A 45268-nucleotide genomic window follows, 5' to 3' on the forward strand; every position below is an offset into this window, starting at 1 on the left:
AAGTATAATCAATCACACTCTTATGTGCTATGCTTACTCCTTTAGGAATGCCTGTACTCCCACTGGTAAAAAGAACATAGAGTAAATTAGTATCTATGTGTTTTTCTTTTGCAGTTTTTATTAAACTTTCATCTATATTAAAACTTTCAAAGTCTTGTGTATAAAGCGTAGGCAAATCTAAGTTAAATTCTAAATCTTTTGAAGTGATAAAAAGTTTAGGTTTTAAAACTTCTATAACTTTTTCTACTCTTTCTTTAGGACTTTTTTCATCTAAAAGGGTATAAAAATTTCCACTTAATGCCACTCCAAAAAATGAAATTAAACAATCAATCCCTTTAGGTAAGATGATTAAAACAGGAGCTTGAGTAGGATTATCACTTCCTAAAGTTTTTAAAATTTCACTGGCTAGTTTTTTAGAAAAAAGATCAAAGTCTTTATAAGCGATTTCTTTTCTTTCCTTGGCAAAGGGTTCTATAAAAGCAGTTTTTTTGCTAAATTTGATTAAACTTTTTTCTAAAAAATCGTAGATATGAGTTGCCATGATTTGCCTTTTTAGTTTTTTGTAATATAATATCGATAAATTAATAAAAAAGGCCTTTATATGCTTATAAACCAAACCTTTGAAATCGATTCTTGTGATGATGTAGAATTAGGCATTAAAAGAACCAGTAAGCTTGAATATCGCATCAGTTATGATGATGAAAAAGATATCAAAGCTATAGTTTTTATCATAGGAGGTTATGGAGCTAATGCAAATATATATTTTTTAGATTCTTATAGAAATTATATTGCTAAAAATTTTGATGTAGTGACAATAAATGTTTTTTATCATTGTTTTTGCCAAAGGCGTTCAGATGTTGAGAAATATAGTGCTTTTACAATATTTACAATAGAAGATTTGTCAAATTTATCTCAGGCTTTATTGGAAATAGGTGTTAATATCAATGTCAATCTTGAGAATGCACAACAATGTTATGAATTACTTAATCAGAATATTACTACTTTAAAATTACAAGGAAAACTAGTACAAAATTATCAAGCGAAATTTACTTCAACTTTTATCCCACCTAATGGAGATTATCAAAATTTTGGCATTATGGCAGCTATTGATCATATTAATGCCTTAAAAGATTTAGCTAAACGCTTTCCAAAATTTGCAGATTTACCAAAAATTTATGGGGGGGGGTCTTATGGAGGATACTTATCTTTACTCATAGCAAAAATAGCTCCTTGGTATGTGGATGGCGTGATTGATAATTCAGGTTCGGCTTTGCCACCTTTGATTTATATTTTAGGAAGAGAAATGGATAGTGGTTGTGATTATGTATTTGATGATCCAAATACTCTAATAGAATGTTTTCTAAAAACCCATTGGACACGTAAAGAAAATTCACCTTATTTTTTTAATAATGAAAATTATTTTATTAGAACATTGTTAAATAAAGATCATTTGATTTTACAAAGTCAAAAAAATAAAAATATTATTTATGTGAGTTATCATAGTAAAGAAGATCCTCTAACTCCAGCAAATTTTAAAGAACAAACCATGCAAATATTAAAAATTTTAGGATATGATGTAAGCTTAAATTTGATAGATGAAAATAAAATTGATGGAAAATTTATTAAAAATTTAGACCATGGTTGTGGTATACCTGATAAAGCCTTATTTAGAAAAGAACTTCCTTTAATGCTTGAAAAACTACAAGGAAGAAAATCTTTAATACAAGAAAATTCCATCTCTTATCCTTGTGGAAATAAAGTATTTACTTTTAAAGATGTGGGAGATAAATTTGAATTAGAGATAAAAGATTAAAACCTTAAAGGTTTTAATCAAGCTTTGCTAAATCGATTAAATCACTCACTTTTTGACAATTTTTCAAATCTTCGGCTGTGATTTTTAAAGCAAAAAGATTTTTATAAAGAACCATTACAGATACAAAAGCCAAACTATCCCACTCATCTATATTATCAAGTAGCATATCTTCATTTAACTCTTCATCTCTATGCATGGCTTCTTTAAGCTCTTCTAAAAATTCAGTTTTTGTCATTATTTCTCCTTTGTGTAAATTAAAATATCTTTTGTGTATAAATCCTTGAAATTTAGCACCGCACTTCCCCAACTAAGCCCTGCGCCAAAAGCACTTAAGCTTGCTTTAAATTCTTTTGGAGTATCTAACTCGCAAAGTAGGGCAGGTAGTGAACAAGCGCTTAGATTAGCGTATTTTTCCATGATGAAATTAGGAACTTTATCATTATTAAGTTTTAACTCTTCTTTAATACAATCAACCAAATACGCATTAGATTGATGAAAAAGATGAAAAGCAATGTCTTTTTCTTCTACCTTGGAAAATTCTAAAATTTCTTTAAAGCTTTTAGGTTCGCATTCTAAAGCCATATTAAAAATATTTGCTCCGTCCATGTAAAGATTTTCTAATTGTCTAAACTCCTCAGTTTGCATGAGCGAATCATTGTTAAAAATATCTGCTTTAGGTATTCTCATCGCACCTTTTGGAATGATGAGTTTATCAAAATGTCTCCCATCACTTCCAAGTTCAAAAAAGGCTTCATTAAAATCCGTTTTTTCAATCAAAGTTGCGCTTACTCCATCGCCAAAAATAGGGGCTAAATTCATATTTTTAGGATGGATGAATTTGCTTAAAGTATCCCCACAAATGAGTAAAATTTTACCTAAGCCACTTTGTATTAAAGAATGAGCGACAAATAAGCCGTATAAATACCCTGCACAAGCTTGTCCTAAATCAAAAGCTATGGTTTTAGAGCTTAAATTTAAAAGTTGGTGTAAATAACAAGCCGTAGAAGGCATGAAAAAATCAGGACTTTGAGTTACTACGATGAGTGCATCAAGGCTATTTTTATCTATATTTAAACCTTGTAAAAGTGTATTGGCTGCGTGTTTTCCAAGATCGCTTACGCAAGTGTTTTCATCGCAAATATAACGCGTGTTTAAACCTATGACTTTTTTCATTCTTTTAAGGGTTTTAATATCATTTGAAAAAACGCTTTCTAACTCATCATCAATGCAAATTTTATGTTCAGGTACGCTTACGCAAATGCCTGAAATTTTGGCTTTATCAAATCTAGTTTTCATGGATTATAAGTCCTTTAAAATTTAAATTTTGAAATGAAACAAGGGCTGAGTTTTTTTCAATTTCTTTAGAAATTTGTTCTAAAAAGCTTAAAAATGGCATATTTCTTTCGCCTTTTTGATAATAAAGCCTTGCATTATTGTTTTTAAGATTGAAGAATTTTAAAGCTAGTTCAAAGGCTTTAAAAAACATTCGAGTTTCAAGTTTTCTACCTAAAGCTCTGCAAGAAATGCAAAGATCATTGATAAATAATTTTCCTTCTTTGCAAGAAAAAACAAAAATAGCGATAATCCCACTATCGCTTAATTTATCACTCATGCTCACACTTACAATGAGCTCTTTTTGCATGTGTTGTGCGACTTTTTCTTGATTTAAGCGTGTGTAATTAGCGATAAATTGATTAGTTTTGCCTAAAAGTTCGCTAATGCGAGGGATATTTTGCAGATCATTTTTGCTAAAATCTAAGCTGATTTCAAGATTTTGAAAATATTCTTCATCGCTTAAACTTTTAAGCTCGTCTCTTAAAGCATTGGCTGCTATATCTTTGGCACGAATTTGATCTTCTTTGGTATTTGAAAGTTTTAAAAGATTAGGAAAAAGCTTGATTTTATAAAGTATATTTTCATCGCATAAAAGTGTTTTAACACCTGTAAATTTGGTATTTTCAAGCTCGGCGATATTATCATCTATAAAAAGCATAGCATTAGTATTTATATTAAATTTTTTAGCAATTTTTAAGATATTTTCACCCTTTGGCTCCCAATTGATCATTCTAGCATCAAAATCATCCCATTGTAAGATGAAATCTTTCCTTGTTTCAAAAAGTTTTTTTGCGTCTTTTTCTTCATTTTTTGAAGCTAGGGCGAGCAAAAAGCCTTGTTTTTTAAAAGTTTTAATTTTTTCTTGTAAGGTTTTGTGCAAAGGACTTAAATTAAGATTATCTATACCCTCTTCACCTAAAATTCCTTGATACAAGGTATTATCAAGATCAAGTACAAGAGCTTTAAGAGCAGGTTTTATGAGTGCAGGGATGAGGCTAAGTCCTAAAATTTGTGCTAAAAAAATCAAGGCTTTATTATTAAGTTTAGAGCCTGTAAGTTCTTCTTTAGCTAAGTCTAAAATATCTTCTTCATCAAAATACTCTTTTATGAGTTTTTCCACATTAAAAATTTCGCAATTTAAAATTTTTTTATCTGTTTTAAATTCTCCTAAACTAAGGACTAAAATAGGGCTTTGTGAAATTTTTCTTAATGCTAAAAGTCTTTCTTCTAGAAAATTTTGCACATTATTTTTATAGCGGGTTAAATCCAGCCATAAAAGTTCCAAATTAGCTTCTTTAAAATTATCAAAACTTAAACTATCATCATAAGAGCTGAAATTAAACTCAGCTCTTAAATTAGCAAAATGTAAAAAAGGAGCGATGATACTTTGCACTCCTTCAAAAGCATGATTTCTATGGATATTAATAAGAAGATCTTGACTTTTACTAAATTCTAATTCTTTGGCAAATTTTATAAGCTCATTGCGTTTTAAATGAGGCGAGAAAAGATTCATTTTAGCTCCACAAGTTCGATTAAAAGCCTATTTGGCATCATGATAAAGCAAAGTTTAGCAAAATAGCTTGCTTGCATAATAGGAACAATACAAATGCCTTCTTGTTGTTCTAAAAGAATTAAATCTTGAGCGATATTTTTACTTTCATAGGCTAAATGATACATTTTGGTATTATTTTTCAAATAGCTATCTAGCGGGCCTTTATCGTTTAAATTTTGCAAAAGTTCAAATCTATACTGTGGAAATGCTTCATTGCAAGGAATGATAAATTCGCCTCTTACTCCTTGTTTTTCATCTATAAATTCTGCTTCTTTGTAAAAACCTAGTTTAAAAAAACATTCCCTTTCTTTTTCTAAATTTTTACAAGCCACACCTATATGATGAAGGGGTAAATTGAGTGTTTTATCAAGCATTTAAAACTACTGCCATAGTGATAGCATTTTTAAATTTCAATGCTTTTTCTAAACTATAATCATTTGCCATAAAATATTCATAAGTCTTAAGCTTTAAGTCCGATTTTTCTATCAAATCTTTAACTTCATCAGGATGGGAAAATAAATAAATATGATCAATAGCAGGAGCATTGATAGGAATAGTTGTAAAAATTTCTCCTCCATCACTAAGAAGCTCTTTGGATCTTTTAAGAAATTCAAGAGGTTTTTCTACGTGTTCTAGTACTTCTCCAATCACTATCAAATCAGCTTTTTTATCAAAATCATAAGTAAAAAAATCTTGACATAAAAAATCACATTTTGAGATCAATTCTCCTACTTGTTGCTTTACCATGTTTTGAGTAAGTTCGCAACTCGTTGGAGAGATATCAAGTCCATAAAAGGCGGAAAATTTACCACTTTTAACTGCTCTTGCAAAATATTCTCCATGACCAGGGCCTATTTCAAAATAAGTTGTTTTTGGAGTGAAATTTTGCAAATATTGTGAAAAATACTTTCTTACTTTAATATGAGCTATCCAAACAAAAGAAGAAAGAGCTAAGCCTATCATGTATTGTTTCATATAGCTTTCATTAAAATAAACCTTATCCTTAACTTCATCAAAACTAGAATAACGATAAGTCCCATTTTCTATGAAAAATTTTGTTTCTTCTAAAGTATCGTTAAGGATCAATAAATAACAATCGCATTGTTCTTCTATACTGATGCTATCTTGAATATAATAAGAAATTAATTTATCAAATTCTTCTTCGTCTTCTTGTGAAAATTCAATTTTTTTAAGATATTTAGAATGGATAGGATTTTTTTGAGCGATGGCTTGAAATAATTTTTCAATATTTTCTTTCATTTTTCAGCCTTTAGGGTTTGAATTTTTTCTAGCAAAGCGTTTTGGGATTTTAAGAGACTTAAATCTTCTTTGTTGAATTTGATTTCAAATTCTTCTTCTAAACTCATGATGATATCAATATGGGCTAAAGAAGTCCAGTTCTTGCAATTTTCCATGCTTAAATTTGTATTTTCATCTACTTTGATTTCAAGGATATTTTCTAAAATTTCATAAAATTGTTTTTCCATTGTATAGCACTTTCTTAAGAATGTTGAAAATTAATATATTGTATCATAAAATTTTTCATTAATTATAAAATATTTTATTTAGGTTTTAACATGGAAAAGATAATACGATTTATAAATTTCTTAGAGTTAAATAAAGATGATTTTATTTTATTTACAGGGAATTTAATGCAATTTTTGCAAAATATAGATGGAGATAATAGAAAAAAATTAAATTTTTTATTAGATTGTATGAAAGATAATGTAGATACATTAGCTATTCATACTTTTAATTGGGATTTTTGTAAAGGTTTGGCATATGATATTTTAAATTCTAAATCACAAACTGGAGCTTTAGGTAATATAGCTCTTAAAAGAGATGATTTTAGAAGAACAAAACACCCTATTTATTCTTTTGCGGTTACTGGAAAATTTCAAAAAGAACTTGTTGCACTTGAGAATAAAGGAGCTTTTGATAATAATTCTCCCTTTGCTTTTATGTATAAAAATAATACAAAAATGATTATTGTAAATTTGCCTTTACAAGATTCTTTTACCTTTGTGCATTATGTGGAAGAATGTTTAAAAGTGGATTATCGCTTTAACAAAAGTTTTGAGGCTTTATATACAGATGAAAAGGGATTTACGCAATTAAAAACTTATGATATGTTTGTTCGCAAAGATGGAGTTTTAACGGATGTTAATGGTTTGGAAGATCTTTTTATAAAAGAAAATGTGATGGAGCTTAAAAAATTTGAAAATCTTTGCATTAAGAAAATTGATTTATCTAGGGCATATGACATAATTGTTAAGGATATTAAAGATAATCATGCTAAAAATTTAATGAGTTATGCTTAAAAGTTTATATTCTAAGATTTTTACCAAAAGCTCTTTAAATTCATAAGCTTGCATATTTAAGATATTGGCTATATCGATGATATCATTCTCTCCATCGCAGTAAGCTAGAAAATTACAAGCCAAAGGAATGTCATTGGCAGTGCTAAGGGTATGATATAGTCCTCTTTTGCCAAGATTGGGTTCGCATACTATGGTGTTTTCATATACGGCGTTGATTTCTAGATTTAAAATCATTTCTTGCATACTTTGAAGTCCACCCATTAAACCTTTTTCAGAGATAAAATTGAGATCGTCTTTTGAGTTATGATATCCATCATAGTTACCGTATCTTGTGCGACATACCCCTACTATGCCAAGATTTACAAGTGGAGCATTGTATTGTCTTTCATCACTTCCACGATCTAGAAAACTAAAAGCTTTGAAATTTTCTTTATTTTTGAGTGTATGCAGGGCGACTTTATCGCTTAGAGTGTTTTCTTTAGGTGTATGTATGAGTGAGTAAGCATGATCATCGCCTAAGCAAGAAAGCACAAAGCCTGCTTTAACATGTTTTTTTAAATGCTCTAAATGTTTGCTAAGATAGACTATAGAGCCTATGGTTTCAGGGATGATGACAAAGCGGTAATTATATCTTCTTTCTTTTAAACTCAAAAGCCATTTTGCTAAGAAAATACTCACCACAGGGCCACTAAGCTCATTATTTGCCATGGAAGGGTGGCAGAGATAGGTTGAAATTAAAATTTCATCTTTTGAATTTTGCGTACTAGGTAGGATAAAATCAGCATAGTCCAAAACCCCATTTTCATCATGTTTTGCATCGATATAAACTTTGTATTTGCCTTTTTTAAGTTTTTTTCTTTCATTATGCGTGAGACAAAATCCCCAACGCCTTTTGTAATAACTCGTTACATAAGGAATAGCATCGGGCATTTCTTCTATGGAGTAAAGATGATCTTGAAGTTCTTCTAGTTCGATTTCTTTATCGATAGCTTCGCTATAGTTTAGAAGGTGTAGATTATGCTTTTTAAAATCACAAATTTTTTCTCCTTCTGGAGTGATGATATAGGCTTCTTTGGCGTTCCATTCATCAGGGACTATCCAGTCAAAAACTTTTGTACCACTTTTTATAGAGTGAAATTTGAGTATCCCCCCCCCGCCCAGAGTTTTATTTAAAATTTCTAAGCTATCTCTAAAACCTTGCCCTGTGATACTTCTAGGGATAGGAAAAAGTTCACAAGCTAGTTCATACATAGCCTTTCCAGTTTGGCTAAAATTTTGACTTCTAAAGTCTAGCTTATTCACAATATCCCTTTTTAACTTTTTCAAGAATGCTAAATAAAGTATCTTTTACAAATTTTGCATCTTTTAGATTCATTTCTTGATGACAAGGTATACTAAGCTCGGCTTTGTAAAAATTATCCGCATTTTGGAGTCTGATTTCTCCTAAGAGTTTTTTATAAAAACTAAACTCATAAGTTGGTTTATAATGTACCTGCACGCCAATTCCTGCATGAAGTAAGCTTTCAAAAAGTTCTTCTTTTTGACAATAAAATTCAGGAAAAAGCAAAATAGGATATAAATGTCTTGAGCTTTTTTTATAATCTTTGATTTTTATCGTAGAAAAATAAGGATTTTTTTCAAATTCTTTATCGTAAAAACTTGCGATTTCTTCTCTTTTTTCAAGATTGTGATCGAGTTTTTTAAGCTGATTTATCCCTAAAGCACAAGCAACATCACTTAAGCGGTAATTATAGCCAAGTTCTACCATATCGCTATCCCAAAGCCTTTTTTTAATGATACCATGGCTTCTTAAAAGCTTGATTTTAGTGATAAGTTCTTCATTATCACTCACCACAGCTCCACCTTCAAAAGTGGTAATAGGCTTAACAGGGTGAAAAGAAAAGATAGAAAGATCGGCTTTTTTTCCTACTTTTTCACTTTTATACAAAGCACCTAAAGCATGGCTTGCATCATCGATTAAAGGGATATTGTATTTTTTAGCAAGGTTTGAAATTTCATCCATTTCAACGCTATTGCCCGCAAAATCCACTACGCTAATAGCTCCTATATTTTCACTATTTTTTAAAAGTCTTGCTTCTAATTTTTTTTCATCGATATTACCATCGTTTTTAATGTCGATAAACTCTACCTTAGCTCCAGCCATTAATGCCGCATTAGCCGTAGCAGCGAAGGTTAAAGGGGTGGTTAAAACGATTTTTTCTTGGACACCTAGTGCTGTGTAGGCAAGATGAAGAGCTGAAGTAGCTGAGTTTAATACACAAGCGTGTTTTACGCCCACATATTCACAAAGGGCTTCTTCAAATTCATTTACTTTTTTACCCCCTGTTAAAATTTCATCTTTTAAAGCTTTTGTAAGCGTATCTATATCGCTTTGATCGATGTTTTGATGAGAATAAGTAAGCATTTTAAAAACCTTCGGTGTGATTGATGATTTCTAAAAGTTCTTTTTCGCTTGCCCATAAAGGATTATTATCCGAACTATAAGAAAAACCATCTTTTACCTTTTGTCCTTTTTCGCCTAGGGCATTAATGCTAAAGTCATTATCTTTATCTACGAATTTAATACTCGGGCTTATAGCATAGTAGTTTTCAAATTCATAGGTTAAATGACTATCATCGCTTGAAATCATGATTTCATGTAGTTTTTCTCCTGCTCTTATACCTATGATTTTATGACTTAAATGAGGAGCTAAAGCATGGGCTAGATCGGTGATTTTCATCGAAGGAATTTTAGGGATAAAGATTTCTCCTCCGTGCATTCTTTCAAAATTACTCAGTACAAATTTCACTCCATCTTCAAGGCTGATCCAAAAACGAGTCATCCTTGTATCGGTAATAGGAAGTTCTTTAGCTCCTTCGCTGATGAGTTTTTTAAAAAAAGGCACCACTGATCCTCTTGAACCTACAACATTGCCATATCTTGTAACACCAAAGCGTGTTTGTTTGTTACCTGCTATATTGTTTGCAGCGACAAAAAGCTTGTCGCTTGCAAGTTTGGTTGCACCGTATAAATTTACAGGATTGCAAGCCTTATCCGTACTAAGAGCGATACATTTTTTAACCCCATTTTCAAAACAAGCGTCGATAACATTTTGCGCACCGTGTATGTTTGTTTTTATACATTCCATAGGGTTATATTCAGCAATAGGCACATGCTTCATCGCAGCAGCATGTATAACAAAATCCACATCACGCATAGCAGTACTTAAGCGTTCTTTATCTCTTACATCTCCTATGAAATAACGCATACAAGGAGCGTTAAAAACGTTTGCCATTTCAAATTGTTTAAGCTCATCACGAGAATAAATGATGATTTTATTAGGTTTATAATTTTCTAGCAAAACCTTAGTATAGGTTTTTCCAAAAGAGCCTGTTCCGCCTGTGATTAAGATATTTTTTTTGTTAAACATTTTGCCTTCCTTTGCTTAAGTTTTTTTAAAATTAAAGCAACAAGTGTTCCTATTTTAAAATTCTTGGCAAGGTTATGCCAGTTTGGGCTTGATACTTGCCTTTTTTGTCTTTATAAGTGGTATCACATTTTTCATCGCCTTGTAAAAACAACACTTGTGCTATGCCTTCATTGGCATAAATTTTTGCAGGTAAAGGCGTAGTGTTTGAAATCTCTATAGTGATATGTCCTTCAAAACCTGGTTCAAAAGGAGTAACATTGACGATGATGCCACATCTTGCATAAGTGCTTTTGCCAAGACAAATAGCTAAAACATCATCAGGCATTTTAAAATACTCTATAGTTCTAGCTAGGGCAAAAGAATTTGCAGGAACTATACATACATCACCTTCAAAATCTACTACATTTTCTTCTACGAAATTTTTTGGATCTACTACGGTTGAATTAACATTGGTAAAAATTTTAAACTCACGCCCTACGCGTATATCGTAGCCATAACTTGAAAGTCCATAGCTTATTACACCTTTTCCTATATTTGCTTCGCAAAATGGCTCGATCATCTTGTATTCTAATGCCATTTTTCTTATCCAGTTATCTGCTTTTAAGCCCATTTTTAACCTTTTAATATTTGTAATTTTTTATAAGGATTATAACCTAAAAAATCTATATTTTTATGATTTTTTTCTTTTTTAAAGTTAAATTTTAAGTTTTTTTATATAATACAAGATTAAGTTCTTAAATTTTAGGAGAATTTTATGACAAAAGAAGAAATTAAAGAGTTAGTAAACCTTTTTGCTGAAGCAAATATTAGTAAAATTAAGATCAAAGAACAAGATGGTTTTGAAATAGAACTTGAAAGAGATATGTGTTGCGATGTTCCAGCTCCTGTTTGTCCTCCAGTTCCAGCTCCACAACCTATCAATGTAAGTGTTGTAAATGAAGCTCAACCTAGTCAAAATGCAAAATCAAACAAGCCAAGTATAAACAGCCCTATGGTGGGAACTTTCTATCAAGCTCCAAGCCCAGGTGCAGCACCTTTTGTAAAAGTAGGTAGCACGGTTAAAAAAGGCGATACTATAGCTATTATCGAAGCGATGAAAATCATGAATGAAATTGAAGCGGAATTTGATTGCAGGATCGCTGAAATTTTAGTTGCTGATGGTCAGCCTGTAGAATTTGGAATGCCTTTATTTGCGGTGGAGAAATTATAAAATGGAAATTAAAAGCATATTAATTGCTAATCGTGGAGAAATAGCATTACGCGCTTTAAGAACGATTAAAGAAATGGGTAAAAAAGCAATTTGTGTGTATTCTGAAGCAGATAAAGATGCTTTATATTTAAAATACGCTGATGCAAGCATTTGTATAGGAAAAGCAAGAAGTTCTGAAAGTTATTTAAATATCCCAGCTATTATCACAGCAGCTGAAATTGCTGAAGCAGATGCGATTTTTCCAGGATATGGATTTTTAAGTGAAAATCAAAATTTTGTTGAAATTTGTGCTAAACATAACATCAAATTTATAGGTCCTTCTGTAGAAGCTATGAATTTAATGAGTGATAAATCAAAAGCTAAACAAGTAATGCAAAGAGCAGGCGTGCCTGTAATCCCAGGAAGCGATGGGGCTTTAGCAGGAGCTGAAGCAGCTAAAAAACTTGCTAAAGAAATAGGCTATCCTGTGATTTTAAAAGCAGCTGCTGGCGGTGGCGGCCGTGGCATGCGTGTGGTGGAAAATGAAAAAGATCTTGAAAAAGCGTATTGGTCGGCTGAAAGCGAAGCTATGACAGCATTTGGTGATGGAACTATGTATATGGAAAAATACATACAAAATCCACGCCATATAGAAGTTCAGGTTATAGGAGATAGTTTTGGTAATGTGATTCATGTGGGCGAAAGAGATTGTTCTATGCAAAGACGCCATCAAAAACTTATCGAAGAATCTCCCGCGATTTTGCTTGATGAAAAAACACGCACTAGGCTTCATGAAACTGCTATTAAGGCAGCCAAAGCTATAGGATATGAAGGTGCGGGAACTTTTGAGTTTTTAGTTGATAAAAATTTAGACTTTTATTTTATAGAAATGAATACACGTTTGCAAGTTGAACACTGTGTAAGTGAAATGGTAAGTGGGATTGATATCATAGAACAAATGATTAAGGTGGCAGAAGGTTATGCCTTGCCATCTCAAGAAAGTATTAAATTAAATGGGCATTCTATAGAATGTAGAATCACGGCAGAAGATTCTAAAACTTTCTTGCCAAGTCCAGGCAAGATTACTAAATACATTCCACCCGCAGGACGCAATGTCAGAATGGAAAGTCATTGTTATCAAGACTATAGCGTGCCTCCTTATTATGATTCTATGATAGGTAAGCTTGTAGTTTGGGCAGAAGATCGCAATAAAGCTATTGCAAAAATGAAAGTAGCTTTAGATGAGTTACTTATAAGTGGGATAAAAACAACCAAAGATTTCCATCTTTCTATGATGGAAAATCCTGATTTTATTAATAATAATTACGATACAAATTATCTTGCAAGACATTAAAATTTCCCTATTAAAGGGAAATTTTAATTGTAATTTTTATCTTAAATATTCTATATTGATTTTAGAGCGGAGTTTATCAAAATAATCCTGTATGAAATTTTGTCTTTGTTCGCTTACATAAGCGTTTAAAACTTCATTTTTAACTTGCTCATATTCAGGAGTTTGTGCTCCATCTTTGCTTTTAACTTCATAAAGTTCATAGCCATTTTTTCCATTTAAAACAGGGGAAAAGCCTCCAACAGGAATTTGCGATAAAAGCCCTAAAAGTCTTGGATCAGCATTGCTTGTGTTTAAAGATGCATTTTGTGGTTTAAGGATTGTTTTTTTTGTATTTTTGATATTTTCTAAAGTTTGAGGATTGTTTGATAAATAAATATTTGCATTAATTTGTGTATAAAAAGTGAATTTATCTTTATTTTGTTCGAAAAATTTTTTTGCTCCATCATCACTAAAATCAGTTTTTGCCATACTTGCGATTTTTTCATAAAGCTTTCTTTTTTCTAAATCTTTTTTTAAATTTGCACGAAATTGTTCATAGCTTTGATTTTTGGATTTTAAATTTGCTTTGAAAGCATTTAAAGTAGTTTTGTTTTGAGCAAGCATTTTATTTATAGCATCATCAAGCTCTAGATCATTGACTACAATACCCAGTTGTTTCATTTGTGAAATTTCCATTTTTTCATTGATGAGTACGCCTAAAGCTTGATTTCTATCAATTTTAAGTACTTTCATAGTTTGATCTATATCATAAGTTGTAATAGGCTCTTTGTCTACAACTACAGCTATAGCATTAATGGTATTTGCACTAGCTAAACTTGCAAAAAATGCAAAACTTAATAAAATTTTTTTCATTTCAAACCTTTATTTAAGTATAAATATCGCATTATATCAATAAAAATTTAAGAAAAGGCAAAAAATGCACGAAAAACTTACAACGCGTTTTGCTCCAAGCCCAACAGGGTATTTGCACATAGGTGGACTTAGAACAGCTCTTTATAATTATTTATACGCTAGAAAAAATGGTGGAAATTTTTTACTTCGTATTGAAGATACGGATTTAAAAAGAAATTCCAAAGAAGCTACTAAAGCAATTATCGAAGCTTTTAAATGGTGCGGTTTAGAACATGATGGAGAAGTAACTTATCAATCAGAGCGTTTTGATCTTTATAAAGAATATGTCAAAAAGCTTTTAGATGAAGACAAGGCGTATTATTGTTATATGAGTAAAGAAGAATTAGAAGAATTACGCGCCAAGCAAGAAGCCGCCAAAGAGCGCCCAAGATATGATGGAAGATATAGAGAATTTAAAGGCACGCCACCTCAGGGTATAGAACCTGTTGTGCGTATTAAAGCACCTCAAAGCGGCGAGATTATTTTTGAAGATGGGATTAAAGGCGAGGTAAAATTTAAAGCAGAGGATATAATGGATGATTTTATCATTGCAAGAAGTGATGGAACTCCAACTTATAATTTTACTGTTGTTATTGATGATGCTTTAATGGGAGTAAGTGATGTGATTCGTGGGGATGATCATCTTTCAAATACTCCTAAACAAATTGTACTTTATGAAGCATTGGGTTTTAAAATTCCTAAATTTTTTCATGTGGCTATGATACATGGAGAAGATGGTAAAAAGCTTTCAAAAAGACATGGGGCAACTGATGTTATGGAATACAAAGAAATGGGAATTTTACCTCAAGCTTTGCTTAATTTTCTTGTGCGTTTAGGTTGGAGTCATGGTGATGATGAGGTATTTTCGCTAGAAGATTTGAAAAAACTTTTTGATCCTTATCATATTAATAAAAGCGCATCTTGTTATAATGCTAAAAAGCTTGAATGGCTTAATACTCATTATATTAAAACTTTACCTTTTGAAGAGATTAACCGTCAGCTTAAAGATCTTGGTTTTGATTTATCTGTTTATGAAAAGGCAGGATTTTTACTTGATTTATTAAGAGAGCGTGCAAAAACCTTGCATGATATTATCAATGGTGCAAAAAGCATAGTTAATACGCCGCAAAATTATGATGAAAATGCAGTGCAAAAATTTGTTAACGAAAATAATTTAGAATTGCTCCAAGCATTTGCTAATACACTTAAAGATCAAAAAACAGGTAAAGATTTTGAAGATTTTACAAATGATTTTTTAGAAAAAAAAGAAGCAAAGTTAAAAGATTTGGCTCAGCCTATACGCATAGCTTTAACAGGGAGTGCGGTAAGTCCTAGTATTTTTGAAGTATTAGAATTTTTAGGGGTTGATGAGTGTAAAAAAAGAATAGAAAATTTTTTAAAAGTTAGAGGAAAATAAAATGAATTTAAAAGAAGAAGCTTTAAAATACCATTTAGGTGGGAAAATTGATATTGTCCCAAGTAAGCCAATGGCTACAAGTCATGATCTATCTTTGGCGTATAGCCCAGGAGTTGCAGAACCTTGCCTTGAAATCGCTAAAGATAATGAGCTTGCTTATACTTATACAAATAAGGCTAATTTGGTAGCTATAGTTAGCGATGGTTCTGCTGTTTTAGGACTTGGAAACATAGGAGCACAGGCTTCAAAACCTGTTATGGAAGGTAAGGCTTGTTTGTTTAAAAAATTTGCAAATGTTAATGCTTATGATATAGAAATTGATGTTCATAGTGTGGAAGAGATTGTAAATTTTTGCAAAGCTTTGGCTCCGACTGTGGGTGGGATAAATTTAGAAGATATAGCTGCTCCAAAATGTTTTGAAATTGAAGCGGCTTTGCAAGATTTAGGAATTCCTGTAATGCATGATGATCAGCATGGAACGGCTATTATTTCAACTGCGGGACTTATGAATGCTATGGAGATAAGCGGTAAAAAATTTAAAGACATTAAGGTGGTTGTAAGTGGCGCAGGTGCCGCAGGTATAGCAAGTGCTAAGATGTATAGAAATTTAGGGGTCGAAAATATTATTTTAGTAGATAGCAAAGGTGTTGTTTCTAAGGATAGAAATGACTTAACTCCTCAAAAGCTTGAATTTGCTGTTGATTCTAAGGAAAAGACTTTAAAAGAAGTTTTAAAAGGAGCTGATGTTTTCCTAGGACTTAGTGCGCCAAAAATTCTTGATGATGAAATGGTTTTAAGTATGGCAAAAGATCCTGTAATTTTTGCTTTGGCAAATCCTATCCCTGAAGTGATGCCTGAAGATGTGGCTAGACTTAGAAAAGATGCGATTGTAGGAACAGGAAGGAGTGATTATCCAAATCAAATCAATAATGTTTTAGGTTTTCCTTTTATTTTCCGTGGGGCTTTAGATGTGCGTGCAAGTAAAATCACTGAAAATATGAAAGTAGCTGCTGCTAAAGCATTAGCAGATCTTGCAAAACTTCCTGTAAGTGATGCAGTTAAAAAGGCTTATAATTTAAGCGCTTTAGAATTTGGAAGAGAATATGTTATACCAAAACCTTTTGATGAAAGAGTAAAAGCTGCAGTAAGTACAGCTGTAGCAGCAGCTGCGGTAAAAGATGGTGTGGCTAAGGTGAAAAATTTTAACGAGAAAGCTTATTTTGAAAGCTTAAAATGAAAAATATTCATTGTATCAATCATCCATTGATCGAACATAAATTAGGAATTTTAAGGGCTAAAGAGACAAAGCCCTTTCAATTTCGCATGTTAATCGATGAAATTTCATCTTTTTTGCTTTTTGAAGCGAGTAAAGATTTTTCTTTAAAAGAAATTGAAATTTCAACACCTATACAAAAAACTACAGTAAAAAAACTTGATGAAAAAATTATGATTTGCCCTATTTTAAGAGCTGCATTAGGAATGCTTGAAAGTGTTTTTAAGATGATTCCTGATGCAAGTGTTGGATTTTTGGGATTTGTAAGAAATGAAGAAACTTTAAAGGCGGATTTTTATTTTCAAAAACTTCCCAAAGATGCAAAACAACGCACCGCTATTGTCATAGATCCTATGTTTGCTACAGGTGGAACTGCTATAGAGGCTTGTAATTTTTTAAAAAGCCAAGGAGTTAAAAAAATAAAATTTATATCCATACTTGCTACTCCACAAGGTTTGCAAAAATTTAGCCAAATGCATGATGATGTAGAAGTTTTTGTGGCTTGTATTGATGAAGGTTTAAATGAAAAAGGTTATATTATACCAGGACTTGGAGATGCAGGAGATAGAGTGTTTAACACTCTTTAAAAGAGATGATTTTTGGAAAAATTGATTATATTAATCTTTTGCCTTTACATATATATCTTAAGAAATATCCCTTACCTAATGGTTATAAAGCAAGCATGGAGTATAAAAAAGGAGTTCCAAGTAAGCTAAATAAAGATTTATTTTATAGAAGAATTGATGCAGCTATCATTTCAAGCATAGAAAGTGCTAGAAAAAAATATAAAAATTTAGATTTGGGTATCTGTGCTAATAAAAGAGTTTTAAGTGTTTTAGTAGAAAAAAATACATCAAATGCTAAAGATCCAAGTTCAGCAACTTCAAATGCTTTAGCTAAAGTATTAAAACAAGATGGAAAAGTAATTATAGGTGATAAGGCTTTAAAGCTTTATCTAAAAGATTCTTCTAAATATATCGATTTATGTGCAAAATGGCACGAAAAAACAGGGTTGCCTTTTGTTTTTGCTAGATTCTCTTGTGTGCAAAAAAAAGCTTTATATAAACAAATTTTGAAAAAATTTCCAAAAACAAAGATTAAAATTCCTTATTATATACTGCAAAATTATGCCAAAACAAGGGATTTGGATATAAAAGATGTTAGATATTATTTAGATGAAGTTATATATCATAAAATTTCTACTAAAGAAAAAACAGCCTTAAAGCGTTTTGTAAAGGCTTCCAAGGCTTTAAATCTTGATTAGTATTCGAATTCTCTAAGTTCTTTAACTGTTCCAAGAAGTATTACAACATCTCCACTATAAACTGTTGTGGTTTCTAAATCAGGCAATATTTCCCAGTCGCTATTTAATTTTTTATAAGAAATCACTTTCATATTTTGTGCTACATGTTTTAAAGAATTTCCTGCTAATTTTTCATCTATATTGATCTTAATAGCTCGTATAGTATTTGCTGAAAGATCAAAAACTTCATAATCGGCATCTTTGGTTAAAAATTCTTTTACTAGTCTTTTAGCGCTTTCTTTTTCAGGATAAATAACCTTTGTTGCACCTAACTTAGAAAGAATTTGACCATGGATATTAGAGGTTGCTTTAGCAATGATGTTTTTAACACCTATATCTTTAAGCGCCATAAGAGTAAGGATTGATTTTTCAACATTTTCTCCTATGCTAACAATAACAACTTCAACATCATGAAAGCCCGCTTCTTTTAGAGCTGAAATATTTGTAGAATCTAAAATATAAGCATAGCTTGGAGGATTTTGTATACTTTTTAAAGTTTCCTCATCTTTATCCGCAACGATAACAGTATGACCTCCAGCAATGAGTTCATCTGCTACAACTGAGCCAAATTTTCCAAGTCCTATAATTCCATAATTAAGATTTTTCACGATTTTACCTTTATAAATTAACCTTTCCTTCAGGGAATTTTAAATGAATAGCTTTGTCTTGTTTGAATACCGAGAGTAAAAAAGCAAAAACACCTATCCTGCCACTTAGCATCATAATGATGATAATCACCTTGCTAGGATCACTAAACAAAGCACATAAAGATAAAGTTCCACCATTTCCTACTGAAATTCCTACGGTTGCAAAAGCTGAAGAAGTTTCAAAAAGCAAGGCTATAAAATCAAAATTTGACTCTAGCAAGGAAAGCAAAATAACAGCTATTACTATATAAACAGCTGAACCTACAGCTATAATAAAAGCTTTAGATATAGTTTCTCTTGGAATTTCATGTCCAAAAATTCTAACTCTTCCATCTCGGATACTCCAATAAGCATAGAGTAATAAAACCATTACAGTTGTTACTTTCATACCCCCAGCTGTTCCTCCTGGTGCACCACCAATAACCATAAACAATGATCCAAAAAATAAGCTCGCATCATGCAAATGTCCCATATCTAAGGTGTTAAATCCTGCTGTGCGGTAATTAATAGCGATAAAATATGAGCTTAAAATTTTATCAAAAAATGAAAAATGTCCTATAGTCTGAGGATTTGAGTATTCAAAAGCAAAAATAATAAGCGTTGAAGAGAAAATAAGAAAAATACTTGCAACAACAACCATTTTTGTATGTAGGCTTAAATTTTGCAATTTTTTTCTTTGAAAAAAGTATAATTCAACCAAAACAAAATATCCAAGCCCTCCAATAATAATCAAAGAAGTGATAATAAGATTAATTGCTATATCATGTTTGTAAGCTATAAGTCCATGTTCAAATGTGGTAAACCCAGAATTATTAAAAGCGCTAATAGAATGAAAAATTCCAAACCATAAAGCTTTCTTAAAATTCATTTCAAGGGCAAAACGCATGGTAAGAAGTATAGCACCTATTAATTCTATAGTAAAAATGAACAGTAAAACCTTTTTAAAAAATTTAAATAAACCATCCATTGATGGATAAAATAAAGACTCTTTTAGTAAATTTCTTGCACTAAATCCCACTTTTTTGCGTATGAGTATATAAACAAACAAACCTATACCCATATATCCCAAGCCTCCAATTTGCACCAAAGCCAAGATAATAATTTGTCCTGCTAAGGTAAAATCAACCGCAGTGTTCTTAACTGCTAATCCTGTCATACTAACAGCAGATGTGCTTGTGAAAAAGGCATCTAAAAAATCAATAGCAGTTGTATGTGCCCAGCTTGAATGTAGCAATAAAGCCCCAAACAATGCAATAATAATATAACCAGCTAGTAAAATTTTAAAAGTTCGTCTATCTAGTCCAAATTGTTTCAAAAAATTTCCATTTGATAATGATCTAAAGCGGGTATTCTATCTTATTAAAACTTTAAGGGAAATAAAATTTTATTTTTGTATTTAAACTTAAATTAAAGAAAAAAAGATACAATTACATTTTTACTTTAATCAAACTAAGTGGTTGGATAGCTCAGTCGGTAGAGCAGCAGACTGAAAATCTGCGTGTCGGCAGTTCGATTCTGCCTCTAACCACCACTTTATCTTTCAAAAAATCACATCACATATTTTTTTACACAAGACCGAAATATTTAAAGGACTAAAAATTATTATTTTAAAGAGAGAGTCTATAACTTATAATAGAATGGTGGATTTAGCAGAATATTAAAAAAAGTATCTAAATACCTATAAAATAGATATTTTATATTTTATAGTAACCCATTAAATAACCCAGTTTTCTAATATGATTTTTTAATATTAAAATCCGATTAAAATGCCTATAAACATATTTATTAAAATCCGATTAAAAATGATATGTGCTTTTATTAAAATCCGATTAAAAACAATACGATAATCTTTGCCAGTGCTTTTTAATATAATAGTGTTTGTATAAAAATATAAAAAATGGTTTTTGTTTTTTTTGCTTTCTTAGTAAAGAGCAATAAGTATTCCATAATTGCTAATTTAATCTTTGATTAATAGTTTTATTATTTTTTATATATTATAATTTTTAAATAAAAATATCATTCCTTAAAGCTTCGTTTGTTAATTACTTAAAGACTTCTTATGTTTAATAAAAAAGATATTATTGTTAATGCAGTTCCCGTTAAGCTTTTTGCAAGTAATTTAGGTTTGTATGATAATTTTTATAGAAATGTAAATGAGCTTAAAAGTGGTTTTAAAATCAAACAAGTAGGAAATAATTTTTTTGTTTTGCTTCCTGATTGGTTTATAAAATTGCTAGAGATAGGATATGATTGTTATGTGATTAAGCCTTATGATGATTTTAAATATGAATTTAAAGTTGAACTTTCTAAAAAAACTGAAATAGGATTTTACAAAAAATGACAATTTATAAACTTTGCAAGTGTGGTAAGAAAATACAAACTCATTTAAGAACTTGTGAAGAATGTGATAAAACTTTTAAGAAAATAGCAAACAAAAGATATGATTGTTTTAAAAGGGATAAGCAAAGTTCAGATTTTTATAATAGCGTAGCTTGGAGAAAATTAAGAAATGCTTTTATAAATAAAAATCCATTTTGTATAAGGTGTGGAAAGTTTGCAAAAATTGTAGATCACATTATACCTATTAAGCAAGGTGGCAAGAAATTAAGTGAAGAAAATTTGCAAAGTTTATGCTTGGCTTGCCATAATGAAAAGACTAAAAACGAGCTTAAGGGGTAGGGTATGTAATCTCTATGAAAGCCAATCCTATACACCGAAGCGGTAGACACGAAAAAATGCGAGCCAGTTTTTTACATAATGTTATACTTAACCTACTAACTAACCAACCAAAACACAAGCAAAGCAAGGTAAAATCTTTATTTGAAATTTTTATTTTTATCAAAAGCGTTCTAAAAAAGCCAAATTTTGCTTTAAATTAACTAACACGCATTTTAACGCCTTAAAATATCATTAAAATACAAATAAAAAAAGGCGTTTAATGCAAAAAGAATTTTTAAACATTGATGAGGTTTTGCAAATTTTAAACATTAATTCTAAAATCTATTTGAGTAGATATTTAAAGAAAAATGGTATAAAAGTATTAAAAGGAAAAGCTAAACCCTATCCAAAAGATGAAATTTTAAGACTTGCTAAAAAAAGACAAGATGAAAATCATTACAATTCTAAACAAAACGAAGTTATTTTGTATATTGATGAAAATTCGATAAAAGAAAAGCCAAAGGCAAATAAAACAGAACAAATACAAACGCAAGATGATTTTAAGCCTTTAAATTTAGAAACCATAGAGCAAGAACTCACACAAAAAACTATCAAAGATTTAGAAAATTTAGGCATTTATGATCCTTTAGAAAATGATATTATTAAAACTTATGTTAAAAATCTCATTTTTTTAGAATGCACAAGCAAGGAAATGGAGAAAAAAGGTTTTACAACAAGCACAGATAAAGGAACGCCTATTGTAACGCCTGAACTTATAGCTTTTAATTCTTTGACTAAAAATGTTATAGGCTTAGCAAAAGTTTTAGGCATAGGCTCTCCAAATCGTGCAAGGCTAAATTTAAAAGATAAAAAAGAAAAATCAGCTTTTGATGTGCTTTTAGAAGATGAAAGTTAAATTATGGATAAATTAAGAGCAAGAGAAGATATATTAAATTACGCTTTAGCTTATATTAAACAAAAAAACAAAGAATTTGAAAACTCGCCCTTTTATATTGATGAGAAAATAGCTAAAAAAGCGGTTTTATTTATTTCTCTTTTAAAGCACACCGATGGCGAATTAGCCGGTAAGCCCTTTCAGCTTTTAAATTTTCAAATCGAGTTTATCATCGATATCATCGCCACTTATTCTAAGGAAAAAAACGCCAGAAGATACTCTTACGCTTTGCTTTTTATCCCAAGAAAAAATGGTAAAACCGAGTTAATCGGAGCTATTTTGCTTTATTTTTTATTTATTGATAAAGAAAAGGGTAAAAAAATATATTGTGCCGCAAATGAAACCGAACAAGCAAAATTAGTTTTTAATGCTGCTTCATCTATGGTAAGCCAAGAAGAAGAATTAAATAAAATGTGCTATCAATATAAAACCTATAGAGAAATACGCAAAAAAAACGCTAAATTTGAAGATTTTATAAAGGTTCTAACAGCTACAAGCGAGACAAAAGACGGCTTAAGACCTTATGTTTTTATTTACGATGAGCTTCACGCTGCTAAAAATGGGGATTTATATAAGGTTTTAGAAGAAGGAACGGCAAGTCGTGTAAATTCTTTATGTATAGTCATTTCAACAGCAGGATATAATCATTTTGGAGAGATGAAAAAGCAATATGATTATTGCAAACAAGTTAAAAATGGCATTATAAACGACCCATCGACTTATGCAAAGATTTATGAGCCTGATGCTGATGATGATTGGAACGATGAAAAAACTTGGATCAAAGTTAATCCTGCTTTGGGTTATGGCGTAAAGCTTGAAAAATTAAGAGAATATTATCAAAAAGCTTTAGCAAACGCAAATGATGAGGTGAGTTTTAAAACAAAACATTTAAATATATGGACTTCAAATGCTACTTCTTTTATAAAAGATGATGATTTTTTAAAATGCAGTTTTAAAGAACTTGATTTAAAAGGCGATGTTTATGTTGGACTTGATCTATCTGCTACTACTGATTTAACTGCTTTAGCTTTAATTTGCGAAGTGGATAAAATCTTACATGTGGATTTTAAATTTTATGCACCAGAACTTAGTGCAAGAGAGAGAAGTAAAAGAGATAAAGTGCCTTATTTAGAATGGGCAAAACTTGGCTTTTTAACTCTAACGCCAGGTAATAGTGTTGATTATGACTATTTAATTAACGATATCTTAGCTCTAAATAAAAAATTAAATATCAAAATGATAGGTTATGATCCATGGAATAGTTTAGAAGTAGCCAAAAAGTTAAGCGATGAAAATATAGAGTGCGTTCAGATTAGACAAGGTTTTGCAAGTATTAGCGAACCTTTAAAAGAATACCAAATCAGAGTTTTAAAACAAACTTTAAATCATAATAACAATCCTATTTTTAGATGGTGTAATTCAAATTTAGTTATTGATCAAGATGCAAGAGAAAACATAAAGCCTGATAAGAAAAAATCAAGTGAAAGGATAGATGCAATTTCGGCTTTAGTCACTGCAATCGCCACTAAAAACAGCATAGAAAAACCAAAAATCAATGTTTATGAAAAAAGAGGTATAAGGTTTTTATAGCTTAATAAATTTAGAAGTAAAAATGAGTAAAATTATATTTTTCAAGGAGTTTTTTTGATAAATTGTAATGATAAATTTGATAAATGGAATAATGAAAAGAAAAAACTACAAATAAAAGAAAATAAAATAATAAGCATAGGTAAGATTTATTGGGTTAGCATAGGACAAAATATAGGCAGTGAAGTTTATGGAAAACATAATGACTTCAAAAGACCGGTTTTAGTTTTAAACAAAATATACATTGAGGATTATGTTAATCTTTTTGTTGGCGTTCCATTAACAAGCAAAATAGAAAATAAAACAGGTTTTCTTTATCATCACTTCACAGATAGTAAAAACAGAAAGCAAGTAGCTCTATTATCACAAGTAAGAACCTTTGATACTAAAAGAATAATAAGTTATTATAATGGAAAAATCAAAAAAGAAGATTTAGAAACAATTAGAGAAAAAATAACAAAGAAAATAATATCCCCGCACAGGGCGGGGTAACTCGTAAATGAGCCAACTCTCCTTATCAGAAGAAGTCTAAAACCTACTTTTAAAGTTTTACAATTCTTATGATCACTGAGAAATTATATCATTTTTTTTATAAAACGCACTTTAACGCCTCAAACTTTTTTTAAAATAAGTAAAAAATAAAGGTTTTGCATGTTCAATAAAATAAGATCATTATTTACAAAAAAAGCACGAAATAATGAATTTGTTAATAGCTTAGAAATTTTATTAGAAGATAAAATAAAAGCTGAGGAGCTTTCAGCAGTAATTGCCGCAATCTCAAATATTAGCGAGACCATAGCATCTTTGCCATTAAATTTATATCAAAGAACAACTGATGGATCAAAACTAGCCTCTAATCACCCCTTATATGAACTCATCAAAATCGCACCAAATGAAACAATGACACCTTTTACACTCTTTGAGGCTTTTATGGTACAAATGCTAATTTATGGCAATGGTTTTTTATATCCTGTTAAAAAAAGAAACGGGGTGATTAATTCTATAGAACTCATAGAAAATAAAGACATTAATATCTTTAAAATGAATGGAAAGTATTTTTATCAAGCTTACTCAAAAAATGGCAGTATTGTTTTAAATTATGATGAGGTTTTAAATGTGCCTTATCATACTAAAGATGGAGTAAAAGGTATCGCACCGCTTAGAAAAAGCAAAAATACCACAGAACTTGCAACAGCTATAGAACAGCACGGACTTAGCTTTTTTAAAAATGGAAGTTTTACAAGTGGCGTTATATCTGTGCCAAATGAATTAAGCGAAGAGGCATATTCGAGATTAAAACAATCCTTTAAAGAAAATTATAGCCAAAAAAAAGCTTATAATATTTCTATTTTAGAGGGTGGAGCAAGTTATGCACAAACTACAAGTGCGAATAAAAATAGCCAGTTTTTAGAAAGCAAACAATTTCAAGTGATAGAAATCGCAAGACTTTTTAATATCCCACCGCACAAACTTGGAGATTTAAGTCGTGCGACTTTTTCAAATATTGAACAACAAGAGACAAATTATATGGTGCAAACCATAACACCTCTAACAACTAAAATCGAACAAGCCCTAAATCGCTTTTTATTAAACCAAAATGAAAGAAAAGAATTTTATTTTAAATTCAATATCAACGCTATTTTAAGAGCTGATAGTTCTTCAAGGTGGGAAAGCTATGTAAAAGCTTTAAGTAATGGCGTGATGAGTATAAACGAAGTAAGAGCCTTGGAAGAAATGAACCCAATTGATAATGGAAACGATCATTTAATACCGCTTAATCTCGCCAAAATAGATGAAAAAGACACACAAAAAGGCAATCAATGATAGAAGTAAAAGGCTTGAACGAATTAATGAAAGATTTGCAAAGCATAAGTAAAAAAGCTTTGCCAAATGCGGCTAAAAAAGGAGCTTTAGAAGTAGCAAAAGAAATCACAAATGATTATAAAAAGAATATTCCTAAACAAAGCGGACTTTTAAAGCAAAGTGTTAAGGCAGTTTCTAGTTATACTTTAGAAAAAGGTGTTTATCGTGCTGCTTCGGTTGTTTTTAGAATGAAAAAAGTAGGTATAAAAAGATTTGAAAAATTAAAAAATGCTAAAAAATGGACACAAGCAAAGAAAAATGAGAGAAAACAAAGAATGGATTATTTTGCGAGTGCGTATTATGCTCATTTTATAGAGTATGGATTTTTTCATAAAGGCGGAGTGAAAAAAAGTGCAAAAGGAAAACCAAATATAAGCGGAAAAAACACTTTTGTAAAAGGCACTTATACCATGCAAAAAGCAAAAGAGAAAATAGACCCAAAAATGCAAAGCTTGGTTACAACAAAACTAAATGCTGAGTTAGACAAATTAGGATTTTAAATGAAGGAATTTTTAAGCGATTTTTTAATGGGACTAAGCAAGGAATTAAATATAGAAATTTACCCACTTTCAAGGCAAAAAACAAAGCTAGAAAAAGCATTTTTAATTTATGAAATCACAAGCGAAGAATTAAATTTAAGTATAGATGATAAAATCTTAAGCAAAGAATTAGAAATTAATTTGAGCCTTTATACTCCAAAATACAAAGATTTAAGAGAGTTAAAAAGCAAAATTGAAAGTTTTATTTTAAAATTTTATAAAAAACCTATTGAAATTTTAATACATGGAGAAGATAAAGATGAAGAGAGTGGATTTTTTACGAGTGAGATTTTTATCACTTATCGTTTATAAATTTCTTTTCTATGTCCTACTTCAAGACAAAGAATAGTTAATTTTTCATCATTATTTAAACAGATTAAGCGATAATCATTTATCCTATAACGCCACAAGCCTTTTAAATTTCCTTTTAATGCTTTGCCTTTTTGATTTGGACTTTCTAGGCTTTGTATTTCTTCTTTCCATTTTTTGATTTGTTTTTGAACTTCTTTATCTAGTTTTTTAATTTGCTTTACTGCTTTTTGGCTAAAATCAATTTGTATCATAAACCAAGCTCTTTAAAAAGCTCATCAGCACTAATGCTTTTTTTACCGCTTGCTAAATATTCTTTATAAGCAACTTCTCCTATTTTTGCATCTTCTAAGTCTTCTAAAAATTCCATAATTAAAGCTTGAATAATTTCTTCTTTGCTTGTATTTCTTTCTTTGGCTATGTTTAAAAAAGCTTGTTCTTTTTCGCTTGATAATTCTATATTTAGACTAAGCATTAAAATTCCTTTTTTTGAAAATTATAACAAAAAATTAGAAAATAAAATACAAAAATATAGTTTTATGAAAAATATCTCTTAATACGCATTTTAACGCCTTAAACTTTTTATAAAATCTCCTTACATTACTTATATAAGGAGAAAAAATGTCAAAAGACAAAATAATCACAGATGCCCCTGATGTGCAAGGGCTTAGAGTTTTAGTTTTATCTCGTGCTATGGAAAGTTTAGGAAAAGAAGCTATTCAAGCAGGATTTTTAACAAGTATTTCAGGTCTTAAAGGTGGAACTAGAGAAAGTCAAAAACTAAGCCCAATCAACGATAGAGATTATGAAGAAATCAACGCAGTAGGCAAAAAAACTTCAGCTACTGTAAATATGAATTTACTTTATAAGTTTGTTAAAGATGGTAATTTAGAAAGCTATGAGGGGGTAAATTATCTAGAAAAAGCTTTTGAAGAAAATGAAGAAGTTTTTATCATCGTAGAGATTAATGATGAGAGAAAAACCACGCTTAAAATCAAAATGAAATTAACAGGCTTTGAACTTCAAAGCGAAGCAAATAATAAATTCAGTGCAAATATCACAGCAGAAAAAATCGGCGAAGCTAAAGACATCACACCTTTTAGATTTGAAGAAAGTCAAAATATAGAACACACTACAAAAGCTTTAAATGTGGGCGATGTGATGAGTGATAAAAAAGGTAAAATTATTTATTTTTACCCAAAAGAAAGCACACTTGAAAAACCAGAATTAAACGATGAAAGAATGGTTTATGTTTTTGATGAGGTGCGAGGTGTTGTACCAAATCCTAGCACACAAACTTTTAATGAAAACAATGAATTTATAACCACAAAAGAAGCTGATAAAGTTTGGGAAAAAGAAAATGATGAAAATATTATCCATGAAAGCAAAACCGAACCAGAACAAGGGCAGACTTATGAGGAATTAAAAGGAAAAACATTATATTTTTATCCAAACGCCTTAACACTTCTTTATCCTGCAAATGAAGATATTCGCAAAAAATACACCATAGATCAAAGCTCAGGCATAGCGAGTGAAGCCACAATGCAAACTTTTTTAAATGGAAAATTTAGTGATGCTTTAAGAAAAGGAGGTAAAAAATGAAATTCAATGACTTTTTAAAACAACATTCTTTAAGAGAAAAAGAAATTTTAATCGAAGGTATTGATGAAAAATTCACAATTCGCCAACTTTCTATGCTCGAACAATTAGAGATTATGGAAAAAAATGGCATAGAAATACAAGAAAATAAAGATGATAAAATCAGCATCGATTTTATTAAGAAGAATTCAAATTTTAGAAAAGAAATCATCTTAAAGTGTTTAGTAGCTCCAAAAATCGATGAAAAAACCTTTGATAATCTCAATCAAGAGGGTTTAAACATTATCGCAAAAGTCGCAGACGAAATTTTAAAATTCACAAATGAAGTCCCAAAGCAAGAGAGCAAGGGCGATTAATTTATCGCCTTGCCCTTGCATTAGGAAAAACCATAGGCGAGTTAGAACAAAGTATAACACAAAGTGAGTTTAACGAGTGGATGTATTTCTTAAGCACCGAGCCTTTAGCAAGTGATAGAAACGAAATGCAAATGAGTATTTTACTTAATATGTTAGCTTCTTTTATGGGTGTAAAATCGACTAATGAAGACTTTTTATTATGCTCTCATTTAAAACATACTAAGCAAAATACTAACGAAAATCAAAAAATCGATATTAAAAAATTACAAGATGACTTTTTAAGTCTTTTAGGATAGATGATGATTTATTTCTATATTGAATTCTTTTTCGTTTGGATAATTTTGCAAAATTTGCTTAAATTCTTTTGTATAATCATCGCCAAAAGCATTATTTTTGATAGCAAATTCCAAAGCAAAAGCACTCATAAGCACACTTTTACCTTGCTTTGTTTTTATGAAATTTTCATGAGCTTCTTTAAAGGCGATAAGCTCTTTTTCGCAACTTTTATAATCATTAAGAAATTTTTCATTTTTAAATATTTTTTGGCTTTTACTCCACATCAGAAAAAAGACAAAACAAATAAAAACAAAAGCAAAAAAATTAAGCTCTATATATGGAAAAAACATAATTTAAAAACTCCATTTTTTATCTTAAATTCTACTCAAAAAAACTAAAAGGAACATAAATGGCTAAAAATGTTAAAATCGGCGTTAGCGTAGATACAAATAGCGGTGTGGCGAGTATTGGAGGTTTAAATAAAAGTTTTAATCAATTAGGAAATGTTACACAAGCGACAAATAAATACATAAAAGATATAGAAAAGAGCTTTTTAGGACTTTCAAAAAGCGTAATTGACATGAACGCCCATTTAACACAAGCTTATCAGGGTTATAAAACTTTAGCACTTGATGTTTATAATTTTTCAAATTCTTTCATAGAATTAAACGCACAATATGAAAAAACAAAGAAAAATATTGCTTCTTTAATCGCGGTAAATTCATCAAATATAAACTCTATGGGTAAAAGTTTAAAAATACAAGAAAAATATCAATTATCTTTAAAACAAAGCGAAAAAACTTTAAAACAATTTAGTATTTTATCACAAAAATCAGGCTATGCAGTTTCCGATCTTGCTGATATTTTTCAAAGTTTTTATTCGGGCGTTTCTAAAAATATGAATTTTGATGAAAGTATAAAAAGCTTTGAAAATTTAATGCAAACTTTAAAAATATCAGGTTTGGGCGTAGAGCAACTTAAAATGACAATAGATGGTTTAGGAAGTGGTGCTGTGCTTTCTAGTTCAGATTTGGGAAGATTTTTAAAACAAATAGGACTTACAAATGAAGCGATTAAGGAAGCAAATGCAAATGGTAGTCTATATGAGCTTATTATGAAAAAAACAAGCGAAAATGTAAAAGTTGCAGAACTTGCTTTAGGCTCTTATGAAGATAACATCAAACTTTTAAAGTCTAATGTAGATAATTTTAAAAGAGAGTTAAGCGAACCTTTGTTTGAAGCAATTAATAAAAATTTATCCGAATTTAATACTTTTGTAGCACAAAATGAAAAAGAAATTCAAAATTTCATCAAAACAATACAAAGCATAACTCCTTTAATTATAAATATAGGTTTGGCTTACGCAGGATTAAAGGTTTATTCAAAAGTTTCAGGTATTTTAACAAAGGGTTTTTTAAATTTTAAAAACTCAATCATAGAAAGCACAAATGTACTTTATAGGCAAAGAGTACAAATGCTTTCTAATACTCAAAGTATAAGTACAATCAATAAAAAAACTTTACTTTTGGGGCAAGGTTTTAAATCTTTAGCCAACTTAGCAAAACGAGCTATACCTTTAATTTTAATAGAAAGACTTTTAAGTGTAGAAAGTTCATTAGAAAAAATATATGAAAAGACCGACAAACTTAATTCCGCTTTTAAAAGAAAAGTGGAAATTATGGATATTGATGAGCTAAAAAAATATAAAAAAGATTTAGAAAAAGAAATTGAAACTATTCAAAAAGTAGGACAAAATGTTAATTTAGTGGGAAATGTCTTAAGTGAATATACCTTCGATTTTATAGGTGAAGGCTATAAAAATCTTAGGTTAAAAATGGAAGAAACGTATAAAGAAATAGGTTTACAAAGAGAAAAGAGTTTAAAAGATATCGCATCAGAAGCAAATGCACTTGAGAAATTAGCTTTAATTAATGAAAAAATTAAAAATACAGAAAAAAGCGAAGTAAAACTACAAAGCATAGAAAAATTCAACAAAGAAACAAGTGATGCTTTATCTTTGGTTTCAAAACTCAAAATTCCTGAGCTTGAAAACGAAAAAATAGAAAAAACAAGCAAAGCTATAGAACAACTTAATCAAAAATTATTAGAGCTTGTTGGTATGGATGGTTGGGAAAATAATAACGCTTTAGTTTCGCAAATAAATATCATATCAGATGCTTTGGCAAACGCAAATGCTTACGAAGAAGCAAATAAAAGAATAAAGATAGAGAAAAAAGCACAAGAGGCAAAAAAACAATACATAGAAAGGCTTAAAGAACAAAATGAAGCCTTAAAAGAAATTTCACAAATAGGCATGAGTGAATACGATAAAAAATTAAGCCAAATTAATGAAAAATTAAAAGCATGGAAAAAGTTAGGCATTGATAAAAACAAATTAAAACAAGCAGAAGAAAGCCTTAAAATTAATCTTGATCTAGAAAGTGCAAATAAAGACTTTGAAGATACTAAAAATTTAATGATTGAATTTTATGAAAGTATAGAAAATAAGCAGGAAGCTTGGGCATTAAAAGAAATTGAGCTAAGAGACAAATACAGCAAATTATTAAGTGAAAATCTCATCAAAGAAGAAGATTTTAAAAAGATGATAAAAGCCAATAAAGACGCTTATTTTCAAATGGGCAAAGACAGTAAAAAAGCCATGAGCGAAGTAGAAAAAAACTATAATCAAATGATAGCAAATATGCAAAAAACGATAGAAAGTAGCTTTTTTGATGTTATAAATGGGAAAATAAAAACCTTAAAAGATTTGTTTAAAGATTTAGGAAAAACCATTTTACAAGATTTTTTAAGTCCTTATATTTCATCACTTAGTGGCTTTTTATCTAAGGCAGGAGCTGGAGTATTGAGCGGTTTAATGCCTAATTTTGCTTTTGGTAATGTGAATTCACACTCACAAACAAATGCTTTTAGCTCAGTTGTTGAATTTGCTAAAAATCAAGGTTTAAATTTAAATAGTGATGGCAAATATCAAGGTGTGGTTAATGGTGTTGAGGTAGTCATGGATAAAACAGGCACCATAGAAAAAGGAAATAATGCTTTTAATAATGTGAGTAATATTATAGAGGGTGCAAGTAAATTAGATGGCATTATGAGTGGCGAATGGATAGATAAAGCGGGCGCCACTTATGATAAAGTTATGAATTGGTTTGGCAGTAGTCAAAATGCAGGAAGTGAAATAAGTTTTAGTGATGCTTTAAATGCGGATGGTTTTAGTGATTTTTTAAGTTCAAGTTCTGATATTAGCACTACTATTGAAAATTCAAGCACAAATATTATAGATAGTATAGGCAATGGCTTTAATTCTTTATTTGATAATTTACAAGGTTATATCAATTCAATAGGCACTTTTGGCAGTAATCTTTTAGCTAATGGCTCAGCTTATTTGGCAAATTTTTTAGGACTTGGTGCAAGCTTTACAAACGGTGTTTCTTTGGCGGGTATGGGATTAAGTGGTGCAAGTAATGCTTTATCTCTTGGTTTTGGTGGGGGCTTGGGCTATATAGGTGGCACTTTAGCTAATGCAGCAATGGGCGGACTTCTAGGTTATGGCATAGGAAGCTTAGGAGATTGGCTTTTTAAGGCTGATACTCACGCAGGAACAGGTGGTGCGATAGGTGGTGCATTAGGTAGTATTATAATGCCTGGCATTGGAACTATAGTAGGTGGGCTTTTAGGATCAGTCATTGGTGGTATTTTTGGAAAAACCAAAGTAACAGGAAGTGGCTTACAACTTTGGGAAAATATAAATTTTAGTGATTTTTTTACAAATTCTAATTTGCAAGGTTATGTAGACTATCAAAAGAAAGGATGGTTTAGTAAAAAAAGCTGGACAGAATATAATAATTTAAGTGATAAAAAAATCAAAGAAATCAATCGTGTTTTAGAAAATCAATACGCAACGCTTGTAAAATTAAATGCCAATTTAGATAAGTTTGAATTAGTAGCTGGAAAATACGCTAATAATTCTTTATTTGATACGGCTTTGCCTACTGCACTTTTAAAAAGCTTTTTAAATATCGATGATAAAAGCGAAATCGATGCACAAATTGTAGCAATACAAGAAAAGGCAAAAGCAAATAATATAAGCTATGCCCAGCAACTTTCTAATCAATTTGGTACTTTTATGCAAATGCAAACTAGCATTTTAAATCAAATTTATAAAAATGATCCAACAAAACAAGCAAAACTAGCTTATGATGATACTATGTATGCTTTAAAAACTGCGATGAGAAATGCCACAGGTGGATTTAGTCTTTTTGGATTAAGTGAAGAAAGCTTTAAAGATTTAGGACAACTTAGTGCCGAAGCACTTAATAAAGCTTTCAATGAGAGCTTAAGGCAAGATTTTAGCCCTGAGAATTTAGAAATTTGGCAACAATTAACACAAGCTTATACGCAAGCACAAGAACAAGTTAAAAATCTTTTAAATTCTATCATACAAAAAACACAAGAACTTATGCAAATCAATCAAAGCTTTTTAAGTGCTAATGGTATTTCAAGTAGTATTTTTGAAGTTAATCATCTAATGAATTCTTACGCAACCTTAATGAGCGGTTTAAAAGATGATTTAAATGATAGCGAAAAAGAAATGCTAAAGGATATTTTTAGTGCTAATGATAAGCTTTTAAGTTTAGGTTATGAGGGTTTAAATGAATTTTTAAGCACGGGTAATACTGAACTTAGAAAACAGCTTGTAGATATCATTACACAATTTAAACAAATAAGCGACAAACAAGGTGGTTTAATCTTTTCAAGCGAACATTTAAACAAACTCGCTGAGGTAGAAAAGCTTATTAATGCGTATGAGAATAAAGATGAAAACAAAGAAGCAGAACAAGTAAGGTTAAATGAAAATAATAAACTTTTAAGTAAATTAAATAGCGAACTTGGTATTTTAAGTTCTTTGGGTTCTTTTAGCACTAATTTAATCAATCAAAGCATAGCTACAAGCGAGAGCGTGGCGCTAAACTACGATAAAATTTTAAAACAAGCTAAAAATGATTTTAAAAATGGCAATCTTACAAGTTCAAGCTTTAGTGCCTTGCAAAACGCTGCAACGCAAAAAGCAAACGAGATCAAAAATCAAGCTTCAAGCTTTGCAGAGTATCAACTACAAATGCTTAAAATGGCAAATGAAATGAAAGATTTAGGTGGTGAGGCAGATTTAAATTCAATACAAGATAAAATAGAAGCCATTACAGAAGAAAATAAAAAATTACAAGAAAAGTTAGATCAAACTTTAAAAGACACTTCTAATATGACTTTAGAAGAGTTAAAAGAGTATAAAAAAACTCTCATTGCGCAAAGTGAAGCAGAAATTGCAAAAATGATCGAGTATTTAGGCGAAGAAAGCCCTATGGCTAAATATTTACAAGAAACGATTAAATCTATAAAAGATGGCGCCTCTCTTACAGAAACAACGCTTAAAAATTTAGAATATGCACTTTTGCAATATCAAAATAATCAGGCAAATATAGATAAAGATTTAAATAATGAGATTAAAAATCCTTACAAAAAAATGAAAGCTTTTGCAGATGGCGGGATAGTTACACGCCCTACAAATGCTTTAATTGGAGAGAATGGTTATCCTGAGGCTGTAATTCCTTTAAAAAATGGCAAAGGTTTAAAAATCGATGCAAGTGGAGTTTTTGAAAAAATAGGCATCGCTTTTGAAAAAGCTATTAATAAAGGTTTTAATTCTTTTGAAGAAAAACTAGACTTAATCGCTTCAAAAATTGACAATGTAGATAAAAGTGTAAAAAGAGCAAATATGGATTTAAGTATTTTAACTAAACAAACTAGAGAAATTGCAGAAAATATTTAATAAGGAAAGAAGATGACTATAATTAAACCTTTAGAATTTGAAGTTTTACAAAATTTAGCTAAAAAAGATGAAACGCCTTTATGGGATAAGGAAGTAAGTTATAAAAATAATGAAAAAGTGCAATTTAAAGGTTTTGTTTGGGTAAGCGCAAGTGATGAAGATACGCATGAAGAACCTGATGTGTATTTTGATAAATGGGTTAAATTTGCACCCATCAATGAAAATGCTTTTTTTGATGATGAATTAAATACTCAAACAAAATGTGATAAAGCTTGGAGTGTAAAATTGAAAGTAGATGGGGTATTTGATACTTTAGCATTTTTAAATTTAGATGTTTCAAAAATAAAGATAGAAACATTAGATGGCAAAATCATTTATGAAAAATCAATGTATTATAAAAAATCTAGCACTTGGTGGGAATATTTTTTTAGCAAATTTAAAGTCAATAAAGAAGATTTTGTGTTTTTACCTTATCCTATTAACTCAGAAATTTTAATAAGTTTTGAGCCTGCTAAAATAGGGTGTAATGTAGGACATATTTTAATAGGAAAAAAAGAATTTGCAGGTGTTACAATCTATCCTGCAAATAGCACTTATATAAATTACTCAAAAACTTCAACAAATGAATGGGGAGTAACAAATGTAGTAACTGGTAAGAAAGCAAAATACTTAGAATTTATAGTTGCTGTAGAAAAAAAAGACTTTGATTATTATGATGATTTAATAGCAGGACTTTATAATACTAAAGCCTTATTTATAGGAGATGAAAGCGAATTGGGCTTTAAAAAATTAACTACTTTTGGAATTTTAAAAGATTATTCTGCACCTTTAGAGGATCAAGATTATATGCAATATAAACTAAATATTCAAGGTTTGATTTAAAAAATAAAAAATATCTTCTAACACGCACTTTAACGCCTTAAAAATTTTCTAAAATCCTTATAAAACTTCAAAAAAGGATTTTAAAATGAGTTTTAAAAACATAAGAGCAGATACCGCAAGACTTAGAAGCGTTAGCGAAGAAAATATGTCTTTAAGCTTTGTCATGGTTTCAAATTCTAATGCTTGTTTGCGTTTTGATTGGGAGCTTGGGGACTATATAGAAGAGCTTGATGTAAAAGGTGCGAGATTTGAAAATCTTAAAACTCTTTTTAAAGATCATAAACCAAGCGTAGATAATGCTATCGCAAGAATTGAAAATATAAGAATTGAAAATAATGAGTTAGTTTGTGATTGTATCTTTGCCAAAGACGAAAAAAGCTTAGATATCTTTAAAAAATATCAAGATGGAATTTTAAGCGATGTGTCAATTGGTTATAGAGTTTTAAAGCAAGTTGTAGATAAAAAAAGTTCGCCTAAAAGGGTTCTAGTTACAGAGTTTGAAATTTTTGAACTCAGCGCTGTTTGGAAAGGTGCGGATAAAAACGCTAAAAAACGCTTTGAAGAAGATGAAGAAAAAAAGAAAATCAAAGCCTTAAGTGAAGCTAGAGAGCGAGAACTTAAACTTTTAGAAATATCAATTTAAACAAGGAGAAAAAACAATGCAAAAATTAAGACAAGAAATAGGAAATTTACACGAACAAATGGTGGCTTTATCAAATAAGGCTAAAAACGAGCAAAGAAGCTTTAGTGCTGAAGAAAACACAAAATACGAAGCTTTAATGCAAGATTTTGAAAGTAAAAGAAAAGAACTCTCAAGAGCTGAAGCAGAGCTAGAAAGAGAAAAATATTTAAATGAGGTTGTAAGCCCTGTTTTAGAACAAAATCCTAAAGGAGAGGATGAAGATTTAAATGAAGAAAATCATATGCGTTCTTTTGTGAATTATTTAAGAAATGGAAGTATTGACAATATTTTAAAAAGAAATGTTTTAAATGAAAGCACAGCAGAGCAAGGTGGGATTTTAGTCCCTACAACTTTGCAAAGTAAAATAAGAGAAAAATTAAATGATCTTAGTGTTATTAGAAAGATTGCTACAGTGCAAAAAAGCTCTAGCAATCAAATTATACCTGTTTTTGATGAGATGGGGGAATTTTCTTGGCTTGGCGAACAGGAAAGCTTTACTGAAGTTAGTGCTAAATTTAGTTCTTTAAGTATAGGTGCACATAAGCTTGGCGGTATTATTAAAATCAGCGAAGAACTCTTGAGTGACAACATTGCAAATCTTGAAAGTTTTATAGTGCGAAAAGCCGCTGAAAAGATTTCAAAAACAGAAGAATTAAGTTTTATTAATGGAGATGGAAATAAAAAACCAACAGGACTTAAAAATGCTAAAAAAGCGTTTACACTTGCTTCAAATCAAGGTATTACAAGCAATGATATCATAGATGCTTTTTTCAGTTTAGACAGTGCTTATCGTAAAAATGCCACTTGGCTTGTAGGAGATGAGTTTATGAAAGCTATTTATAAACTTACAGATAATGATAATCGCCCATTGTGGCTACCTGCTTTAAGTGCTAATGGCTATGACACAATTTTAGGTAAAAAGGTAGTTTATTGTTCTGGTGTTGATGGTTTTGGTGCAAGTAAAGTCCCTGCATTTTTTGGAGATTTTAGTTTTTATGAAATTTGGGATAGATCAAGTATGAGTTTTACAAGACTTAATGAGCTTTACTCTCAAAATGATTTAATAGGTATTAAAGTGCGTTTAAGACTTGATGCAAAGCTTATGGATAATTCGGCAGTTTGCAAAATTGTATGCCCTGCTTAAAGGATGGAAGATGAAAAAAGTAGTTTTCAAGTGTTGTTTAAGCGGTAATATTTTTTATAAAAAAGGTGATGAGGTTTTACTTAAAGATAGTGAAGCCTTAAGGCTCTTAGAAAAAGGCATTGTGGAAATCGTGGAACAAGAAGAACAAAAACAAAATACTGATGAAAAATCAAATACAGATAAAAAGCCACAAGAAGATCAAGAAATGCAAGAAAAGCCACAAAAACAAAACGAAAAAGAAGATAAAAAAAGGTAAAAAATGAGATTAAAGGCATTAAAAGATAGCAAAAAAGAACTCATAGACATTCAAGAATTAAGAGACTTTTTAAGAATTGATAGCGATGTTTTTGATGCAAATTTAAAACAATTTTTAAAAGCTGGAATGAATGAATTTGAAACAAGAACCAATCGCATTTTAGCTTTAAATGATTATGAAGTTGAATTTTTTAATGAAAGGGTGATTTTAGCTCCTTTTAATGCTTTAAAAAATGCAAATTTTAAAGCCGAGTTTAAAACAAATGGTGGTGTGCTTTATGCAATAGGTTGTGGGAATATGATTGTAAATTTAGGTTTTGAAGAATTGCCACAAGACATAAAATTGTGGCTTAAAAATTATGTTTTAATGGCTTTTGATGGTGTGAGTATGCCTAAAATTTCAAGTGCTTTAATCACTCGCTACAAAATAGCTTATTTTTAAAAGGCAATGGCAATGAAAGCAAATGGATTTAAGCATAGAGTTAAAATTTACAAAAAAGAACAAAGCAAAAATGAGTTTTTAGAAAGCGATTTTACGCAAGATTTACTTTTTAAAGAAGTTTATGCAAGTTGTAAAAATCTAAGTGCGGATGTTAAAGAGTTAAATAGTGGCTTGTCTTTAGTCGCTACGCATGAATTTGAGCTTAGATTTTTAGAGCTTGATTTTTCTTATTTTCTAGTTTTTAGAGATGAAAAATATGAGATTGTAAGCTTGGAAGATGAAAGCCAAAACAAGAAATTTTTAAAAATAAAAGCAAGGAAATTTCAATGAATAAAATATCTTTCATTAATACTTTACCTAAAGCACCTGATATGGCTAATCCTGTTGATTTTGACAAGGATGCTAATAACTTTGTTAATGCACTTGTTCCTTTTTCAAAAGAGATTAATGATTTTATTAAAGATATAAATATATTAAGTGCTTCCTTGATAGAGCTAAACTCTAATATGATCTCTTATACTAATTTGGCTTTAGAGCAAATTGACAGTAAAACAAATATAAATATCTTAAAAATAGAAAATTTTTGCAAAGATTTTCAAAATGTTTTAGAGCAAAAAGCTAAAGAAAGATTAAAAGAATTTACCGATGAATGCCTAACCATAGTTGAAAACAAAGGCTATGAAATGATAGAAAGATTAAATGATAATGGCGTTGGAGCTGATTATATCGCTATTTCTCAATCTTTGGCTCATAGCTTAAGCTTAGAACGCTTTATTATGGAAAGAGGTTTTATTAAACTAAGAAAAGAAGAAGCCCTAAATTTAGATGATGTGAATTCGAGTTTAGAAGAACAAAGAAGAGATATAAACCTTGCTCAAAAAGCTTTAGAAAATATCACAAACATACTCTCTTCACAAAACGAAATTAATTTAACTTTAAAAGGAGAAAACAATGCTTGATAACTCAAAAATAAGAAGCACAGAGCTTTATGCTACGCTAAGTCAAGCCACTAAGGATGTTACAGCCATAAGAGAGTGGCTTTATGCTTCAAAAGATAGGATTGATGAGCACATTTTAGAAAATTTAAATGCTTTTGATGAAAAAGTAAAAGAAGCTTTACAAAACTATGAAAACTTAAGCGATGAAAAACTTAATATGCTAAAAGAACTTTATAAAAAAGTGGTTTATCCTTTTGATTATGTAAGTGATGAAGAACCTACAATGCCCAATGTGAATGAAACTTGGTTTAAAACTGATGAGGCTAAAATCTTTAAATTTATTAAAAATCCACAAATCACTTTCTTACAAAAAGAAAGACCTAAAGAAAGAAAAATTAATGATATTTGGTTTAAGCCTATGGATGATGTTAATTTACAAGTAGGCGAATTTTATCTTTGTGAAAAAGTGTTAAAGAATGAAGCTTGGATAAACCCCTCCTTGCCTGAGAATTTAGAACCTGCATTTAATCAAGAAGAAGCTCCACAAAATGCAACGCTTGGCGATATTTGGAAAAAAGGGGATGAATATTTTGTTTATATTAAAACCACAAGTGGCAATTCTTGGACTAGCCCTGAAAACCCAAGCGAATATACACCTACTTATGAAAGCGAAGAAGAACCAAGTGAGGCAAAACTTGGCGAAATTTGGAAAAAAGGAAATGAGTATTTAATCTATGCAAGAGTGACTAACGATACAGCTTGGATTTTAAAGTCTGATCTAGGGCTTGATGCTTTTATTTGGTTTAATGAAGAAAAAGAAAATATAAACTTTATACTTTCACTTATAGGGGATTTGAAAAAAGAAGATGAAAAAGAAGAAACAAGCAAAAATGAAATAAAGGATCTGGAACAAAATTTAAGCAATAAACAGGAAGAATTAGAAAATATTAAAAAGCAAATCGAAGAAGCATTAGCAAAAGACCCACCACAAAATGTAGATAACCTCAATGAGAAAAAGACGCAATTAGAGCAAGAAATCACAAAGATGCAAGAAGATTTAAATCATAAACAAAATGAATTAGAACAAATACAAAAAGATAAAAGTTTGGTTAGTCAAAAAATGCTTAGTGATGCCCTTAAAGAAAAAGTAGGATTAAAAGGTGATGAGACTTTAAATGGAAATAAGACTTTAAATGGAGATAATATATTTAATGGCACAAATACTTTTAATCAGGCATTAACTTCTCCAACCAATCCAACAAATGATGATCACTTAACTAGAAAATGGTATGTAGATTATGGTGGTGGAATTAAAAATCTTGGCACAACTGGCAGTATAAATCTAGATTTAAGACAAGCTCAACATTTTATTTTAACAGCAAATGCAGGAACAAGCATAGGAATAGCTAATTTTGGAGGAGTAGGAAAAAGCGGAACAATAACCATAAATAATTGTCAAAATGTAGTAGCTTTTAATGCCCCTTTTAATTTTAGAATAGCTCAAAGTGGATTTAGTGGCACTGAAACTTTTGCTTATTTTTGCATAGCTTCGAATAATGTAAGATTAGTAAGGACTTAAAATGAATTGTCTCCTTCTTTCTAATAATGGTATAGCACTAAATTTACCTCCATCTTTAGGAGGCTCGGTTGCAAATTATAATTATATGTTAAAGCTAGACATGATTTATAAACAAGCAGTGGTATTGCCATCAAATATTAATAATAAAGAAGTGGTTGTGTTAGGCGAAGTTTGGACGACTGGAAATATGTCTAATAAAACTTCTGCAAATACTTTGCATATCACATGGAACAATTTTAACTCTAGTGTAGAATTGCATGCTTTAAGTAAATATTACACTGCCAATGCAAAAATCAAAGTAGAGAAAAAATTCAATTTTGGAAATATAAACAATTTACAAATAACGCTAAGTTCTTATCAAAGCGGTAGTGCAAATGCAAGTGCTGGTTGGAACTTAAATGATGGGGATAGATTAAACCCAAGAGCAAATTTAACATTATACTGGAATTAAGAAAGGGTAAATATGTTTTATGATTTAAAAAATAAAAGTTTAAAATATGATGATATTTTTTTAAAAGATGTAAAAATACAAAACGAAGAAGGTGAAATTGATGCACAAGATACTTATTTTTTAAGTGCTTGCGATGATAAGCTTTTAAAAGAGCTTGGTTTTGCTAAAGTTAAAGAAGAAGAAATTCCAAGTTTTAATGAAAAAATTGAAGAACTTCGCCAAATTCAAACTTATGATGAAGAAAATAATCTTTATATTATTTCTTATGAGATTAAAGAAAAAGCATTAGAAGAGTTAAAAGAATTAAAATTAGAAGAACTAAAAGCTATAAAAGAAGAAAAGCTTTTGTTTATGCCTTTTAAAAATACTATATTTCAAATTGACACGGAAGCAAAAATTAATATTAGCGGAAAAGTTAGCGAGATAATGTTAGCAAATCTCAATAATACTCCTTTGGAAAATATTGCTTGGATTGATAAAGATAATAAAATCATTACATTTAACAAAGAAGAATTTTTAGAATTTGGGGTTGGTATCGCTAAATATACTGAAAGTATTATTTTTAAAAATGATGAACTAAGAAATAAAGTGAAAAATGCCACATCTTTAGAAGAATTAAATTTAATTGCATGGGAGAGTGAAAAATGAGTACTGAAAATATAATAAAAGAAGGTGCTATACTCGGTTCTTTAAGTGGATCTGCATTATTAGGATTGATGGTTTTTGTCTTAGCTGGGATTGCATGGCATTTATATAAAACTTTACATAAAGAAGCTGGGGAAAGAACAAAAGAACTTATAAGTGAAACCAAAAATACTAATGTTCTTATTAGAGAACAAATTGCAGTATCCAGAGCAAGTAGCGATAGTTTGGTTAAATTTATAGAAACACATTGCTCAAAAACCAATGACAAGCTAGAAGCTATAGAAACAGATCTTATGAGAATGGATGAAAGGCTTGTTAAGCTTACTCAAATAAGAAATGATGAATTAAGAAGTATTTTTAAAAAAAAGGAAAACAATGACTAAAACAGAATTAAAAAGGGTTTGTGTAAAGCCATACGATAAGGACAGGTTTGAAGTGATACAAGATTATGAGTTTATTTTACCAAATTACAAAGGCATTGTACCACAAGGTTTTAAAACTGATGGAGCGAGTATCCCACGCCTTTTTTGGTCTTTGTTTCCACCTTTTAAAAGTGAGTATTTTAGTGCTTGTGTAGTGCATGATTTTTTATGTGAAAAAGCAAAATCAAGAAAAGATTACAAACTTGCTGATCTTGTTTTAAAAGAAGCAATGCAAGCTTTAGGAATAAATAAATTTAAGATTTTTGTTTTTTATTGCTCTTGTAATTTATTTCATGAAATCAAATGTTTAATAAAGGGGATAAGATGAGCGTGGATTTAAGAGAAATTGCCATAAAAACAGAAGAAATCAATAAAGATTTTAGTGAAGCTTTAGAAATTTTAAAAGAACTTTTTAAAAATGGAGTAAAACCAAGCGATGAAAGTATTAAAAATGCTATAAATGAAGTTTTAACAAGTTTTAACTTTATAAAACAAAGTGAATTAAAAGAAAAACTAGAAGCCTTGCTAGAAGAGCTTGACATCAATGCAAATATCAATGAAGAGAGTTTAAAAGAAGTTGTATTAAAAGTTGTTTTAGAAAATCAAGAAAGTTTAAAAGGTGATAAAGGAGATCCTTTTACTTATGAAGATTTTACAGAAGAACAGCTTAAAAATTTAAAAGGGCAAGATGGAGCTAAAGGAGCTGATGGTAAAAGTGCTTATGAACTTTGGCTTGAAAATGAAGAAAACACGGGAAAAAGTCAAGATGAATTTTTAGAAAGTTTAAAGGCTCAAACACCAACAAAAGAAGAAATTAAACCTATTATAGAAGAGATGCTCGAAGATATGAAATTAAATTTAGGCATTAATGGAATAAAAGTATCTAATTCTATTCCCACTCCAAAAACAAAAGCTAATGTTAATGATTTAATTATAACTTATAATGAAAATGTAAAACAACTTTGGCTTTGTGTGGCAAGTGATGATAAATACACAAGTTGGATTAATTTGCTTGGAAATGAAAATATTACAGCACAAGAGTTGATTATTATTAGTTTTGATACAAATTTAAATAGTGGTCAATATGGCGGATGTTTAAGTGATTTGCGTTTTGGTTTTGAAAATTCTTTAGCAAGCACTACGCAAATTATAAAAGGACTTAATGAAGGCAGTTTTTTAATCACTAAAGATGGAATGGGTTTAAAATCTAAAAATTATACTGAAGTTAGCGTTCTTTCAAAACCAAGTAAAAATCAAATAGAAGGAAATATCAAAACGAGCGGAATTTATAATGATCCTGCTTGGCATAATATTACCAATGCTTTAAAAAAATATGATGGCAATGCAAATGAATGCTGTCTTTGGGCTTCTAATATAAAAAATAGTGTAAGTATAGAGCTTTTTACAAATGAAATTCCTATGAGTCTTTTTTATAGGCAAGCTGGATATTATGGAAATGTCAATCTTTCAAATATAAAAATGCAAAAAGCCCTTAGAGTTCAAAATGAAATTATAGTCGAGAGAAGCTTTATAGGAATAAAAAAAGAAATTGATAAAACTACCTATGGTGATAATGCTTTTTTATTTGAATTTGAAGAAGAAAAATGAGTTTAAATCTAAAAATAAAATACAAAAAATAAAAAGAAAGGAATTATAATGAAAATAACAATTAATAGAAGATACACAGGAAAAACTTGCGTTATTGGTAAATTTAAGGTTTTAGATGATGATGATAAAATTCTTTTTGAATGTTTTTCTTTGGAAGAAGACAAAGAAGGTTTAGAAAGTGGCAAAGATTTAAGAATACCTGAAGGAAATTATAATTTAAAAAGACATAGTCCTTCACGATTTGAAAATACTTTAAGAAGTATTACAAAAAAAGATGATGATACAATGATAAATGTTTATAATGATGAAGTTCCAGCAAGTCGTGCAATTTTAATACACTGGGGAAACACTGACAAAGACACACAAGGTTGTATCTTACTGGGACTTACCAAAGATAATAATAATGAAAGTGTCGGTCAAAGCAGACAAGCTTGCAAAGAATTTTATGATTTGATGTATGGTAAAAATCTTGAAGACATTAAATTAGAAATAACAAATGAGTTAGCATGAAAGGAGATAAAAGTTTAAGTAGGTTAAAGTTTACACCCCACACTTAAACTTCTAAAACAAAATATGATAAATCTTTTATTTGGAAATGCAAAGCTTTATATCGCCTTAGCTTTAATGGCAATCTTAGCAGGATATTTTTATCTAAGACTTGATAGCACAAAGGCAAAATTAGAAAAAAGTCAAAATGATTTAGCCTTAGCTTTAGAGATTAATAAAAACAACGAAGCAAGGCTAAAAGAACTTACGCAAATTCATAAAGCAGAATTAAAAGCAATCAATGAAGCAAACAATCAAAAAAACGAAGTTAAAGAAAGGATAGAATATGTTAAAGAATACATTTATAAAAGCAATGAAAATAATATTACCAAGCTTTTTAATGATGTCGTTGATAGGTTGTGGGATGCAAACTCAACAAGTAGTAACCAAAATAGAAATTCAAAAAGTTAGAATTCCGCAAGAATTACTAATACTAAGCCCCCTTGAAAAGCCAAAGGCAAAAAATGAACTTGATATTATAAATGCTTATTCTTTGCTTTTTTACAAATACAAGCAGTGTGAGATACAAATAAATAAGATTAAGGAGTTGAATGAGGATTAATCCTCATTACATCCATTCTAGAACTTCTGTTTTGTGTTTTTCATACTCGGCTTCACTGATAACACCTTTTTCTTTCAATCCTCTTAAAAATTCTAAATCTCTCATTTTAGACATTTTTTGTTCTCTTTTGTAAGGTTCTTTAACTGCGATATATAAAATCCATACAAATATTCCTAAAAGAAAGGCACCAATACCCCACCATAAGCCACTCATATTTCTTTGTTTTGCATCTCTAGCAATTTCAATTGCTCCAATAAAACTAATAATAAAATAAGCCAAACCTACAAATCCCATTTTTACTCCTTTTAATTTAAATAATTTAAAAAAGTTTATTTTATTTTTTTTAATTTACAATAAAACAATTTATGTCATTAAAAACGATTAAAATTGATCACAATCAACCTTATAACTTTTTATACTCTCATCATCGACTTCATGATTTGGCACTTGATAACATTCTTTAAAATTATCACCTTTTAAAATCTTAGTGTAAGAGCTTGGAATAGCAATTTGATTTCTTATTCTTTGTGGATTACTATCATAATTAACCAAATTTAAAACTTCTAAACTTCCAAGCTTTGAAGCTACTTGTCTTTCTC

Annotated in this window: 54 protein-coding genes, 1 tRNA gene and 1 pseudogene; 37 read left to right on the top strand and 19 right to left on the bottom strand. The window is 30.0% G+C overall.

Annotation, left to right across the window (positions count from 1 at the left end; all coding sequences use genetic code 11):
* On the bottom strand, positions 1 to 541 hold a 541-nt coding region (locus AJ939_RS10140), incomplete at its 3' end, for an AMP-binding protein (RefSeq protein WP_148124048.1).
* A gap of 60 nt (positions 542 to 601) precedes the next feature.
* On the opposite strand from AJ939_RS10140, the gene AJ939_RS10145 reads away from it, so the two are divergent.
* Entirely contained in the window at positions 602 to 1813 is a 1212-nt protein-coding gene (locus AJ939_RS10145) for a DUF2920 family protein (protein WP_070283450.1), read from the top strand.
* A gap of 13 nt (positions 1814 to 1826) precedes the next feature.
* Here the strand turns inward: AJ939_RS10145 and AJ939_RS10150 are convergent, their stop codons facing one another.
* From AJ939_RS10150 to AJ939_RS10175, 6 genes are read right to left on the bottom strand one after another with little or no spacing between them, the layout of a single operon-like run.
* The gene (locus AJ939_RS10150) at positions 1827 to 2048 is read right to left on the bottom strand and encodes an acyl carrier protein (RefSeq protein ID WP_070276746.1); all 222 of its coding nucleotides are present in this window, start codon (positions 2046 to 2048) and stop codon (positions 1827 to 1829) included.
* Positions 2048 to 3109, bottom strand: coding sequence for a beta-ketoacyl-ACP synthase III (locus AJ939_RS10155; RefSeq protein WP_070276744.1), 1062 nt, complete (start codon positions 3107 to 3109; stop codon positions 2048 to 2050). The genes AJ939_RS10150 and AJ939_RS10155 overlap by 1 nt, the downstream gene beginning before the upstream one ends.
* Complete coding sequence (locus AJ939_RS10160; RefSeq protein WP_070276743.1) at positions 3099 to 4661, bottom strand: HAD family hydrolase; 1563 nt, start codon at positions 4659 to 4661, stop codon at positions 3099 to 3101. The genes AJ939_RS10155 and AJ939_RS10160 overlap by 11 nt, the downstream gene beginning before the upstream one ends.
* Complete coding sequence (locus AJ939_RS10165) at positions 4658 to 5074, bottom strand: VOC family protein (protein ID WP_044780600.1); 417 nt, start codon at positions 5072 to 5074, stop codon at positions 4658 to 4660. The genes AJ939_RS10160 and AJ939_RS10165 overlap by 4 nt, the downstream gene beginning before the upstream one ends.
* On the bottom strand, positions 5067 to 5960 hold the full coding sequence (locus AJ939_RS10170; protein WP_044780598.1) for a class I SAM-dependent methyltransferase: 894 nt from the start codon (positions 5958 to 5960) through the stop codon (positions 5067 to 5069). Before AJ939_RS10170 ends, AJ939_RS10165 begins: the two co-directional genes overlap by 8 nt.
* On the bottom strand, positions 5957 to 6187 hold the full coding sequence (locus tag AJ939_RS10175; RefSeq protein WP_044780596.1) for an acyl carrier protein: 231 nt from the start codon (positions 6185 to 6187) through the stop codon (positions 5957 to 5959). Before AJ939_RS10175 ends, AJ939_RS10170 begins: the two co-directional genes overlap by 4 nt.
* 90 nt (positions 6188 to 6277) lie before the next feature.
* On the opposite strand from AJ939_RS10175, the gene AJ939_RS10180 reads away from it, so the two are divergent.
* The gene (locus AJ939_RS10180; RefSeq protein WP_044780594.1) at positions 6278 to 7021 is read left to right on the top strand and encodes an AAC(3) family N-acetyltransferase; all 744 of its coding nucleotides are present in this window, start codon (positions 6278 to 6280) and stop codon (positions 7019 to 7021) included.
* On the opposite strand, the gene AJ939_RS10185 is transcribed toward AJ939_RS10180, so the two are convergent.
* Genes AJ939_RS10185 through dcd form a run of 4 tightly spaced genes read right to left on the bottom strand, consistent with a single transcriptional unit; the run spans position 7004 to position 11062 of the window.
* Positions 7004 to 8323 carry a DUF4910 domain-containing protein gene (locus tag AJ939_RS10185; RefSeq protein ID WP_070276742.1) on the bottom strand — a complete coding sequence of 440 codons (1320 nt, stop codon included), beginning with the start codon at positions 8321 to 8323 and terminating at the stop codon, positions 7004 to 7006. The two genes, AJ939_RS10180 and AJ939_RS10185, sit on opposite strands and share 18 nt — an antisense overlap.
* Positions 8316 to 9446 carry a UDP-4-amino-4,6-dideoxy-N-acetyl-beta-L-altrosamine transaminase gene (gene pseC / locus AJ939_RS10190; protein ID WP_070276741.1) on the bottom strand — a complete coding sequence of 377 codons (1131 nt, stop codon included), beginning with the start codon at positions 9444 to 9446 and terminating at the stop codon, positions 8316 to 8318. Before pseC ends, AJ939_RS10185 begins: the two co-directional genes overlap by 8 nt.
* Position 9447: 1 nt before the next feature.
* Positions 9448 to 10452, bottom strand: coding sequence for a UDP-N-acetylglucosamine 4,6-dehydratase (inverting) (pseB, locus tag AJ939_RS10195; RefSeq protein WP_070276740.1), 1005 nt, complete (start codon positions 10450 to 10452; stop codon positions 9448 to 9450).
* Between the two features lie 49 nt (positions 10453 to 10501).
* The gene (gene dcd / locus AJ939_RS10200; RefSeq protein WP_002861983.1) at positions 10502 to 11062 is read right to left on the bottom strand and encodes a dCTP deaminase; all 561 of its coding nucleotides are present in this window, start codon (positions 11060 to 11062) and stop codon (positions 10502 to 10504) included.
* Between the two features lie 144 nt (positions 11063 to 11206).
* Here dcd and accB point away from each other — a divergent pair, with 144 nt between their 5' ends.
* Both accB and AJ939_RS10210 read left to right on the top strand, forming a co-directional pair.
* The gene (accB, locus tag AJ939_RS10205) at positions 11207 to 11662 is read left to right on the top strand and encodes an acetyl-CoA carboxylase biotin carboxyl carrier protein (RefSeq protein WP_002861982.1); all 456 of its coding nucleotides are present in this window, start codon (positions 11207 to 11209) and stop codon (positions 11660 to 11662) included.
* Between the two features lies 1 nt (position 11663).
* Positions 11664 to 12995, top strand: a complete 1332-nt coding sequence (locus AJ939_RS10210; protein ID WP_002854112.1) for an acetyl-CoA carboxylase biotin carboxylase subunit — start codon at positions 11664 to 11666, stop codon at positions 12993 to 12995.
* A 36-nt stretch (positions 12996 to 13031) separates the two neighbouring features.
* On the opposite strand, the gene salC is transcribed toward AJ939_RS10210, so the two are convergent.
* A complete protein-coding gene (gene salC / locus AJ939_RS10215; RefSeq protein ID WP_002861980.1) occupies positions 13032 to 13847 on the bottom strand; it encodes a peptidylprolyl isomerase SalC in 816 nt (271 codons plus the stop codon).
* A 64-nt stretch (positions 13848 to 13911) separates the two neighbouring features.
* Here salC and gltX point away from each other — a divergent pair, with 64 nt between their 5' ends.
* The 4 genes from gltX to AJ939_RS10235 are packed head-to-tail and all read left to right on the top strand — an operon-like array spanning position 13912 to position 17840.
* A complete protein-coding gene (gene gltX, locus AJ939_RS10220; RefSeq protein WP_044780588.1) occupies positions 13912 to 15303 on the top strand; it encodes a glutamate--tRNA ligase in 1392 nt (463 codons plus the stop codon).
* Between the two features lies 1 nt (position 15304).
* Entirely contained in the window at positions 15305 to 16540 is a 1236-nt protein-coding gene (locus AJ939_RS10225) for a malic enzyme-like NAD(P)-binding protein (protein WP_044780586.1), read from the top strand.
* Positions 16537 to 17163, top strand: a complete 627-nt coding sequence (upp, locus tag AJ939_RS10230) for a uracil phosphoribosyltransferase (RefSeq protein WP_002861977.1) — start codon at positions 16537 to 16539, stop codon at positions 17161 to 17163. The genes AJ939_RS10225 and upp overlap by 4 nt, the downstream gene beginning before the upstream one ends.
* Positions 17164 to 17168: 5 nt before the next feature.
* Entirely contained in the window at positions 17169 to 17840 is a 672-nt protein-coding gene (locus tag AJ939_RS10235) for an MqnA/MqnD/SBP family protein (RefSeq protein WP_070276739.1), read from the top strand.
* Here AJ939_RS10235 and AJ939_RS10240 read toward each other — a convergent pair.
* Both AJ939_RS10240 and AJ939_RS10245 read right to left on the bottom strand, forming a co-directional pair.
* The gene (locus tag AJ939_RS10240; protein ID WP_002861975.1) at positions 17837 to 18487 is read right to left on the bottom strand and encodes a potassium channel family protein; all 651 of its coding nucleotides are present in this window, start codon (positions 18485 to 18487) and stop codon (positions 17837 to 17839) included. The genes AJ939_RS10235 and AJ939_RS10240 overlap by 4 nt on opposite strands.
* Before the next feature lie 10 nt (positions 18488 to 18497).
* The gene (locus AJ939_RS10245) at positions 18498 to 19841 is read right to left on the bottom strand and encodes a TrkH family potassium uptake protein (protein ID WP_070276738.1); all 1344 of its coding nucleotides are present in this window, start codon (positions 19839 to 19841) and stop codon (positions 18498 to 18500) included.
* 140 nt (positions 19842 to 19981) lie between these two features.
* On the opposite strand from AJ939_RS10245, the gene AJ939_RS10250 reads away from it, so the two are divergent.
* The 9 genes from AJ939_RS10250 to AJ939_RS10295 all read left to right on the top strand — a co-directional run bounded on the left by AJ939_RS10250 (position 19982) and on the right by AJ939_RS10295 (position 26440).
* A tRNA-Phe gene (locus AJ939_RS10250) sits at positions 19982 to 20057 on the top strand.
* Positions 20058 to 20585: 528 nt separating this feature from the next.
* Positions 20586 to 20867 (top strand): hypothetical protein, encoded by a 282-nt coding sequence (locus AJ939_RS10255; protein WP_044778993.1) that lies wholly within the window; start codon positions 20586 to 20588, stop codon positions 20865 to 20867.
* On the top strand, positions 20864 to 21205 hold the full coding sequence (locus AJ939_RS10260; protein ID WP_002788260.1) for an HNH endonuclease: 342 nt from the start codon (positions 20864 to 20866) through the stop codon (positions 21203 to 21205). Before AJ939_RS10255 ends, AJ939_RS10260 begins: the two co-directional genes overlap by 4 nt.
* Before the next feature lie 259 nt (positions 21206 to 21464).
* Positions 21465 to 22100: a P27 family phage terminase small subunit gene (locus AJ939_RS10270; RefSeq protein ID WP_038850812.1), complete on the top strand. Its 636-nt coding sequence runs from the start codon at positions 21465 to 21467 to the stop codon at positions 22098 to 22100.
* Between the two features lie 3 nt (positions 22101 to 22103).
* Entirely contained in the window at positions 22104 to 23729 is a 1626-nt protein-coding gene (locus AJ939_RS10275; RefSeq protein ID WP_011049938.1) for a terminase large subunit, read from the top strand.
* Between the two features lie 54 nt (positions 23730 to 23783).
* On the top strand, positions 23784 to 24218 hold the full coding sequence (locus AJ939_RS10280; RefSeq protein ID WP_002788265.1) for a type II toxin-antitoxin system PemK/MazF family toxin: 435 nt from the start codon (positions 23784 to 23786) through the stop codon (positions 24216 to 24218).
* Positions 24219 to 24377: 159 nt separating this feature from the next.
* Positions 24378 to 25550: a phage portal protein gene (locus tag AJ939_RS10285; RefSeq protein WP_002788272.1), complete on the top strand. Its 1173-nt coding sequence runs from the start codon at positions 24378 to 24380 to the stop codon at positions 25548 to 25550.
* A complete protein-coding gene (locus tag AJ939_RS10290) occupies positions 25547 to 26089 on the top strand; it encodes an HK97 gp10 family phage protein (protein ID WP_002800770.1) in 543 nt (180 codons plus the stop codon). Before AJ939_RS10285 ends, AJ939_RS10290 begins: the two co-directional genes overlap by 4 nt.
* On the top strand, positions 26090 to 26440 hold the full coding sequence (locus tag AJ939_RS10295; RefSeq protein WP_002788276.1) for a hypothetical protein: 351 nt from the start codon (positions 26090 to 26092) through the stop codon (positions 26438 to 26440).
* Here the strand turns inward: AJ939_RS10295 and AJ939_RS10300 are convergent.
* Both AJ939_RS10300 and AJ939_RS10305 read right to left on the bottom strand, forming a co-directional pair.
* Positions 26428 to 26691 (bottom strand): type II toxin-antitoxin system RelE family toxin, encoded by a 264-nt coding sequence (locus AJ939_RS10300; protein ID WP_002869971.1) that lies wholly within the window; start codon positions 26689 to 26691, stop codon positions 26428 to 26430. The genes AJ939_RS10295 and AJ939_RS10300 overlap by 13 nt on opposite strands.
* A complete protein-coding gene (locus tag AJ939_RS10305) occupies positions 26688 to 26912 on the bottom strand; it encodes a DUF6290 family protein (RefSeq protein ID WP_002869970.1) in 225 nt (74 codons plus the stop codon). Before AJ939_RS10305 ends, AJ939_RS10300 begins: the two co-directional genes overlap by 4 nt.
* A 146-nt stretch (positions 26913 to 27058) precedes the next feature.
* Here AJ939_RS10305 and AJ939_RS10310 point away from each other — a divergent pair, with 146 nt between their 5' ends.
* The 3 genes from AJ939_RS10310 (at position 27059) to AJ939_RS10320 (ending at position 28688) form a co-directional block, all read left to right on the top strand.
* Positions 27059 to 28039, top strand: a complete 981-nt coding sequence (locus AJ939_RS10310; RefSeq protein ID WP_038851013.1) for a hypothetical protein — start codon at positions 27059 to 27061, stop codon at positions 28037 to 28039.
* The gene (locus AJ939_RS10315) at positions 28036 to 28392 is read left to right on the top strand and encodes a hypothetical protein (protein ID WP_002788281.1); all 357 of its coding nucleotides are present in this window, start codon (positions 28036 to 28038) and stop codon (positions 28390 to 28392) included. Before AJ939_RS10310 ends, AJ939_RS10315 begins: the two co-directional genes overlap by 4 nt.
* Positions 28393 to 28472: 80 nt before the next feature.
* The gene (locus AJ939_RS10320; protein WP_002788282.1) at positions 28473 to 28688 is read left to right on the top strand and encodes a hypothetical protein; all 216 of its coding nucleotides are present in this window, start codon (positions 28473 to 28475) and stop codon (positions 28686 to 28688) included.
* Here AJ939_RS10320 and AJ939_RS10325 read toward each other — a convergent pair.
* The gene (locus tag AJ939_RS10325; protein WP_002788283.1) at positions 28680 to 29018 is read right to left on the bottom strand and encodes a hypothetical protein; all 339 of its coding nucleotides are present in this window, start codon (positions 29016 to 29018) and stop codon (positions 28680 to 28682) included. The two genes, AJ939_RS10320 and AJ939_RS10325, sit on opposite strands and share 9 nt — an antisense overlap.
* Before the next feature lie 59 nt (positions 29019 to 29077).
* Between AJ939_RS10325 and AJ939_RS10330 the strand changes: the two genes are divergently transcribed.
* The 17 genes from AJ939_RS10330 to AJ939_RS10410 all read left to right on the top strand — a co-directional run bounded on the left by AJ939_RS10330 (position 29078) and on the right by AJ939_RS10410 (position 44669).
* Positions 29078 to 34513 carry a hypothetical protein gene (locus AJ939_RS10330; protein ID WP_070242870.1) on the top strand — a complete coding sequence of 1812 codons (5436 nt, stop codon included), beginning with the start codon at positions 29078 to 29080 and terminating at the stop codon, positions 34511 to 34513.
* Positions 34514 to 34525: 12 nt separating this feature from the next.
* On the top strand, positions 34526 to 35395 hold the full coding sequence (locus tag AJ939_RS10335; RefSeq protein ID WP_070242871.1) for a hypothetical protein: 870 nt from the start codon (positions 34526 to 34528) through the stop codon (positions 35393 to 35395).
* Between the two features lie 85 nt (positions 35396 to 35480).
* Complete coding sequence (locus AJ939_RS10340; protein WP_002788287.1) at positions 35481 to 36038, top strand: HK97 family phage prohead protease; 558 nt, start codon at positions 35481 to 35483, stop codon at positions 36036 to 36038.
* Between the two features lie 16 nt (positions 36039 to 36054).
* Positions 36055 to 37221 (top strand): phage major capsid protein, encoded by a 1167-nt coding sequence (locus tag AJ939_RS10345; protein ID WP_070242872.1) that lies wholly within the window; start codon positions 36055 to 36057, stop codon positions 37219 to 37221.
* A 10-nt stretch (positions 37222 to 37231) separates the two neighbouring features.
* Positions 37232 to 37477, top strand: coding sequence for a hypothetical protein (locus tag AJ939_RS10350; protein WP_070242873.1), 246 nt, complete (start codon positions 37232 to 37234; stop codon positions 37475 to 37477).
* Between the two features lie 3 nt (positions 37478 to 37480).
* Positions 37481 to 37918, top strand: a complete 438-nt coding sequence (locus tag AJ939_RS10355; RefSeq protein ID WP_002788293.1) for a phage gp6-like head-tail connector protein — start codon at positions 37481 to 37483, stop codon at positions 37916 to 37918.
* Positions 37919 to 37930: 12 nt separating this feature from the next.
* Positions 37931 to 38248, top strand: coding sequence for a head-tail adaptor protein (locus AJ939_RS10360; RefSeq protein WP_002788295.1), 318 nt, complete (start codon positions 37931 to 37933; stop codon positions 38246 to 38248).
* Positions 38245 to 38877 carry a hypothetical protein gene (locus AJ939_RS10365; RefSeq protein ID WP_044778998.1) on the top strand — a complete coding sequence of 211 codons (633 nt, stop codon included), beginning with the start codon at positions 38245 to 38247 and terminating at the stop codon, positions 38875 to 38877. Before AJ939_RS10360 ends, AJ939_RS10365 begins: the two co-directional genes overlap by 4 nt.
* Positions 38870 to 40435, top strand: coding sequence for a coiled-coil domain-containing protein (locus tag AJ939_RS10370; RefSeq protein ID WP_044779000.1), 1566 nt, complete (start codon positions 38870 to 38872; stop codon positions 40433 to 40435). Before AJ939_RS10365 ends, AJ939_RS10370 begins: the two co-directional genes overlap by 8 nt.
* A 1-nt stretch (position 40436) precedes the next feature.
* The gene (locus AJ939_RS10375; RefSeq protein ID WP_070276737.1) at positions 40437 to 40886 is read left to right on the top strand and encodes a hypothetical protein; all 450 of its coding nucleotides are present in this window, start codon (positions 40437 to 40439) and stop codon (positions 40884 to 40886) included.
* A 12-nt stretch (positions 40887 to 40898) separates the two neighbouring features.
* Complete coding sequence (locus AJ939_RS10380; protein WP_002789149.1) at positions 40899 to 41534, top strand: DUF4376 domain-containing protein; 636 nt, start codon at positions 40899 to 40901, stop codon at positions 41532 to 41534.
* Positions 41531 to 41914 (top strand): hypothetical protein, encoded by a 384-nt coding sequence (locus tag AJ939_RS10385; protein WP_002869963.1) that lies wholly within the window; start codon positions 41531 to 41533, stop codon positions 41912 to 41914. The genes AJ939_RS10380 and AJ939_RS10385 overlap by 4 nt, the downstream gene beginning before the upstream one ends.
* Positions 41907 to 42281 carry a DUF1353 domain-containing protein gene (locus AJ939_RS10390; protein ID WP_019108750.1) on the top strand — a complete coding sequence of 125 codons (375 nt, stop codon included), beginning with the start codon at positions 41907 to 41909 and terminating at the stop codon, positions 42279 to 42281. The genes AJ939_RS10385 and AJ939_RS10390 overlap by 8 nt, the downstream gene beginning before the upstream one ends.
* Positions 42278 to 43561, top strand: a complete 1284-nt coding sequence (locus AJ939_RS10395) for a hypothetical protein (RefSeq protein ID WP_002788854.1) — start codon at positions 42278 to 42280, stop codon at positions 43559 to 43561. Before AJ939_RS10390 ends, AJ939_RS10395 begins: the two co-directional genes overlap by 4 nt.
* Before the next feature lie 48 nt (positions 43562 to 43609).
* On the top strand, positions 43610 to 44071 hold the full coding sequence (locus AJ939_RS10400; RefSeq protein ID WP_070276735.1) for a DUF5675 family protein: 462 nt from the start codon (positions 43610 to 43612) through the stop codon (positions 44069 to 44071).
* 63 nt (positions 44072 to 44134) lie between these two features.
* Entirely contained in the window at positions 44135 to 44518 is a 384-nt protein-coding gene (locus AJ939_RS10405; protein WP_070276733.1) for a hypothetical protein, read from the top strand.
* Positions 44472 to 44669 (top strand): hypothetical protein, encoded by a 198-nt coding sequence (locus AJ939_RS10410; RefSeq protein ID WP_070276731.1) that lies wholly within the window; start codon positions 44472 to 44474, stop codon positions 44667 to 44669. Before AJ939_RS10405 ends, AJ939_RS10410 begins: the two co-directional genes overlap by 47 nt.
* A 6-nt stretch (positions 44670 to 44675) precedes the next feature.
* Here the strand turns inward: AJ939_RS10410 and AJ939_RS10415 are convergent, their stop codons facing one another.
* Both AJ939_RS10415 and AJ939_RS10420 read right to left on the bottom strand, forming a co-directional pair.
* On the bottom strand, positions 44676 to 44963 hold the full coding sequence (locus tag AJ939_RS10415) for an SHOCT domain-containing protein (protein ID WP_070209750.1): 288 nt from the start codon (positions 44961 to 44963) through the stop codon (positions 44676 to 44678).
* Between the two features lie 87 nt (positions 44964 to 45050).
* Positions 45051 to 45268 (bottom strand): annotated as a pseudogene (locus tag AJ939_RS10420) (DNA/RNA non-specific endonuclease); the annotation flags it as partial.

Origin of the sequence: Campylobacter sp. BCW_6889 (genome assembly GCF_001762535.1) — a bacterium.
In the GTDB taxonomy this organism is placed as follows: Bacteria; Campylobacterota; Campylobacteria; order Campylobacterales; family Campylobacteraceae; genus Campylobacter_D; species Campylobacter_D jejuni.

Bases quoted from the DNA above. Each gene is read 5' to 3' on its own strand.
- AJ939_RS10400 (WP_070276735.1), top strand. From the start codon at position 43,610: ATGAAAATAACAATTAATAGAAGATACACAGGAAAAACTTGCGTTATT.
- dcd (WP_002861983.1), bottom strand. From the start codon at position 11,062: ATGGGCTTAAAAGCAGATAACTGGATAAGAAAAATGGCATTAGAATAC.
- AJ939_RS10360 (WP_002788295.1), top strand. From the start codon at position 37,931: ATGAAAGCAAATGGATTTAAGCATAGAGTTAAAATTTACAAAAAAGAA.
- AJ939_RS10340 (WP_002788287.1), top strand. From the start codon at position 35,481: ATGAGTTTTAAAAACATAAGAGCAGATACCGCAAGACTTAGAAGCGTT.
- AJ939_RS10255 (WP_044778993.1), top strand. From the start codon at position 20,586: ATGTTTAATAAAAAAGATATTATTGTTAATGCAGTTCCCGTTAAGCTT.
- AJ939_RS10300 (WP_002869971.1), bottom strand. From the start codon at position 26,691: ATGATACAAATTGATTTTAGCCAAAAAGCAGTAAAGCAAATTAAAAAA.
- AJ939_RS10275 (WP_011049938.1), top strand. From the start codon at position 22,104: ATGGATAAATTAAGAGCAAGAGAAGATATATTAAATTACGCTTTAGCT.
- AJ939_RS10260 (WP_002788260.1), top strand. From the start codon at position 20,864: ATGACAATTTATAAACTTTGCAAGTGTGGTAAGAAAATACAAACTCAT.
- AJ939_RS10270 (WP_038850812.1), top strand. From the start codon at position 21,465: ATGCAAAAAGAATTTTTAAACATTGATGAGGTTTTGCAAATTTTAAAC.
- accB (WP_002861982.1), top strand. From the start codon at position 11,207: ATGACAAAAGAAGAAATTAAAGAGTTAGTAAACCTTTTTGCTGAAGCA.
- AJ939_RS10375 (WP_070276737.1), top strand. From the start codon at position 40,437: ATGAATTGTCTCCTTCTTTCTAATAATGGTATAGCACTAAATTTACCT.
- AJ939_RS10415 (WP_070209750.1), bottom strand. From the start codon at position 44,963: ATGGGATTTGTAGGTTTGGCTTATTTTATTATTAGTTTTATTGGAGCA.
- AJ939_RS10370 (WP_044779000.1), top strand. From the start codon at position 38,870: ATGCTTGATAACTCAAAAATAAGAAGCACAGAGCTTTATGCTACGCTA.
- AJ939_RS10210 (WP_002854112.1), top strand. From the start codon at position 11,664: ATGGAAATTAAAAGCATATTAATTGCTAATCGTGGAGAAATAGCATTA.
- AJ939_RS10155 (WP_070276744.1), bottom strand. From the start codon at position 3,109: ATGAAAACTAGATTTGATAAAGCCAAAATTTCAGGCATTTGCGTAAGC.
- AJ939_RS10380 (WP_002789149.1), top strand. From the start codon at position 40,899: ATGTTTTATGATTTAAAAAATAAAAGTTTAAAATATGATGATATTTTT.
- gltX (WP_044780588.1), top strand. From the start codon at position 13,912: ATGCACGAAAAACTTACAACGCGTTTTGCTCCAAGCCCAACAGGGTAT.
- AJ939_RS10160 (WP_070276743.1), bottom strand. From the start codon at position 4,661: ATGAATCTTTTCTCGCCTCATTTAAAACGCAATGAGCTTATAAAATTT.
- AJ939_RS10235 (WP_070276739.1), top strand. From the start codon at position 17,169: ATGATTTTTGGAAAAATTGATTATATTAATCTTTTGCCTTTACATATA.
- pseB (WP_070276740.1), bottom strand. From the start codon at position 10,452: ATGTTTAACAAAAAAAATATCTTAATCACAGGCGGAACAGGCTCTTTT.
- AJ939_RS10330 (WP_070242870.1), top strand. From the start codon at position 29,078: ATGGCTAAAAATGTTAAAATCGGCGTTAGCGTAGATACAAATAGCGGT.
- AJ939_RS10325 (WP_002788283.1), bottom strand. From the start codon at position 29,018: ATGTTTTTTCCATATATAGAGCTTAATTTTTTTGCTTTTGTTTTTATT.
- AJ939_RS10410 (WP_070276731.1), top strand. From the start codon at position 44,472: ATGCAAACTCAACAAGTAGTAACCAAAATAGAAATTCAAAAAGTTAGA.
- salC (WP_002861980.1), bottom strand. From the start codon at position 13,847: ATGAAAAAAATTTTATTAAGTTTTGCATTTTTTGCAAGTTTAGCTAGT.
- AJ939_RS10175 (WP_044780596.1), bottom strand. From the start codon at position 6,187: ATGGAAAAACAATTTTATGAAATTTTAGAAAATATCCTTGAAATCAAA.
- AJ939_RS10290 (WP_002800770.1), top strand. From the start codon at position 25,547: ATGATAGAAGTAAAAGGCTTGAACGAATTAATGAAAGATTTGCAAAGC.
- AJ939_RS10385 (WP_002869963.1), top strand. From the start codon at position 41,531: ATGAGTACTGAAAATATAATAAAAGAAGGTGCTATACTCGGTTCTTTA.
- AJ939_RS10165 (WP_044780600.1), bottom strand. From the start codon at position 5,074: ATGCTTGATAAAACACTCAATTTACCCCTTCATCATATAGGTGTGGCT.
- AJ939_RS10365 (WP_044778998.1), top strand. From the start codon at position 38,245: ATGAATAAAATATCTTTCATTAATACTTTACCTAAAGCACCTGATATG.
- AJ939_RS10320 (WP_002788282.1), top strand. From the start codon at position 28,473: ATGTATTTCTTAAGCACCGAGCCTTTAGCAAGTGATAGAAACGAAATG.
- AJ939_RS10405 (WP_070276733.1), top strand. From the start codon at position 44,135: ATGATAAATCTTTTATTTGGAAATGCAAAGCTTTATATCGCCTTAGCT.
- AJ939_RS10395 (WP_002788854.1), top strand. From the start codon at position 42,278: ATGAGCGTGGATTTAAGAGAAATTGCCATAAAAACAGAAGAAATCAAT.
- AJ939_RS10355 (WP_002788293.1), top strand. From the start codon at position 37,481: ATGAGATTAAAGGCATTAAAAGATAGCAAAAAAGAACTCATAGACATT.
- pseC (WP_070276741.1), bottom strand. From the start codon at position 9,446: ATGCTTACTTATTCTCATCAAAACATCGATCAAAGCGATATAGATACG.
- AJ939_RS10145 (WP_070283450.1), top strand. From the start codon at position 602: ATGCTTATAAACCAAACCTTTGAAATCGATTCTTGTGATGATGTAGAA.
- AJ939_RS10345 (WP_070242872.1), top strand. From the start codon at position 36,055: ATGCAAAAATTAAGACAAGAAATAGGAAATTTACACGAACAAATGGTG.
- AJ939_RS10305 (WP_002869970.1), bottom strand. From the start codon at position 26,912: ATGCTTAGTCTAAATATAGAATTATCAAGCGAAAAAGAACAAGCTTTT.
- AJ939_RS10170 (WP_044780598.1), bottom strand. From the start codon at position 5,960: ATGAAAGAAAATATTGAAAAATTATTTCAAGCCATCGCTCAAAAAAAT.
- upp (WP_002861977.1), top strand. From the start codon at position 16,537: ATGAAAAATATTCATTGTATCAATCATCCATTGATCGAACATAAATTA.
- AJ939_RS10310 (WP_038851013.1), top strand. From the start codon at position 27,059: ATGTCAAAAGACAAAATAATCACAGATGCCCCTGATGTGCAAGGGCTT.
- AJ939_RS10350 (WP_070242873.1), top strand. From the start codon at position 37,232: ATGAAAAAAGTAGTTTTCAAGTGTTGTTTAAGCGGTAATATTTTTTAT.
- AJ939_RS10335 (WP_070242871.1), top strand. From the start codon at position 34,526: ATGACTATAATTAAACCTTTAGAATTTGAAGTTTTACAAAATTTAGCT.
- AJ939_RS10390 (WP_019108750.1), top strand. From the start codon at position 41,907: ATGACTAAAACAGAATTAAAAAGGGTTTGTGTAAAGCCATACGATAAG.
- AJ939_RS10295 (WP_002788276.1), top strand. From the start codon at position 26,090: ATGAAGGAATTTTTAAGCGATTTTTTAATGGGACTAAGCAAGGAATTA.
- AJ939_RS10225 (WP_044780586.1), top strand. From the start codon at position 15,305: ATGAATTTAAAAGAAGAAGCTTTAAAATACCATTTAGGTGGGAAAATT.
- AJ939_RS10315 (WP_002788281.1), top strand. From the start codon at position 28,036: ATGAAATTCAATGACTTTTTAAAACAACATTCTTTAAGAGAAAAAGAA.
- AJ939_RS10150 (WP_070276746.1), bottom strand. From the start codon at position 2,048: ATGACAAAAACTGAATTTTTAGAAGAGCTTAAAGAAGCCATGCATAGA.
- AJ939_RS10285 (WP_002788272.1), top strand. From the start codon at position 24,378: ATGTTCAATAAAATAAGATCATTATTTACAAAAAAAGCACGAAATAAT.
- AJ939_RS10180 (WP_044780594.1), top strand. From the start codon at position 6,278: ATGGAAAAGATAATACGATTTATAAATTTCTTAGAGTTAAATAAAGAT.